General features: G+C 42.2%; 59 protein-coding genes (1 of these 59 running past the window's edge). 28 read left to right on the top strand and 31 right to left on the bottom strand.

All coding sequences use genetic code 11. From position 1 onward, the window contains the following. The 6 genes from KCX82_RS07740 to KCX82_RS07715 all read left to right on the top strand — a co-directional run. Positions 1-352, top strand: the 3' portion of a protein-coding gene (locus KCX82_RS07740) for a Gfo/Idh/MocA family oxidoreductase (RefSeq protein ID WP_227017884.1). Its footprint begins 656 nt before the window's first position; only the last 352 of its 1,008 coding nucleotides appear in the window; its start codon lies off the left edge, out of view; the stop codon is at positions 350-352. A gap of 236 nt (positions 353-588) precedes the next feature. Continuing rightward, on the top strand, positions 589-1,677 hold the full coding sequence (locus KCX82_RS07735) for an efflux RND transporter periplasmic adaptor subunit (protein WP_227017883.1): 1,089 nt from the start codon (positions 589-591) through the stop codon (positions 1,675-1,677). 10 nt (positions 1,678-1,687) lie between these two features. Continuing rightward, positions 1,688-2,368 (top strand): ABC transporter ATP-binding protein, encoded by a 681-nt coding sequence (locus KCX82_RS07730; RefSeq protein WP_264373229.1) that lies wholly within the window; start codon positions 1,688-1,690, stop codon positions 2,366-2,368. A 36-nt stretch (positions 2,369-2,404) separates the two neighbouring features. After that, positions 2,405-3,568, top strand: coding sequence for an ABC transporter permease (locus KCX82_RS07725; RefSeq protein ID WP_227017882.1), 1,164 nt, complete (start codon positions 2,405-2,407; stop codon positions 3,566-3,568). A gap of 69 nt (positions 3,569-3,637) precedes the next feature. Continuing rightward, entirely contained in the window at positions 3,638-4,321 is a 684-nt protein-coding gene (locus KCX82_RS07720) for a response regulator transcription factor (protein WP_227017881.1), read from the top strand. 16 nt (positions 4,322-4,337) lie between these two features. Further along, positions 4,338-5,633, top strand: coding sequence for a HAMP domain-containing sensor histidine kinase (locus KCX82_RS07715; RefSeq protein WP_227017880.1), 1,296 nt, complete (start codon positions 4,338-4,340; stop codon positions 5,631-5,633). 19 nt (positions 5,634-5,652) lie between these two features. Here KCX82_RS07715 and KCX82_RS07710 read toward each other — a convergent pair whose 3' ends face one another. The 5 genes from KCX82_RS07710 to KCX82_RS07690 all read right to left on the bottom strand — a co-directional run bounded on the left by KCX82_RS07710 (position 5,653) and on the right by KCX82_RS07690 (position 10,308). After that, the gene (locus KCX82_RS07710; protein ID WP_227017879.1) at positions 5,653-5,883 is read right to left on the bottom strand and encodes an AtpZ/AtpI family protein; all 231 of its coding nucleotides are present in this window, start codon (positions 5,881-5,883) and stop codon (positions 5,653-5,655) included. After that, a complete protein-coding gene (locus KCX82_RS07705; protein WP_227017878.1) occupies positions 5,876-7,018 on the bottom strand; it encodes a GGDEF domain-containing protein in 1,143 nt (380 codons plus the stop codon). Before KCX82_RS07705 ends, KCX82_RS07710 begins: the two co-directional genes overlap by 8 nt. A 257-nt stretch (positions 7,019-7,275) precedes the next feature. After that, positions 7,276-8,031, bottom strand: a complete 756-nt coding sequence (locus KCX82_RS07700) for a YlmH family RNA-binding protein (RefSeq protein ID WP_227017877.1) — start codon at positions 8,029-8,031, stop codon at positions 7,276-7,278. 122 nt (positions 8,032-8,153) lie between these two features. Continuing rightward, on the bottom strand, positions 8,154-8,771 hold the full coding sequence (locus KCX82_RS07695) for a superoxide dismutase (RefSeq protein ID WP_227017876.1): 618 nt from the start codon (positions 8,769-8,771) through the stop codon (positions 8,154-8,156). A gap of 184 nt (positions 8,772-8,955) precedes the next feature. Then, entirely contained in the window at positions 8,956-10,308 is a 1,353-nt protein-coding gene (locus KCX82_RS07690) for a hypothetical protein (RefSeq protein ID WP_227017875.1), read from the bottom strand. Between the two features lie 81 nt (positions 10,309-10,389). Between KCX82_RS07690 and KCX82_RS07685 the strand changes: the two genes are divergently transcribed. Together KCX82_RS07685 and KCX82_RS07680 are read left to right on the top strand one after the other, a co-directional pair. Next, on the top strand, positions 10,390-10,665 hold the full coding sequence (locus tag KCX82_RS07685; RefSeq protein WP_227017874.1) for a TIGR03905 family TSCPD domain-containing protein: 276 nt from the start codon (positions 10,390-10,392) through the stop codon (positions 10,663-10,665). 63 nt (positions 10,666-10,728) lie between these two features. After that, complete coding sequence (locus KCX82_RS07680) at positions 10,729-11,655, top strand: epoxyqueuosine reductase (RefSeq protein ID WP_227017873.1); 927 nt, start codon at positions 10,729-10,731, stop codon at positions 11,653-11,655. On the opposite strand, the gene KCX82_RS07675 is transcribed toward KCX82_RS07680, so the two are convergent. The 3 genes from KCX82_RS07675 to KCX82_RS07665 form a co-directional block, all read right to left on the bottom strand. Next, positions 11,598-12,509 carry a helix-turn-helix domain-containing protein gene (locus KCX82_RS07675; protein ID WP_227017872.1) on the bottom strand — a complete coding sequence of 304 codons (912 nt, stop codon included), beginning with the start codon at positions 12,507-12,509 and terminating at the stop codon, positions 11,598-11,600. The genes KCX82_RS07680 and KCX82_RS07675 overlap by 58 nt on opposite strands. Before the next feature lie 74 nt (positions 12,510-12,583). Further along, positions 12,584-13,324, bottom strand: coding sequence for an NYN domain-containing protein (locus tag KCX82_RS07670; protein ID WP_227017871.1), 741 nt, complete (start codon positions 13,322-13,324; stop codon positions 12,584-12,586). Between the two features lie 36 nt (positions 13,325-13,360). Then, positions 13,361-14,059 carry an HAD family hydrolase gene (locus KCX82_RS07665; protein WP_227017870.1) on the bottom strand — a complete coding sequence of 233 codons (699 nt, stop codon included), beginning with the start codon at positions 14,057-14,059 and terminating at the stop codon, positions 13,361-13,363. Positions 14,060-14,259: 200 nt separating this feature from the next. Here KCX82_RS07665 and KCX82_RS07660 point away from each other — a divergent pair, with 200 nt between their 5' ends. From KCX82_RS07660 to KCX82_RS07605, 12 genes are all read left to right on the top strand, one after another. Further along, positions 14,260-14,886, top strand: a complete 627-nt coding sequence (locus KCX82_RS07660; protein WP_227017869.1) for a Fe-only nitrogenase accessory AnfO family protein — start codon at positions 14,260-14,262, stop codon at positions 14,884-14,886. Between the two features lie 227 nt (positions 14,887-15,113). Next, positions 15,114-15,935 (top strand): nitrogenase iron protein, encoded by an 822-nt coding sequence (gene nifH, locus KCX82_RS07655; RefSeq protein WP_227017868.1) that lies wholly within the window; start codon positions 15,114-15,116, stop codon positions 15,933-15,935. 28 nt (positions 15,936-15,963) lie between these two features. After that, positions 15,964-16,290 carry a P-II family nitrogen regulator gene (locus tag KCX82_RS07650; protein WP_227017867.1) on the top strand — a complete coding sequence of 109 codons (327 nt, stop codon included), beginning with the start codon at positions 15,964-15,966 and terminating at the stop codon, positions 16,288-16,290. 15 nt (positions 16,291-16,305) lie between these two features. Continuing rightward, entirely contained in the window at positions 16,306-16,680 is a 375-nt protein-coding gene (locus KCX82_RS07645; protein ID WP_227017866.1) for a P-II family nitrogen regulator, read from the top strand. 17 nt (positions 16,681-16,697) lie between these two features. Next, positions 16,698-18,341: a nitrogenase molybdenum-iron protein alpha chain gene (gene nifD, locus KCX82_RS07640; protein WP_227017865.1), complete on the top strand. Its 1,644-nt coding sequence runs from the start codon at positions 16,698-16,700 to the stop codon at positions 18,339-18,341. Then, positions 18,335-19,699 carry a nitrogenase component 1 gene (locus KCX82_RS07635; protein ID WP_227017864.1) on the top strand — a complete coding sequence of 455 codons (1,365 nt, stop codon included), beginning with the start codon at positions 18,335-18,337 and terminating at the stop codon, positions 19,697-19,699. The genes nifD and KCX82_RS07635 overlap by 7 nt, the downstream gene beginning before the upstream one ends. Before the next feature lie 40 nt (positions 19,700-19,739). Then, positions 19,740-21,104: a nitrogenase iron-molybdenum cofactor biosynthesis protein NifE gene (nifE, locus tag KCX82_RS07630; RefSeq protein ID WP_227017863.1), complete on the top strand. Its 1,365-nt coding sequence runs from the start codon at positions 19,740-19,742 to the stop codon at positions 21,102-21,104. Beyond that, positions 21,101-23,824: a nitrogenase cofactor biosynthesis protein NifB gene (gene nifB, locus KCX82_RS07625; RefSeq protein WP_227017862.1), complete on the top strand. Its 2,724-nt coding sequence runs from the start codon at positions 21,101-21,103 to the stop codon at positions 23,822-23,824. The genes nifE and nifB overlap by 4 nt, the downstream gene beginning before the upstream one ends. 16 nt (positions 23,825-23,840) lie before the next feature. After that, entirely contained in the window at positions 23,841-24,725 is an 885-nt protein-coding gene (locus KCX82_RS07620; RefSeq protein WP_227017861.1) for a homocitrate synthase/isopropylmalate synthase family protein, read from the top strand. Positions 24,726-24,743: 18 nt separating this feature from the next. Continuing rightward, complete coding sequence (locus KCX82_RS07615; protein WP_227017860.1) at positions 24,744-25,544, top strand: beta/alpha barrel domain-containing protein; 801 nt, start codon at positions 24,744-24,746, stop codon at positions 25,542-25,544. Between the two features lie 87 nt (positions 25,545-25,631). Continuing rightward, a complete protein-coding gene (locus tag KCX82_RS07610; protein ID WP_227017859.1) occupies positions 25,632-26,810 on the top strand; it encodes a cation diffusion facilitator family transporter in 1,179 nt (392 codons plus the stop codon). Positions 26,811-26,842: 32 nt separating this feature from the next. Further along, positions 26,843-27,313 (top strand): methylated-DNA--[protein]-cysteine S-methyltransferase, encoded by a 471-nt coding sequence (locus KCX82_RS07605; protein WP_227017858.1) that lies wholly within the window; start codon positions 26,843-26,845, stop codon positions 27,311-27,313. A gap of 46 nt (positions 27,314-27,359) precedes the next feature. Here the strand turns inward: KCX82_RS07605 and KCX82_RS07600 are convergent, their stop codons facing one another. Beyond that, the gene (locus KCX82_RS07600; RefSeq protein ID WP_227017857.1) at positions 27,360-27,941 is read right to left on the bottom strand and encodes a TetR/AcrR family transcriptional regulator; all 582 of its coding nucleotides are present in this window, start codon (positions 27,939-27,941) and stop codon (positions 27,360-27,362) included. A 157-nt stretch (positions 27,942-28,098) separates the two neighbouring features. Here KCX82_RS07600 and KCX82_RS07595 point away from each other — a divergent pair, with 157 nt between their 5' ends. From KCX82_RS07595 to KCX82_RS07585, 3 genes are read left to right on the top strand one after another with little or no spacing between them, the layout of a single operon-like run. Beyond that, a complete protein-coding gene (locus KCX82_RS07595; protein ID WP_227017856.1) occupies positions 28,099-28,836 on the top strand; it encodes an ABC transporter ATP-binding protein in 738 nt (245 codons plus the stop codon). Then, on the top strand, positions 28,826-29,848 hold the full coding sequence (locus KCX82_RS07590) for an ABC transporter permease (RefSeq protein ID WP_227017855.1): 1,023 nt from the start codon (positions 28,826-28,828) through the stop codon (positions 29,846-29,848). The genes KCX82_RS07595 and KCX82_RS07590 overlap by 11 nt, the downstream gene beginning before the upstream one ends. A gap of 46 nt (positions 29,849-29,894) precedes the next feature. Then, positions 29,895-30,860: an HlyD family secretion protein gene (locus KCX82_RS07585; RefSeq protein ID WP_227017854.1), complete on the top strand. Its 966-nt coding sequence runs from the start codon at positions 29,895-29,897 to the stop codon at positions 30,858-30,860. Between the two features lie 37 nt (positions 30,861-30,897). Here the strand turns inward: KCX82_RS07585 and KCX82_RS07580 are convergent, their stop codons facing one another. The 7 genes from KCX82_RS07580 to KCX82_RS07550 form a co-directional block, all read right to left on the bottom strand. Then, on the bottom strand, positions 30,898-32,271 hold the full coding sequence (locus KCX82_RS07580) for a GlmL-related ornithine degradation protein (protein WP_227017853.1): 1,374 nt from the start codon (positions 32,269-32,271) through the stop codon (positions 30,898-30,900). Between the two features lie 177 nt (positions 32,272-32,448). Continuing rightward, on the bottom strand, positions 32,449-34,665 hold the full coding sequence (gene oraE / locus KCX82_RS07575) for a D-ornithine 4,5-aminomutase subunit OraE (protein WP_227017852.1): 2,217 nt from the start codon (positions 34,663-34,665) through the stop codon (positions 32,449-32,451). A 1-nt stretch (position 34,666) separates the two neighbouring features. Continuing rightward, positions 34,667-35,029 carry an ornithine aminomutase subunit alpha gene (locus tag KCX82_RS07570; RefSeq protein WP_227017851.1) on the bottom strand — a complete coding sequence of 121 codons (363 nt, stop codon included), beginning with the start codon at positions 35,027-35,029 and terminating at the stop codon, positions 34,667-34,669. 50 nt (positions 35,030-35,079) lie between these two features. Next, on the bottom strand, positions 35,080-36,477 hold the full coding sequence (ortB, locus tag KCX82_RS07565; RefSeq protein ID WP_227017850.1) for a 2-amino-4-oxopentanoate thiolase subunit OrtB: 1,398 nt from the start codon (positions 36,475-36,477) through the stop codon (positions 35,080-35,082). Then, positions 36,474-36,776 (bottom strand): 2-amino-4-oxopentanoate thiolase subunit OrtA, encoded by a 303-nt coding sequence (ortA, locus tag KCX82_RS07560; protein ID WP_227017849.1) that lies wholly within the window; start codon positions 36,774-36,776, stop codon positions 36,474-36,476. The genes ortB and ortA overlap by 4 nt, the downstream gene beginning before the upstream one ends. A 182-nt stretch (positions 36,777-36,958) precedes the next feature. Further along, positions 36,959-38,017, bottom strand: coding sequence for a 2,4-diaminopentanoate dehydrogenase (ord, locus tag KCX82_RS07555; protein ID WP_227017848.1), 1,059 nt, complete (start codon positions 38,015-38,017; stop codon positions 36,959-36,961). Positions 38,018-38,374: 357 nt separating this feature from the next. Then, complete coding sequence (locus tag KCX82_RS07550; protein ID WP_227017847.1) at positions 38,375-39,760, bottom strand: sigma-54 interaction domain-containing protein; 1,386 nt, start codon at positions 39,758-39,760, stop codon at positions 38,375-38,377. A 255-nt stretch (positions 39,761-40,015) separates the two neighbouring features. On the opposite strand from KCX82_RS07550, the gene KCX82_RS07545 reads away from it, so the two are divergent. After that, positions 40,016-40,333: an ArsR/SmtB family transcription factor gene (locus KCX82_RS07545; protein ID WP_227017846.1), complete on the top strand. Its 318-nt coding sequence runs from the start codon at positions 40,016-40,018 to the stop codon at positions 40,331-40,333. Positions 40,334-40,548: 215 nt separating this feature from the next. Here KCX82_RS07545 and KCX82_RS07540 read toward each other — a convergent pair whose 3' ends face one another. Then, on the bottom strand, positions 40,549-42,018 hold the full coding sequence (locus tag KCX82_RS07540; protein ID WP_227017845.1) for a sodium:proton antiporter: 1,470 nt from the start codon (positions 42,016-42,018) through the stop codon (positions 40,549-40,551). A gap of 178 nt (positions 42,019-42,196) precedes the next feature. Beyond that, positions 42,197-42,676, bottom strand: coding sequence for an HD domain-containing protein (locus KCX82_RS07535; protein ID WP_227017844.1), 480 nt, complete (start codon positions 42,674-42,676; stop codon positions 42,197-42,199). Between the two features lie 392 nt (positions 42,677-43,068). On the opposite strand from KCX82_RS07535, the gene KCX82_RS07530 reads away from it, so the two are divergent. From KCX82_RS07530 to KCX82_RS07520, 3 genes are all read left to right on the top strand, one after another. After that, positions 43,069-43,953, top strand: coding sequence for a PHP domain-containing protein (locus KCX82_RS07530; RefSeq protein WP_227017843.1), 885 nt, complete (start codon positions 43,069-43,071; stop codon positions 43,951-43,953). A gap of 49 nt (positions 43,954-44,002) precedes the next feature. Beyond that, the gene (locus tag KCX82_RS07525; protein WP_227017842.1) at positions 44,003-44,773 is read left to right on the top strand and encodes an enoyl-ACP reductase FabI; all 771 of its coding nucleotides are present in this window, start codon (positions 44,003-44,005) and stop codon (positions 44,771-44,773) included. Between the two features lie 188 nt (positions 44,774-44,961). Beyond that, on the top strand, positions 44,962-45,960 hold the full coding sequence (locus KCX82_RS07520; RefSeq protein ID WP_227017841.1) for a sensor domain-containing diguanylate cyclase: 999 nt from the start codon (positions 44,962-44,964) through the stop codon (positions 45,958-45,960). Between the two features lie 84 nt (positions 45,961-46,044). Here the strand turns inward: KCX82_RS07520 and KCX82_RS07515 are convergent, their stop codons facing one another. The 8 genes from KCX82_RS07515 to KCX82_RS07480 form a co-directional block, all read right to left on the bottom strand. Beyond that, the gene (locus KCX82_RS07515; RefSeq protein ID WP_227017840.1) at positions 46,045-46,473 is read right to left on the bottom strand and encodes a DUF3021 family protein; all 429 of its coding nucleotides are present in this window, start codon (positions 46,471-46,473) and stop codon (positions 46,045-46,047) included. A gap of 9 nt (positions 46,474-46,482) precedes the next feature. After that, on the bottom strand, positions 46,483-46,920 hold the full coding sequence (locus KCX82_RS07510) for a LytTR family DNA-binding domain-containing protein (RefSeq protein ID WP_227017839.1): 438 nt from the start codon (positions 46,918-46,920) through the stop codon (positions 46,483-46,485). Positions 46,921-47,401: 481 nt separating this feature from the next. Continuing rightward, positions 47,402-47,881: a 23S rRNA (pseudouridine(1915)-N(3))-methyltransferase RlmH gene (gene rlmH / locus KCX82_RS07505; protein WP_227017838.1), complete on the bottom strand. Its 480-nt coding sequence runs from the start codon at positions 47,879-47,881 to the stop codon at positions 47,402-47,404. An 86-nt stretch (positions 47,882-47,967) separates the two neighbouring features. Beyond that, entirely contained in the window at positions 47,968-49,230 is a 1,263-nt protein-coding gene (locus KCX82_RS07500) for a S1C family serine protease (protein ID WP_227017837.1), read from the bottom strand. Positions 49,231-49,246: 16 nt separating this feature from the next. Beyond that, entirely contained in the window at positions 49,247-50,041 is a 795-nt protein-coding gene (locus KCX82_RS07495; protein ID WP_227017836.1) for an MBL fold metallo-hydrolase, read from the bottom strand. 135 nt (positions 50,042-50,176) lie between these two features. After that, positions 50,177-50,911, bottom strand: a complete 735-nt coding sequence (gene yycI, locus KCX82_RS07490; RefSeq protein WP_227017835.1) for a two-component system regulatory protein YycI — start codon at positions 50,909-50,911, stop codon at positions 50,177-50,179. Between the two features lie 13 nt (positions 50,912-50,924). Further along, positions 50,925-52,397: a hypothetical protein gene (locus KCX82_RS07485; RefSeq protein ID WP_227017834.1), complete on the bottom strand. Its 1,473-nt coding sequence runs from the start codon at positions 52,395-52,397 to the stop codon at positions 50,925-50,927. Between the two features lie 13 nt (positions 52,398-52,410). After that, positions 52,411-52,953: a hypothetical protein gene (locus tag KCX82_RS07480; protein WP_227017833.1), complete on the bottom strand. Its 543-nt coding sequence runs from the start codon at positions 52,951-52,953 to the stop codon at positions 52,411-52,413. 257 nt (positions 52,954-53,210) lie between these two features. Between KCX82_RS07480 and KCX82_RS07475 the strand changes: the two genes are divergently transcribed. Then, positions 53,211-53,765 (top strand): RNase H family protein, encoded by a 555-nt coding sequence (locus tag KCX82_RS07475; RefSeq protein ID WP_227017832.1) that lies wholly within the window; start codon positions 53,211-53,213, stop codon positions 53,763-53,765. Here the strand turns inward: KCX82_RS07475 and KCX82_RS07470 are convergent. From KCX82_RS07470 to KCX82_RS07450, 5 genes are all read right to left on the bottom strand, one after another. Continuing rightward, positions 53,760-54,860, bottom strand: coding sequence for a PP2C family protein-serine/threonine phosphatase (locus KCX82_RS07470; RefSeq protein WP_227017831.1), 1,101 nt, complete (start codon positions 54,858-54,860; stop codon positions 53,760-53,762). The genes KCX82_RS07475 and KCX82_RS07470 overlap by 6 nt on opposite strands. A 40-nt stretch (positions 54,861-54,900) precedes the next feature. Then, positions 54,901-55,323 carry a type II 3-dehydroquinate dehydratase gene (gene aroQ / locus KCX82_RS07465; RefSeq protein ID WP_227017830.1) on the bottom strand — a complete coding sequence of 141 codons (423 nt, stop codon included), beginning with the start codon at positions 55,321-55,323 and terminating at the stop codon, positions 54,901-54,903. A gap of 229 nt (positions 55,324-55,552) precedes the next feature. Next, positions 55,553-56,689, bottom strand: coding sequence for an aminotransferase class V-fold PLP-dependent enzyme (locus KCX82_RS07460; protein ID WP_227017829.1), 1,137 nt, complete (start codon positions 56,687-56,689; stop codon positions 55,553-55,555). Positions 56,690-56,845: 156 nt separating this feature from the next. Next, positions 56,846-57,133, bottom strand: a complete 288-nt coding sequence (locus tag KCX82_RS07455) for a DUF4491 family protein (protein WP_227017828.1) — start codon at positions 57,131-57,133, stop codon at positions 56,846-56,848. Beyond that, positions 57,130-57,504, bottom strand: a complete 375-nt coding sequence (locus tag KCX82_RS07450) for a YbaN family protein (RefSeq protein WP_227017827.1) — start codon at positions 57,502-57,504, stop codon at positions 57,130-57,132. Before KCX82_RS07450 ends, KCX82_RS07455 begins: the two co-directional genes overlap by 4 nt. Between the last annotated feature and the right edge of the window lie 167 nt (positions 57,505-57,671).

Genomic DNA, 57,671 nt, shown 5'->3' with positions numbered 1-57,671 from the left:
AGTTCAAATAGGCATCGAAGTCAATATGACGTCCGGATACGGCTATGATATTCAATGCGAAATTGTTGGGGAAACCGGCACCGTCCGACTTCCGGATCCCTCCGCACTGTTGATTCGGAGCGAGGGAAAACATACTCACCAAATCTTTACCGAATGGTCCCAGCGCTTTGTAGACGCCTATGACAATGAGCTTCAGCAATGGGTCAACGATGTAAAGAAAGCAACACTGTCAGGACCAAGTGCATGGGATGGCTATGCTGCCTGCATTACGGCGGACGCTTTGATTCGTTCCCGAAATTCAGGAACATCAGTGCCTGTCACTTTACAAAGACGGCCTGAATTCTACGATTGATGAATTCCGGTACGTTTATCATCGATTATAGGGAAACCAGCCTGTCACAATTGGGATTAGAATGGAATGAAAACTTTCTTCTAGATCCTAATTGTGACAGTTTTTTTATCTTCCATTTTTTTATTTATAATTGTTCATATTCAGTTCATACTCGCAGAATAAGATGATCCGGTAACAGAAGTACTGCAGAAATCCGCAGGCAAATCGGACGATCCAATAAAGGAGGACTTTGAATAATGAAAAAACTAAATAAAAAAGGATTGATTATCCTTTCCGTTACTGCCGTTGTCATTATAGGCATTGGGCTGTTTTTATTACTGCGGCCTGATGGTGGAAGCTATCAGGAAGAAACGGCGAAAACGCAGGATATTGTCACCTACTACAGCTATGAGGGAAATATTGAGGCGAAGGAGGCTCAGAATGTTTATGCCAATAGTGTTACTTCTATTAAAAAGCTGTACGTGGAAGAAGGAGACCATGTTTCAAAAGGGGATTTACTATATGAAATCGATGATAATAATATCGCATCAAAATTAACACAAGCGCAAGCCTCGGCACAGTCAGCGGAAATATCCTATCAGGATTCAAAGAAGAGCCTGTCTCGAACGAAAGAGCTCTATGATCAGGGGGCTGTCTCGTTGCAGGAGTATGAGAAGGCTGTCAGCAACTTCGAAATTTGTCAGTCTCAATGGATACAGGCAAAAGCAAATTATGATTCCGTATTGCAGGAAGAGCACGATACCCGGATATTGGCGGAAATAGACGGAGTCGTATCTGAAATCTATGCAGAAGAGAATGACACGGTCATCTCCGGTACCAAAATTATGGATGTGGTTAATTATGATCAGCTGCAGGTAAAAATTAAGGTGGATGAATTTGATCTGGATTCTGTTTCGGAAGGCAGGGATGCGGTAGTTATGGTTACCGCGCTGAACAAGGAAGTACGCGGTGCTGTTGCAAAGGTTTCCAATCAGGCCGAAGTAAACAACGGTGTTTCCTATTTCAATGCGGAAATCGATTTAGAACAAAGCACCGATTTAAAAGTCGGACTTTCAGTTGAAGTGCGTATTATAAGTCAGAAAGCCGACAGTGTGGTGGCAGTTCCATTGAAAGCAATATCCTTTGACAGTGAAAACCAGCCTTATATCCTGTCCAGAGATGCAGATCAAAAAGTAACGGCGAAAAAGGTAACGGTCGGTATCAACGATGGCACCGTCGCAGAAATAAAGGAGGGGGTATCTCCCGGCGAAACGGTGCTGATTCAGAATAAAAGCGATGAGTCCGATTCCGGAATCACCGTACCGCCCAGAATGAGAGCAAACTAGGAGGCCTGCCATGAGTAAAGAAATTCTGTCTATGAAAAATATCGTCAAGAAATATCAAATGGGGGAAGAAGAGCAGACCATCCTGAAAGGAATTGAGCTATCAGTAAAGGAAGGAGAATTTGTTTCCATCCTTGGGCCATCCGGCTCTGGAAAATCTACGCTGATGAACATCATCGGCTGTTTGGACAGCCCGACCAGCGGAGAATATGTCCTGTCCGGCCGTGTGATTGCCAAGCTTTCAGAAAAGGAGCTTGCCAAGATCAGAAGCAAAGAAATCGGCTTCATCTTTCAGTCGTTTCAGCTGCTGCCCCGGATGAATGCCGCTGAAAATGTGGAGCTTCCTCTGGTGTATGCCGGCATTCCTCCTAAAGAACGTATTAAAACAGCAAAGAACCTATTGTATCGGGTCGGCCTGGAAAATCGTATCAGCTATTATCCAAACCAGCTTTCCGGAGGCCAGCAGCAGCGTGTTGCTATTGCAAGAGCATTGTCAACCAATCCAACCATTCTGCTTGCCGACGAACCAACGGGTGCTCTTGACCAGAAGACAGGCCGGCAGGTCATGGATTTATTTAACGAATTGCACAGGGAAGGCCGAACCATTATTATGATTACCCATGATGAATCCATCGCTGAAAATGCCAGCAGAGTGGTCCGGATTTTGGACGGAAACTTAATGGAAACGGAATAAAAGAGGTATAGAACATTGATAAGAGAAAGTATAAAAATGTCCTGGCAAAACATCATAAGTAATAAAATGCGGTCCTTTCTTACTATTTTAGGGATCCTTATCGGAGTTACTGCCATCATTGCCCTGATTACCATTGTCCAGGGAGTCACAAATGAAATCACAAGTCAGTTTTCCGATCTTGGAGCCAACTCCGTTTCGGTTCAGGTATCAGGAACACCTTTAAAAGCCGGTCTGAATGACGGAGATGTAAAACTTCTTGAAGAAATAGATAATGTAGAGAGTGTTTCTCCCACATTATCGGTTAACGGTGTTGTGGAACGGGAAGGTACGGTGAAAGAGGATGCTGCTGTTCAGGGAAGGAACCATATCTATTTTGAGAATTATCCGGACACGGTAATAAGAGGAAGGAATCTGACGATTCTAGACATGGACAGCAGAAACAAGGTCTGTATTATTGACGAGGTTATTTCAAATGAGCTTTTTTTCGGGACAGATCCCCTGGGAAAAAGTCTTCGGATTAACGGTCTGAGTTTTACGGTTGTGGGAATTTCAGGCGAGGATTCTAATACCTCCGTCCTTCAGCCTTCTGCAGATGAAAACGGAAAAATCATTATTCCATATAAGACAGCTATGAGCATGTCCGGTGTGGGCACGATTCATTCCCTTGAGATTAGAATAGCAGATTCCGACAGAACGGATGAAACGGTAGCTTCCATAGAAGCCTCTCTGGATAAAGCATTTAGCAATAAGGAGGATAGTTATCACTTGACAAATATGGATCAGTTATTGGATACTCTGGACAGTACTACCGATATGCTGACCACCATGCTGGCAGGTATTGCATCCATTTCTCTTCTGGTAGGAGGCATCGGCATTATGAATATGATGCTTGTTTCGGTGAAGGAGAGAACCAATGAAATCGGGTTAAGAAAGGCCTTGGGTGCAGAACCGAAAAGGATCCAGTTTCAGTTTTTAATTGAGTCCATATTTCTTTCCCTCTTTGGCGGTATGATTGGCGTTATCTTAGGAGTTACGATTTCCTGGGCGGCTGCGGCTTTACTGAATATCGGACTCTCCCTTTCCATTAGCGCTATTGCACTTGGCGTAGGATTCTCCGGTGCCATCGGAATCGTTTTCGGTTGGGCTCCCGCAAGAAATGCCAGCAAATTGAACCCCATCGATGCGTTGAGAGGAGTTTAGATGATCCCTAACAGGAGACTCGCATTGTAAAATAGAAAGCATGGTAAAATATAAAAAGGAGGTGCCTGCATGTTTCATATACTTGTGGTAGAGGACGACAAGAATTTACGAAGACTGATGGAAGCGATTCTGACCCAGAACGGCTATCATGTTATCTGTGCATCGGATGGGCAGGAAGCTTTGAGCGTACTGGAAGGGGTCTATATCGATCTTATTATCAGTGATATTATGATGCCGAAGGTGGACGGGTATGAGCTTACAAAAGGACTTCGTGATTCTAATTTTAATCTGCCGATCTTAATGATTACTGCAAAAGACTCTTTTGAAGATAAGAAAAAAGGTTTTCTAAGTGGTGCCGACGATTATATGGTAAAGCCCATTAATATTGATGAGCTGCTATTACGTGTCGGCGCCCTGCTCCGCCGCTCCAGAATCATGAATGAACATCGTATTGTGATCGGTTCTGTAGAGCTTGACTATCATGCCTTGGAAATTAAAAAAGAAGGAAATTCCCTCAGCTTGCCAAAAAAAGAATTCTACCTGCTGTTCAAACTGCTGAGCTATCCGAAACAGATTTTTACAAGGCAGCAATTGATGGAGGAAATCTGGGGTCCTGATGCGGAAACGGAGGAAAGAACGGTAGATGTTCACATTAAAAGGCTGCGTGAAAAACTGAGTGATTTTGAAGAGTTTGAAATCATTACCATTCGCGGAATCGGATATAAAGCAGAAATAAAAACAGAAAATAAATAAGGAAGGGTTATGGAAAATGAAGACATTGAAGATGAAAATGGTTGTATGGCTTTTGGGTATCATGATTATATCCTGCCTGGCAACCTTTATCGGTGCCGTTTTTATCAGCAATAAAACCTTATCCGATGAAATCATGCAGACCCAGCACTCCATGGCGAAGAGTCTTCTGGAGTTAAAAAGCAAAACAGAGCTCAGCAACGGGGAGATCATAAAAATGACTTCCAACTCTATGTACAGGGCAAGGATCATGGATGAATTTGAAGCGGCCTCGCTGGACCCGGAAATCAGAAAAGATCTGGATCAAGGTGAAATCGTATTTGTTTCCAAGCAATTATTCCCCATTGCAACCACCTATTTTACGCTTGGCGGTGATATTATTAAAATTAATACCAGAAACAGTCCGAATGCTTTTCAGGTTTTCCGTAACCGTGTAGCATTGGTTCTGATCTCCAGCCTGGTGTTATCCTGCCTGATTTTGACCCTTGTGGCAGGCAGAATGCTGAGACCGATCCATCGATTGACCGCTGCAACTCAAGAAGTTGCAAAAGGTGAATTTGATGTATGTCTTGAAATCAATACCAAAGATGAAATTGGAACTTTAACAAAAAACTTTAACCAAATGGTAAAAGAACTGAAAAAAATGGAGTATCTTCAAAAAGACTTTATCCGGAATGTCTCACATGAATTCAAGACACCTATTGCTTCCATACAAGGCTTTGCCAGGCTTCTCCAAAAACAGGGGCTGACAAAAGAAGAGCAGGCCGAATATTCTGGTATTATTGCAGAAGAGGCAGAACGCCTTTCGAAACTTACTTATAGCATCCTGAAGCTGTCCAAGCTGGAAAATCAAGACAATGTAAATTACAGGGAGTTTGCATTAGATGAACAGATCAGAAGTGTCGTTGTCCTTCTTGAACCCCAGTGGAGCAGGAAAAAGCTTACTTTTGATGTGGATATGGTAGCAGTGACATACCAGGGAGATGAAGAACTGCTGCAGCAGGTCTGGATGAACCTTATAGAAAATGCCATCAAATTTTCTCGCCTGGAGAGTCAGATTAAAATTGGGCTTTCTCAGCAGAACGGATTTGTAGAAGTGAAAATCAAAGATCAGGGTATCGGCATGACCGAAGAAACAAAACAGCATATTTTTGAAAGATTTTATCAGGGCAGCACCGACCATTCCGTAGAAGGAAACGGACTGGGCCTGTCTATAGTCAAACGGATTGTAGAGCTTTGTCACGGAGAAATAGAGGTGGAAAGCAAACGGGATCAGGGCACCGTTTTCACAGTGAGATTGTTTTCGGAAATCTAGGGCGGGTACCGGCTTCTGTTTACTTTTTCTTTTTCCTGGTAACGCTCATGATTTGCTGATAGGCGCTGAAAATTCCACCGACAATTCCCGCCACCAAGAGCAAGACAAAAAACAGGACATTGGTACCGAGCTTATTGTCAATCCAGTGTCCTGCCAGGGCGCCCAGGATAATCGGCGTTGCTAATGTCAACCCCAATTGTGTTAATAAAGCAAGGGCTTCCATCCCCGCCCCGAAATTTTTATTAGACATACTTCTCCCCTTTTGTAATACGTTTATCCTGATACATCAGATTGTCGATCATTTTTTGAAATTCTTCCGCACTTAATTCCGATGCATAATCATATACTGCGTATCCCATACTCACGCTGATATGATATGGTTTTCTGTTTTCTCCGTTAAATTCTTGAAGCTGTCTGTAAATCCGGTGTACCGTTCGCTCAAGCTCTGATCTGCTTGAAACATCAAGAACCAGATAAAACTCATCTCCACCGAAACGTGCAATGAAATCTGTGGCTCTTATGCAGTTTTTCAATAGCATAGCACAGGTCTCCAATGCATCATCCCCCATATCATGCCCGAAAGTATCATTTATGTACTTGAAATTATCGATATCGATAAAAATGGCAGAAAAGGTTTTATTATAGGAGCAGCAAGCAATCTTCTCTTTTAAATAGGTTTTGAGTCGCTTGCGGTTATAAACACCGGTAAGGAAGTCCAAATTTTGGTTCTGATTCTGAATATAAAGGAATACAATAAAGAGCGATATGGTGATACCATTTAAAACAAAAGCAAAATTAATAAAAATGATTTGAAGAATAATACCTACAAAAGGCGGAACGACAAAAAATATCAGGGCTCTATAATATCTTTTTTCAATTAGATGCCGATTTACCGTAATCATAACAAAAGTAATTAGAATAAAGATTACAGGTATGGCCGCGGCAATCCAAAAATATTCTCCTCTATGATATACGTTACCGGAGTCAATATAATAGAACCAATGATAGAATTGGGACACCGCATAAAACGTATAGTAAACCATAACAAAGGTCAAAATCGGCATCAACAATCGTCTCGTTCGGGACTCATCACGATAAATCTGATAATGCGCGTACAGCAGCCAAATGGCAGGCAAAACCGGATTAAAAACATAAATCAATAAGTTGCCTAAATAATTGAATACCTCGTAAAAAGTGCCTGGGTTCCCGTCAAACCGGCTAAGAACATCAATAAAAAGCATGACTATATTAATCTGAATCATAAGCAGAAAGAGTTTATGCTGCAAATGATCGACCGATTCCGTATGCTTCAAGGAATAAAAAAGTATGACGGCCAGCAATACTATGGAATATAAATTTATGATTGCGTTATAAGTTAATGCCAAATCAATTACCACCTTTGTTCATTTGTACAAAATAAAATCCAGCCGTTCCAAGTCAGTTGCCGCTTTAAAAAATAATGTTACATTCTTCCATTTTTATGCTATACTAGAGCACAAAAGGAGGTGTTTTTATGAAGGGTTTAACCACTGCAAGCTTTGTATTGGGTATCGTTACCGTCTGCATCGGAGCCGCTACTATCGTATTAAGCGCCATTCAGCTGAACGTAGAAAAATAAACAGCAGTTTCCTCAGGATTTATATTATAGATAACGCTCTATTACGATAAAAATCCGATCCTTTCTTGTGGGTCCGCCCACAGATTTTAATATGGCCTTACCCTGACCCCTTAAAACCAGTTTGTCCCCTTCTTTGATAAGCCGGTCTGTTTTGTCACAGACAAGGCCGTTGATAAAAACCATTCCGCTATGAATCGCTTCTGCAGCTCTCCCTCTTGAGATCGAGAAAGCAGAGGAAATGATATTATCCAATCGCAAGGATGCCACCGTATCCTTTTTTTCTTCTACCCTTTTTTCGGGAATTCGAATGGATTCTATTGGAAGCAGCTCTCCCTGAAGGGATACTCTTCCCGCTTTTTCATAATAATTCACTAAGAAATTGGCAATCTCGTTTTTTATAATAATATCTGCTCCGTCCTGATGAACCAGGATGTCTCCGACCATTTCCCTCTTCACACCCAATGCGGTAAGAGATCCTAGATAATCTCTATGTCCCAGCTCCCGATTGCTGTTCTGAGTTATCCTCAGCAGTGTAAGCGGGGTAAGGTCTCCGGGTTCTGCATAATCAGGAAGGAAAATTCCTATGGTTCGCTCAGCATTCTCATAGCCGCCGGAAAAATAATACTTCAGTCCCGGAAAGCTGCGGCAAAGTCTCTCTGTCAAAGATCGCTGCCTTGCGTCTAAAAAGGCGGTGCTGGAAGCCACATCTTTATCCAGGCACCGGCGAATCCTGTCTTCAACACCCGCCAGCAAAATAGCGTCTTCTTTTACCATACCCATTTACAGCTTCTCCTCATGCTTTTTCCTCCGTTTTTAATCAATATGTATATCAACTTCTTCTGTCGATAGTTCATAATGGTTTTATGATTTTATTATATGCCAGTCTGGTAAAAATTACAATGCTACTGACCCGTTAACCGGAATTCTGCCATTTGCCAGTTTGCTACCTGGAACCATGAATTGATGTAATTCTCTCTTTCCGCAGAGTATTGACAGAAGTAAGCATGTTCCCAGACGTCTATGCCGATTAGCGGATACATGTTCAATGTAAGCACCGTAGTCTGATTGGCAGTGGAGGTGATCTCCAGCATTCCCACATGATTGATGGCAAGCCATGCATAGCCGGATCCGAAAACATCCAGTGCTTTCCTGGTAAAAGCTTCCTTGAAGCCTCCAAAGCTGCGGAAACATTGATTGATGGCTTCTGCCAGCGGGCCCTGAGGCTCCCGGCTGGGGGCAGGCTGCATGGTTTCAAAATAGAGCTGATGGTTATAGACTCCTCCCGCATTATGAAAAACTGGCGTTTGAATTTCCGGAGGCAAGCTGTCAACATTTAAAATTAATTCTTCTAAAGTATATCCGCAGTATTGTGGATATTTCTCCAATGCTTTATTGAGATTTTCTACATATCTTCTGTATAAGACATCATGGTGCACCCTTAGTGTCCATTCATCAATATAGGGCTCCAGAGCATCATAGCCGTAGGGCAGCGGTTGAACCGCAAAATTTTCACAATTCATTTCATTGATCCTCCCTTTTATAATATGAAAACATTCATGATAGTCTTTTTCTTATTTTATTAAGATATGTTTGCCATGTGAAAGACAAGGCACCTATGGTTTATCTTATGACACAATTCTTTGGTTCATGTTCATTTGCAAAGGAATTTCAATAAAATTATTCTTGGAAGAGCTGCGGTGTATGTTATAATGAACACAAGAGATTAAGATGCAGCGTTGCTGAGGCGAAGCCGTTGCCTTTTTTCCGCAGCTTTAGCGGCAATGGAAAAACGGACAGCAGTGAGCGAAGCGAGTCGGAGGCGAAGCCGTTGCCTTTTTTCCGCAGCTTTAGCGGCAATGGAAAAACGGACAGCAGTGAGCGAAGCGAGTCGGAGGCGAAGCCGTTGCCTTTTTTCCGCAGCTTTAGCTGCAATGGAAAAACGGACAGCAGTGAGCGAAGCGAATCGGAGGCGAAGCCGTTGCCTTTTTTCCGCAGCTTTAGCGGCAATGGAAAAACGGACAGCAGTGAGCGAAGCGAATCGGAGGCGAAGCCGTTGCCTTTTTTCCGCAGCTTTAGCGGCAATGGAAAAACGGACAGCAGTGAGCGAAGCGAATCGGAGGCGAAGCCGTTGCCTTTTTTCCGCAGCTTTAGCGGCAATGGAAAAACGGACAGCAGTGAGCGAAGCGAATCGGAGGCGAAGCCGTTGCCTTTTTTCCGCAGCTTTAGCGGCAATGGAAAAACGGACAGCAGTGAGCGAAGCGAATCGGAGGCGAAGCCGTTGCCTTTTTTCCGCAGCTTTAGCGGCAATGGAAAAACGGACAGCAGTGAGCGAAGCGAGTCGGAGGCGAAGCCGTTGCCTTTTTTCCGCAGCTTTAGCTGCAATGGAAAAACGGACAGCAGTGAGCGAAGCGAATCGGAGGCGAAGCCGTTGCCTTTTTTCCGCAGCTTTAGCGGCAATGGAAAAACGGACAGCAGTGAGCGAAGCGAGTCGGAGGCGAAGCCGTTGCCTTTTTTCCGCAGCTTTAGCGGCAATGGAAAAACGGACAGCAGTGAGCGAAGCGAGTCGGAGGCGAAGCCGTTGCCTTTTTTCCGCAGCTTTAGCTGCAATGGAAAAACGGACAGCAGTGAGCGAAGCGAATCGGAGGCGAAGCCGTTGCCTTTTTTCCGCAGCTTTAGCGGCAATGGAAAAACGGACAGCAGTGAGCGAAGCGAATCGGAGGCGAAGCCGTTGCCTTTTTTCCGCAGCTTTAGCGGCAATGGAAAAACGGACAGCAGTGAGCGAAGCGAATCGGAGGCGAAGCCGTTGCCTTTTTTCCGCAGCTTTAGCGGCAATGGAAAAACGGACAGCAGTGAGCGAAGCGAGTCGGAGGCGAAGCCGTTGCCTTTTTTCCGCAGCTTTAGCTGCAATGGAAAAACGGACAGCAGTGAGCGAAGCGAATCGGAGGCGAAGCCGTTGCCTTTTTTCCGCAGCTTTAGCGGCAATGGAAAAACGGACAGCAGTGAGCGAAGCGAGTCGGAGGCGAAGCCGTTGCCTTTTTTCCGCAGCTTTAGCTGCAATGGAAAAACGGACAGCAGTGAGCGAAGCGAGTCGGAGGCGAAGCCGTTGCTGCAGGAAAGAAAACAGAAAGGCTAATCAAAATGACATACACCTATAAAACTCATGGAACGTGTTCATCTAAAATCCAGCTGGAGCTGGAGGGCAACATTGTGAAAAAAGTGGAATTTGTTAAAGGCTGCAACGGCAATGCTCAGGGGATAGCAAAACTGGTAGAAGGCATGTCCGTTGAAGAAATCAAAGATAAGCTCACCGGAATCAGCTGTGAGGGAAGGCCTACCTCTTGTCCCGATCAGCTTGCAAAGGCAGTAGAAGAAGCCTACCGCAATCAGTTGGAACAACTGAAAGAAAGAAAGTAGCTGTAAGAACGTAAGGGATAGAAACAGATAAAATATTCTTGTTTATCGGGGAGGGGTTGTCTGATGCAGCAAATCAAGGATGAAGTAAGAAGGCTGGCCAAAAACAACAGGATAGAGGAAATAAGGTTTATTGATGCTGAGGATCTTGAACCGAAAGAACTCTTCTATGACAGACAGCCCAAAGTTCTTTTGCCAGGTGCAAAGAGCTTAATACTTTCCAGCATCTACATAGGCGGTTACCGTTTGCCCGATAACGGATCGAGGATTTATGCAAGGACGAGCCGCCTCACCTTATCCGGTTTTTATTTTAATATTGTAGAACCCTTGAAACCCATTCAGGAATATCTGCAGTCCAAAGGCTATGAGGCCATAGTCTACGATGGCTTTCTGGAAGATTATTGTGTTCCGTTAAAGCCTGCGGCGGTAAAAGCCGGCCTTGGCTGGATCGGAAAAAACACCCTGCTGCTCAACAAAAAATACGGGAGCTTCCAGGCCCTGGGCGGGATTATCACCAACGCAGACCTTGCAGAATGCTATGAAATCGAAGCAGATCATTGCGGAAGCTGTACCGCTTGTATCAACGGCTGTCCAACTAAATCCCTGGAGCCGCGTAAGCTTCATCGTTCCACTTGCCTTTCCCATCTCCTCGAGGAAGAGGAATGGCCTGAGGAAATCAGCTCTGTTCCTCAGAATTATTTCTTTGAATGTGATATCTGCCAGGAAGCATGTCCCTGGAACAAAAAACATATCCAACTGCCTTTGAAAGGTTCCATTGGCAGTGATTTTACGGAGCAGGAGGAGCTATTGGAGCTTTTTCGCTATGATACATTATTGAAAATGGACGAAAAAACCTATCAGGATAAAATTCTTCCTCTCCTGACAGGTTTTCAATTGCCCTATTCTCTTTTCCAAAGAAATGTCCGTCTGGCTTATCAGGCAGGATGCGGCTCATCCGATTCTTCTGCCATTGGGATCCACAGCTCCATATAAGTTTTTTCCGGAGAGGAACCGTAATATAATTCGATAGCAGTAGGCTCAACCCGGATTTCTTTCTTTGTAATCCATAAGTGCATATATTTATACACTTTATCAATGGTTTCCGTTATCAGTGTATAGAAATTTTCTGCTTCAAATTTACATACTATATATCCTCTTCTGGTGAGGATATATGTCTTCAGTTCATCATTTTTCAATTCTTCGCTGGTTTCTACACCGGCAAAGTACCTAATCTTTTGATCTTCTCCCAGGCCCAGACCAATGCCGATTTCGTTTCCTTCAGGCATATACTTTTCGATGCTTGCTTTGGTGGAATGTACTTTATTCCAGATTTCTCCCAAAGGATCAACGCTGGGCGGGTCAATGGCTGCTTCAACAATATAACCCGCAAAATATTTAGGCTTATCCAAAAAACGACGGGTCACTTCCAGAACAATCCCCTGTGTAACTATGGGCACATTTTCATCAATCAAATGATATTGCAGAAAGATTTCCGGCTTCAAAAAGTGGGACAACAGAACAGGATTGGATCGGTAAGAAGACGGGGTCATGCCGTAGGCATCTTTAAAGGCTCTGCTAAAAGTTTCATGATTTTCAAAACCGTATTTCAAACAGATATCAATGATATTTTCTTTTTTATCGGGTATTTTCAATTCTTCCGAAATTTGAGCCAGCCTTCTCAATTTGACATATTCCATAGCTGTTTTACCTACCAGCTGTTTGAACAGCTTTTGAAAATAAAAAGGAGAAAGATTGGCAATGTCAGCCAGACAGGCAATGGTTATTTCCCTGTCCAGATTTTTTTCAATAAACTCTGTGGCTTTTTCAATGCATTCCCATGATTCCATGAATGATTACCTCCTAATCATATTTGTTTTTATGATAGCATGAAGTAAAATTTCATTCTTGATGAGAAATGTCTTTATTTTTCCTTAATATAAATCAGCTTATTATTAGATCCGCTGATCCTTTCAGATCTGATCTCAAAAAGATCCAGAGATTTAATAAACGGAGTAAATTTATTAAAACCAAAATTTCGAACATCAAAATCCGGATACCTTTTTTGTAGTTTATTTCCGATATCTCCGATGAAAATCCATTCATCTTCGTCAGAGTTTTCCTGCACAATGGTAATAATGGCCTTTTTGATCGTATCAAAGTTGGTCATTTTATCTTCATCCTGCTGACCCTTCGGCGCTGCCTGCGCAACGGGTTTCGGCTCATCAGCCATGGCGAGAATGTCCAGATATTTAAATTTGTTGCAAGCGGATATAAATGCTTTCGGGGTTTTGCTTTCTCCCATTCCTACAACGTCCATCCCTGACTCTCGCAGTCTGGAGGCCAGCCTGGTAAAATCACTGTCACTGGATACAAGACAAAAACCATCAACGTTGCCGGAATACAGGATGTCCATCGCATCGATAATCATGGCGGAATCCGTAGCATTTTTCCCCTGGGTATAGGCATACTGCTGAATAGGCGTTATGGAATGCTCCAGCAATACCCCTTTCCAGGAAGCGAAGGTAGGTTTTGTCCAATCCCCATAGATCCTTTTATAGGTTGCGACTCCGTCATTTGATATTTCATCCAATATGAATTTAATATATTTGTCAGAGACGTTGTCAGCATCGATCAATACAGCATATCGGTTGTCATTTGTCATTTTTTCACCTCCATTGGGATCAGTATATCATAACTTTTATTCCTTGGATAGCCTTCGGAAAAGGTCAGCAAACTCCTCAGGCCTGTCTATGATATAGTCTGCCCCTTCCTCTTCCAGAACCTCTTTGGATCGAAAACCCCAGGTAACTCCAACGCAGATCAGACCTGCATTTTTAGCGGTCTGTACATCTGTATTGGAATCGCCGACAAAAATAGTATGCTCTTTTTTTGAATCTAATTGCTTTAATACCTCAAAAACACTGTCGGGTGCCGGTTTCTTTTTTCTGCCTTCCATGTCGCCAACTGCCACATTGATAAGTCCATGAAAGAAAAAGCTGCACATTTCCTTTGTGGCCGCATCCAGTTTATTGGAAACTACTGCTGTCTTGATCCCCTTCTCTTTCAAGCTCTTCAAAAGCTCTTCGATCCCGTCATAGGGTCTCGTTTTACAGAGCATATTCTTTAAATAATAATCCCGAAAACTGGACAGGCACCGTAGAATCTCGTCTTCACAAGTTTCGGCGGGAAGTGATTTTTCCATTAAATTTTTTACTCCATGCCCTACAAAGGCTCTGATCTCTTCCAAGTTTCTGGTCATATAACCCTCTTGTTCCAGTACGGTATTTACGCTGTCTGCCAGATCATCAAGGGTGTTTAATAAAGTTCCGTCTAAGTCAAATATTACGGTATCATATTTTAACTGCATATTGATTCTCCCATTATTTCTTTCCATCATCTCCGCTATAATAAATTCTATTTCACCAACTGATTTTTGCTTTTTTATTTTACCATGCTTCCGGCTTATAAGACAATTGACAGAAAATTCTGATAGACAAAATTTAGCCCCCTGTGATATACTTGCCCCATATAAAATTTTCGGGTTTCTTGCAGCGCAATACAAAACATATCTTGGTATTATGAAAGGAGGTAAAAGAAATGCCGGACAAAATAGCAGTGATACATAATAAAAACAAACAGCTTACTTCTTTGGAGGAATGCTGCAGCATAGGTTTCTATCAAGCAACGGTTGCAGGATGGCAGCCTGCCGGGGAAATTTACTGGCAGATTGGTGACTTATCAAGCATGACCCATGTCCGCAACAGTATTCGAATCCTCATTGAACATCTGGATGACTGCAGGATCATCCTGGGAAGAAAAATATCAGGGCTGCCCTATCATGTCTTTGATAAAATGGGGTTTCACATCTTTGAGTCGGAATGCCAGGAATCCCCTGCTCTTTTCCAGGATATCCTGTGTGAGATTTCAGACGTCCAAAAAGAATGTGCAAAGGACTTGGATAGAGAACAAATCTCGAAGAGCCCTGTATCGCCTAATAGCGATGGGAATTATTCGCTGAATCTCATAGACCTGCAGAAAGCGTTCCCTGAAATCAGTTCAAAAAAAGCTTTACAACAGTTTATAGAAGATGATGATTACCTCGGTTTAGAGTTGATATGCAGCCATATTCCGCCTTGGATGGAGCTGTCCATTGCAAGAAAAAATGTAAATCTGCAAGTAGAGTCTTTGCAGGACGGTAATTGCCTTGTCATTCTTACCAGGTAAGGGGCTGAGATAATTAAAAAAACTTTCACTCGTTATTAGAATTTTCAAAATTATTAAAAAATTCGTTTGACAAAATAAAATCCTCTTGCTATAATAAAAAACAAAAAATATGTCTGTAAAGACAACGAGGTCTTTCCTATCGGAAAAGCCTCGTTTTTTTTTATTTCAAAAGATGCCCGGCTTTTGGCCGGATGGTATTTTTCAGTTTTAACAAGGAGGTAATAACAATGAGGCAAGTAGCTATTTATGGAAAAGGTGGAATAGGAAAATCCACAACAACTCAAAATTTGACGGCAGGCCTGGGAGAAATGGGCAATAAGATTATGATTGTAGGCTGCGATCCAAAAGCAGATTCTACACGATTAATCCTTGGTGGTCTGGCACAGCAGACGGTGCTGGATACTTTAAGGGAAGAAGGGGAGGATATTGACCTTGATCTGGTATTAAAAGACGGTTTCGCTGATATCAAATGTGTGGAATCCGGTGGTCCGGAACCCGGAGTTGGCTGTGCCGGGCGAGGAATCATCACCTCCATCGGCCTTCTGGAAAGATTAGGTGCTTATGAGGCAGATCTCGACTATGTTTTTTACGATGTCCTTGGCGACGTTGTATGCGGAGGTTTCGCAATGCCCATCAGAGAAGGGAAAGCAAAAGAAATCTACATCGTAGCCAGCGGAGAAATGATGGCGCTGTATGCCGCTAACAATATTTCCAAAGGCATACAGAAGTATGCCAGAACCGGAGGTGTGCGGCTTGGAGGTATCATCTGCAACAGCAGAAAGGTTGATGGAGAAGCTGAGCTGGTAGAAGCTTTTGCCAAGGAGCTCGGCAGCCAGATGATTCATTTCGTTCCCAGAGATAATATGGTACAGAGAGCAGAAATACATAAAAAGACGGTCATCGATTTCGACCCTACCTGTTCTCAGGCTGACGAATATCGAACGCTGGCAAAAAAAATCGATGAAAATGAACTCTTCGTTATCCCTTCGCCTCTTTCACAGGAAAGATTGGAGGCCCTGTTAATGGAACACGGTATTCTGGACATTTAATACCGGATATGGAAAGGAGAATGATCCCATGTTATTAGTCAGAGCCATCATCAGACCTCAGAAAACCGGTGAGGTATTATCGGAATTAATGGCGGCAGGTTTTCCCGCAGTAACGAAAACCGATGTATTTGGACGGGGAAAGCAAAAAGGTATTATCATAGGCGATGTGGAATATGATGAGATTCCCAAAGAAATGCTCCTGATTGTTGTCAATGATGAGGATAAGGATGATGTGGTTAAAATTATCATGCGTGTTGCCCGTACCGGTGAAAACGGGAATTACGGCGATGGCAGAATCTTTATCGCACCGGTCATCGAAGCCTATACCATCAGTACCGGCAGACAGGGACTCTGAAGGAGGTAGCATACAATGAAAGAAGTCATGGCAATTATCCGGGTAGGCAAAGTAAACCCAACAAAAAATGCCCTGATCAATGCAGGATTCCCGGCCTTTGTCTGTCGCGCCTGCATGGGCAGAGGAAAGAAAGCGTTAAACCCTGAGCTGCTCAAATATGTTTTAGAAACAGAAGAACTGCCGATTTCCAATATCGGGGAATCGATTACCGAAGGGGCAAGGCTCATTCCGAAGCGGTTTATCACGATGATTGTTGAAGACGATCAGGTAGATACCGTAGTAAAAACATTGATTAAAGTCAACCAGACGGGAAATCCCGGAGACGGGAAAATCTTTATACTTCCCGTATTGGAAACCTATAAAGTCAGAACCGGCGAGACGATTCTTTAAAGCAGGAGGTGAAAATAATGCGAGAACGTGAATTGGTACTGGATCAATACAATGCCAAGGTTTATAAAAACAGAAAAGAACACATCCTCCAGATTGATGACGATACTGAAAATAGAACCATAACGGCAAATACCAGAAGTATTCCGGGCATCATCACAAACAGAGGCTGCTGCTATGCCGGATGCAAAGGCGTAGTGCTCGGTCCTTTAAAAGATGCCCTGACCCTAACCCATGGACCTATAGGCTGCGGCTTTTACTCCTGGGGAACAAGGCGAAACAAGGCAAAAACCGAGAACGGAGAGAATTTCATTCAATACTGCTTCTCAACGGATATGCAGGAGCCGGACATCGTATTCGGCGGAGAAACAAAGCTGCGAAAAGCCATCGATGAAGCGATGGAGCTTTTCCATCCAAAAACAATCCTGATCTGCTCAACCTGCCCGGTAGGGCTGATCGGGGATGACATCCATGCCGTTGCCGCAGAAGCGGAAAAGAAATACGGCATTACCTGCGTAGCATTCAGCTGTGAAGGCTACAAGGGAGTCAGCCAAAGCGGAGGTCATCATATCGCAAACAACGGCGTGATGCGTCACATCATCGGGACTGGAGATGCGCCGGTATCGAAAAAATATAAAGTCAATATTCTCGGGGAATACAATATCGGCGGTGACGGCTGGGAAACCGAACGGATCCTGAAACGCATCGGATATGAGGTTCTTGCCGTTCTGACCGGTGACGGCAGCGTGGAAAGTCTGCGAAATTCCCACCAGGCAGATCTGAATCTCGTCATGTGTCACAGGTCTATCAATTACATAGCGGAAATGATGCACACCAAATACGGTATTCATTGGCTGAAGGTGAACTTTATCGGAATTGAGGCTACCATTCAGACCTTAAGAGATATGGCAGACTATTTTGGGGATTCCGAGCTGAAGCAAAGAACCGAGGAGGTCATTGCAGATGAACTTGCCGCAATTGCCGAAGCCCATACCTATTTCCGAAGCAAACTGGAAGGAAAAACTGCTGCTCTCTATGTCGGGGGATCCCGCTCCCATCACTACCAGGCATTATTGGCAGACTTTGGGATTACAACGGTGCTGGCCGGCTATGAATTTGCTCATCGAGATGATTATGAAGGACGCGATATGCTTCCCTTTATCAAAGAGGATGCCGACAGCAAAAATATTGAAAGCATTACCGTAGAGCCTGACCCGGAAAAATTCCACGCTTTTCTGAGCAAAGAAAAGTATGAGGAATTGAAGGATAAGATTCCTTTGAATTCTTACAAAGGGCTGATCCAGGACATGAAAAGCGGCAGCATTGTTGTGGATGATCTGAATCATTTTGAAACGGAAGAATTCCTTCGCTTGCTGAAGCCGGACATTTTTTTATCCGGTATCAAGGATAAATATGTTCTGCAGAAAGCTAACGTTCTCTCCAGACAACTGCATTCCTATGATTACAGCGGACCTTATTCCGGCTTCAACGGAGCCATCAATTTTGCCAGAGATATTACCATGGGCATATATACACCGGTTTGGAAATTTGTGGTCCCTCCGTGGAAGAACCACTCCACTTTGCAGGCCACCCTGGCAGAAGTATCCGAAGAAGCAGAAGAATCCGGATTGGCAGTAGCATCAGGAGGTGAAGCCATATGTTAAATTTAACCCCAAAAGAAATAAAGGAACGTACCGCACTGAGAGTCAATCCCTGTAAAACCTGTCAGCCTGTGGGAGCGATCTATTGTGCATTGGGAGTCCACCGATGCATGCCTCATAGCCACGGATCCCAGGGATGCGTTTCTTATCACAGAACCTTTTTAACCAGACATTTTAAAGAGCCTGCCATAGCCTCCACCAGTTCCTTTACAGAAGGGGCTTCCGTATTTGGAGGAGGCAGCAACCTGAAAACCGGTGTCAAAAATGTATTTGATATTTATGATCCTGACATCATTGCAGTCCACACCACTTGTCTCAGTGAGACCATCGGGGATGATGTGGGCAGTTATATTATGGATATCGATGTACCCCGCAATAAATTAGTAGTGCATACCCATACCCCCAGCTACGTAGGCTCCCATGTTACGGGATTTTCCAATATGATGTGCGGATTTATCAATTATTTATCCGAAACCACTGACAGTTCAGGCAATCAGATCGGTCTCTTTCCGGGCTTTGTGAATCCTGCGGATATCCGGGAAGTAAAAAAGATTGCAGCCCTCATGATGGTTCCCTACATCATGTTCCCCGATCAAAGCGGCGTTATGGATGCTCCTATGACAGGAAATTACGAAATGTACCCGAAAGGCGGAACTACCATTGACGAGATTGTCAGACTTGGAGACTGTAAAAAAGTATTGGCATTAGGGCTGTTTACTTCTTTGGAACCGGCAAGCATATTGAAAAGAAAATGCAAAGTACCCTATGAAGCGCTGCCGCTTCCCATCGGTATCGCCAATACGGACCAGTTTATTATGGAGCTTAAGAAAATCACTCAGGAGGAGGTGCCTGCAGAGCTGGAAGAGGAACGCGGACGATTGGTGGATACGATGCTGGATGCACATTTCTACTGTTACGGAAAAAAGGTGGCCATTTTCGGAGACCCGGATACGGTGCTGGGGCTTACCAGTTTTGCCTTGGAGCTGGGAATGATTCCAAAGTATGTGCTCACCGGTACCCCTGGTGAGGGTTTTGAAAAAAGTGCGGAGAAGCTTTTTGCCCAATATGAAGCAGAGGGCTGTGTTGCAAAAGCTTCCGGAGATTTATTCGAACTTCATCAGTGGATTAAAAATGAACCCGTAGATCTGCTTTTAGGAACAAGCTACGGCAAGCAGATTGCCAAAGCGGAAAACATACCCTTTGTCCGGGCAGGATTTCCTGTACTGGACAGATATGCACATTCCTATTTTCCAATTGTAGGATACCTTGGCGGACTCCGTTTAACAGAGATGATTACCAATGCGCTGATGGATCAATATGACAGAGAATGTGAAGATGAAGATATGGATGTGGTGATGTAATCTATCCGGATCCGCCACCCCATAGAAAGGAAGGTTTACTATGAGTGAGTTGAAGATATTAGAAGAGAGAAAACAATTTATTCAATATGGGAATGCAGATGGATGTTCCGGCATGAAATGCGACAGCGAGAGCCTATCCGGCGCCGTGAGCCAGCGGGCTTGCGTCTACTGCGGGGCAAGAGTTGTCCTGAATCCCATTACCGATGCCTTCCATATCGTACATGGTCCCATCGGCTGTGCAAGCTATACCTGGGATATCCGTGGCAGCTTGTCCAGCGGAAGCGAAAGGTATCGAAACAGTTTTTCTACGGATTTAAGTGAAAAAGATATCGTATTCGGCGGTGAGAAGAAACTCGCCGCTGCCATCGGCGAGCTGGCTGCCAATCACAATCCAAAGGTTATCTTTGTATATGCGACCTGCATCGTCGGTGTAATAGGGGATGATGTGGAGGCAGTCTGTAAAGCGGCAGAGAAAAAATACGGAATTCGTGTGATTCCGGTAAAGTCCCCGGGATTTTCCGGCAACAAATCCTTTGGCTACAAGATGGCCTGCAACGCTATTATGGAATTGATTTCACCTTACAAATCCGGAGAAAAGCGCCAGGGTGTCAATATCCTGGGTGAATTTAATCTTGCAGGAGAAATGTGGATCATAAAAAATTATCTGAGGAAAATCGGAATTCAAGTTGTTTCCTCCATAACCGGCGACGCCAGCTTTGACAGCATTTCCAAGGCTCCGCAAGCCGCATTAAATATTGTCCAATGTGCCGGGTCTATGACCTATCTGGCAAAGCGTATGGAAGAGGAAATGGGGACTCCTTACATAAAAGTAAGCTTCTTTGGAATAGAAGATACCTCTGCTTCTTTGATCCGTATTGCGGAGGCCATCGGCTCCCAGGGCAGCATCAATCGTGCAAAAACCTTTGCACGGACGGAGTCAGACAGACTGGAAGCGTACTTGTCCAAATTCCAAAATAATTTGAAGGGAAAGAAAGCTGCCATCTACGTCGGAGGTGGATTTAAAGCCATTTCTCTCATACGGCAGTTTACCGCCATGGGTATAAAAACGGTAGTGGTCGGAACCCAAACCGGAAAGCAGGAGGATTATGGTGTCATCAGTGGCCTGGTTGATAAGGATACGATTATTCTGGATGACGCCAATCCGGCTGAGCTGGAAATGTTCATGAAGCAGACCGGCGCTGACATTCTCGTTGGAGGCGTGAAGGAACGCCCCCTTGCTTATAAGCTTGGAATTGCCTTCTGTGACCACAATCATGAGAGAAAGCATGCCCTTGCGGGTTATGACGGCGTGGTCAACTTTACGGAAGAAATCAATCGATCCATGAACAGCCCGGTCTGGCAGTATCTAAAAGCACCGGTTTCGGCAAAGGGGGCCTTACTATGAGTATGAATCTGGTCAATTTAAATGTAAATCCATGTAAAATGTGTATGCCAATGGGAAGCGTCAGTGCTTTTTGCGGAATTAAAGGCTGCATGACTTTGCTCCACGGATCCCAGGGCTGCAGTACCTACATTCGGCGCCATATGGCAACTCATTACAACGAACCTGTAGATATCGCCTCTTCCTCATTGACCGAGGAGGGGACGGTTTTCGGCGGAGAAAAAAATCTGATAAAAGGCCTGGAAAATCTGATTTCACTTTATCATCCAGAAGTCATCGGCGTAGCGACCACCTGCCTTGCGGAAACCATCGGTGAGGATATCCCCAGAATCATCCGTGATTTCCACATCAGCCATCCTGAATACAATGTAAAAATCATACCGGTATCCTCCTCAGGCTATTCAGGAACCCAATATGAAGGATTCTTTGCAGCATTGAAATCCATCCTAAAGCATACGGAGATGGATGGCGAAAAACATGATAAGATCAATATCATCACCGGGATGCTCAGTCCTGCGGATACCCGGTATTTAAAGCAGCTATTAAATGAACTGGAGATTGATTATATCCTGCTCCCAGATTTATCGGAAAATCTGGATGGGATTTATCAGGATACCTATGATCGGCTTCCCGGAGGGGGAACCGCTCTTGCGGATATTGCAAAAATGGCAGGTTCTCGTTTGAGCATTGAGCTTTCAACATTGGTCAGCGAAGAATACTCTCCGGCGAGATATCTGTATGAGCGTTACGGTGTCCCTTACCTGCGCTGCAGCATGCCCGTCGGCCTTCGGGATACGGACTCATTCATCACTATACTAAAGGGTGGCCTGGAGGATCTGCCGGATAAGATACAGAAAGAAAGAGGAAGATACCTGGATGCCATGGTTGATTCCCATAAATATAATGCCGAAGGAAAAGCGGTGATTTTCGGCGAACCCGACTTTGTTTACAGCGTTGCACGGTTATGTCTCGAAAATGGCATTATTCCCGTAGTTACCGCAACCGGGGCAAAATGCGACTCACTTGAAGGTCTGCTTTCCGAGCAGATCCGTCAGGTCTCTGACCGATTCTTTCTAAAAGATTTCATCATTTCGGATAGCTGCGATTTCGACCATATCGAAGAGTACACGGTGAAATTCAAAGCGAATTTTATGATCGGAAGTTCAGACGGAAGAAGAATTGAAGAAAAGCTTGGCATCCCTTTAATCCGAAGTGCCTTTCCCATTCATGACCATGTAGGCGGACAGCGGGTACGGACGCTGGGCTACGAGGGCTCCGTTACCCTGCTTGACCGTATCACCAACGCTATGCTAGCAGAAAAAGAACGAGGTTTTCGAGGCGAGCTGTATCAGAAATACTTTGCAGAAAATGGAAGAGAAAAAGCGGGAGCTGACAATACCGGAAACGGAAATACCTTGACTTCCAATAGAGCAGACATACCCAAAGAATATGAGGGTTTGATTGCGGAAAAAACAAAAACACATCCCTGTTTCAGCGGCTGTGCCGGTCAATACGCCAGGATTCATTTACCGGTAGCAAAAAAATGCAATATCCAATGCAACTACTGCCTTCGAAAATATGACTGTCCTAACGAGAGCCGGCCGGGAGTCACCACAAAGGTATTGACTCCTGAAGAAGCACTGGAGAAATATTTCGCGGTAAAGGCCGAAATGCCAAATCTAAAGGTAGTGGGAATCGCGGGCCCCGGTGACTCTCTTGCAGAGTTTGAAAACACAAAAAAAACCTTGAGTATGATACGGCAGGAAGACCCGGAGGTGACTTTTTGCTTGTCTACAAACGGGTTGATGCTCCCGCTCTGCGTCCATGAGCTGGCGGCGCTTGGAGTGTCCCATGTAACAATCACCATCAATGCCGTGGATCCCAAAATCGGAAGTAAAATATACGCAAAGGTAAATTATATGGGAGTGACTTATACCGGAGAGACCGCTGCCGGCATCTTACTTGGCAATCAGCTTACAGGATTAAAAATGCTTCAGGATCAGGGCATCATCTGCAAAGTAAATATTGTCATGCTGAAGGGTATCAATGATATGCATATTCCGGAAGTCGTAAAAAAAGTAAAAGAATTAGGCTGTGCAATCAGCAATATCATGCAGATGATTCCGGTAAAAGGCAGTGCATTTGAACATATGCCGCTGACAAGTTACCTCGAGATCACGGAAATGCGTCAGAAATGCGGATTGCTGTTGCCCCAAATGTATCATTGCAAGCAGTGCAGAGCTGATGCTGCAGGTACCCTGGAGAATGACGAGTCCTATCGATTTGATAAGGACTATCTGTCTGATTCTGCCTTAGAGTCCGCCTCTGAGTCCACCACCTCAGTGACTGCCTCTGAGTCCATCTCACCAGAAAAGCCATTGCTCTTTGCCGTTGCCTCAAAGGGAGGCATCCTTGTGGACCAACATTTCGGCCATGTGTCCGACTTTTACATCTATGCGTATAAAAGCGGAGCAACGAAGTTTGTAGAACGCCGCAGTGTGTTAAAATACTGCAATGGTCCTGCGGAATGCGGCGGTAATAGCGAAGCAAATAAAGAAGGCCTGATCGGACAAATTTTTGAAACAATACAGGACTGCAGCTGCGTCATCGCTATGAGAATCGGTGAAGCACCAAGGAAAAAGCTTACTGAAAAGGGCATCCATTCTATGATGTACTACGGCAGAATTGAAGATGCCGTAGCAGAAGCTGCTGCTGCAGTTTGAATGTGAGGTGATTGATGTGCTGAGCATTACAGATACAACCTTAAGCACCATCCATCCTGCCAAAGTTTCTGCTCACGCTGTCAGGGAGTTTTATGGGGCATTGCTGTCTTTAGGCGTGGACCGTATCGAAGTGACCCCCTATATATTCTCTTTATTAGGCGATAAATACGCCCCTTCAAAATCGATCTTGCGGCATCAAATCCGTGAATTACCCTTAAATAGCCTGGAAGCAATTCCGGCCGGGGAATGGTTCGGAAGCAGCGAGTTACGGCTTTGGGCATCAAAAGAATTATTTTTAAGAAATTATTCTGAGATTTTCTCAGAATTGCTGAAATCCCATCTGCCAATATCTTTTTGTACGAAGAATGCCGGCTTTGCCGCCACTGCTCTTATGGCAGAGTGGGTCCAGTCGGGGGGCGAAAATATTGCCTGCAGCTTTATGGGGTCCGGTGGTTATGGAGCATTGGAAGAGATATTATTGACGTTACAGGTAAATGGTTACCCTCTTCCCGGCATCGATACTTCCAGGCTGAAATTGCTGGGAAGCCTTTGGCAAAGGCTTACAGGAGAAACGATACCTGCCCGCAAGCCGGTTGTCGGAGATCATATTTTTGAAGTGGAATCCGGCATTCATATCAATGGAATCATGAAGAACACCGTAAATTACGAGCCGTTTCCCCCGGAAAGGGTGGGTGCCAAGAGAAAGTTTACCTTGGGTAAATTCTCAGGGAAAAGTTCTTTAATGGTGAAATTGCAGGAATTAAAAATAAAAGAAAAGATTCAGGATCCGGATCGGCTGTTAAAATTGATCCGGGAAAAATGCGTCCAACAAAATCGAGGGATTAGCGACAGAGAGTTCTTCCTGCTATTGGACGAATTAAACGAGGGAAACGGGGCATAGGAGGCAGAAGGTACGAAAATGGAGAAAAAATCAAATCGATATCTGACAGATACAACTTTAAGAGACGGGGAACAAAGTCCCGGCGTTTCTCTGGATAGAAATCGAAAAAAGAAATTAGCCGTCTTGCTGGATCAGATGGGCTTTTACCAGATCGAAGCCGGAATACCTGCTATGGGGAGTTTCGAAAAGGATGTTATCTGCGAAATAATGGCCCTTAGAAAAAAGGCTAAAATTGCAGTCTGGAACCGAATGAATATTGAGGATATCAAGCATTCCTTCGATTGCCATCCGGACATAATCCATATCAGTATCCCGGTGTCAGATATCATGATTTCAACTATGCTTGGTCAAAACAGGTCCTGGGTTGCAAATACGATGGAGGCCTGTGTCGCTTATGCTAAAGAAAAGGAATATGAGGTATCTGTGGGGTTTCAGGATGCTTCCCGAGCAAATCTCCCTTTTATGATTTCCTTGGCAGATTCCCTCTCAAGACTGGAGATATCTTCAATCCGGCTGGCTGATACGGTGGGAGTCCTTACCCCTTCCCGTGCTCGCCATTTGATTAAAAGTTTGAAAGATCATACGGAGATATTGCTTGGCATTCACACTCATAACGATCTTGGAATGGCAGAAGCAATCGCTCTGGAAGCCGCAAAGGCAGGTGCGGAGCTTATCGATACCACTCTGCTAGGAGTTGGAGAACGTGCCGGGAACTGCGATTCTTTTATTTTTTCAAAAGCGGCGGATTCCCTGTTTGATTTGCATCCTCCTTACCCTGCTTTATTGAGAAAAAAAATAGAATTGAAAAACCTGCTCTAAATGTTCTTATCTATATTTTCCCCTTGATTTACAAATACTAAAAAATGGAATATAATGAAAGAATCAAAACGGGATTTGGGAGAAAATATGAGAAAATTATTAATCAGGCTATTTATTAAAAATCATGAAGACATCAAAGATCCAAAAGTAAGAGAAAATTACGGCAAATTGGCAGGAATGGTAGGAATTGTAACCAATGCGCTGCTTTGTGCTTTGAAGCTTGGAGTGGGCTTCCTTACAAACAGCATTGCCATCATCGCTGACGGTATCAATAATTTAGCGGATGCCTCCTCCTCCGTCATTACCTTGATCGGATTTAAGATGGCTTCAAAGCCCAGTGATGAGGAACATCCCTACGGGCATGCAAGGATTGAGTACCTGACAGGGCTCTTTGTATCGATTCTGATTATATTACTTGGAATCAAGCTTCTGACATCTTCTTTTGAAAAGGTCATTTCTCCGGATCCTTTGGAATTTAAGTATATCACCATCGTTATCCTGGCCTTTGCCATAGGCGTGAAGATCTGGCAATCCAGATTCAATATAAAAACCGGAGAGGACATTCGCTCTTCCACTTTAAAAGCTACCGGAGTTGACAGCCGTAACGATGTCATCGCCACAAGTGCTGTCCTGCTCAGCATTCTCATCGGAAGATTCACCGGAATCCAATTGGATGGCTATATGGGCTGTATTGTAGCGCTTTTCATCATCTATTCAGGCATTCAGCTGATTGGAGAAACCTCCAGCCCTCTTCTGGGAAAAGCGCCGGATCCCGAACTGGTAGAAGAAATTCAATCCCGTATCTGTGAGGAATCAGGAGTATTAGGTATTCATGATCTCGTAGTGCATGACTACGGTCCCGGAAGAATATTTGCGTCAGTTCATGTAGAGGTTGATGCATACGGAGACCTCATAGAAAGCCATGATATGATAGACCGTATTGAAAGAATCATTTCACAAGAGTTGAAAATCCATTTGGTTGTCCATATGGATCCTCTGGAAACAAAAGATCCTTTAACCATACAACTGAATCAGTTCATTGATGAAACATTGAAAGACGTGGAAGGTGTTATCGGAATTCACGACCTGAGAGTCGTTGCGGGATACACTCACAGTAATGTGATTTTTGATATTGTTATTTCACCTGAATGTAAGAAAACCGAGGCTCACATCAGAGGAATTGTGGAAAATGAGCTAAGCAAATTAGGCAAGGAATATTTCGCAGTAATTACATTCGATAAAAGCTATGTTTCCAACAATATATAGTTGAAATATTTTTAAGAAATAAGGTGGCTGTTATGAAAAATTTGTACTATTACGATACTCCTATCGGAAGACTTGGGATTGCTGAGGAAAACGGCAGTATTACCAACCTCTATTTTCATGGCGAGAATATTCCGGAACAAGATTATCAGCTGAATGAAACCCCCTTACTGAAGGATGCGGGCAGACAGCTGGAAGAGTATTTTGCAGGCACTCGAAAGGATTTTTCTCTTCCGCTGGCTCCAAAGGGAACCAACTTTATGTCAGAAGTATGGGAAGCCTTAAAAAGGATTCCTTACGGAGAGACCAGATCCTACAAGGACATCGCAGAAGAAGTGGGAAACGCCAAGGCTTGCAGAGCTGTAGGCATGGCCAACAACCGTAATCCTATCGCCATATTTATTCCCTGTCACAGGGTAATCGGCACAAACGGAAGCCTGATTGGCTACGGCGGCGGACTGGACACCAAGGTTCTGCTGCTGAAGCTGGAAACGAAATATAAATGAAGCCATAAACCGGCATAGTTTTCAACTCAGTTTGCAAACTGTGATATCAATCTTCGCTTCTTAAATAAGATAAAGGCCCATTTAAGTTAATACGTTTCATAATGACTTCAAACTCATCGATATCCAGTTCCATGTCCTTTCTGAGCCAATAGGATAACAGGCCTAGTTGTGCGGAAGAAACATACTCCATGATGTAATCCAGATTTTTCTTTTTTGCATGTGGCGATGCTTCAATCATTTCTTTTACACTTTGAATCACAATTGATTTTAGTTTATGAGTAAAATTGGGATCGCCATTGCTGCCAAGAAGAATTTTCAAATACTTGCTATGTTTGATAAAAAGCTGAAGCGCAGGTTTGATACTGAAATTATCGTGATCTTGGAAAAGAAGAAGACCGATAGTACCCTTTAGTTTTGCAAGCAGCTCTTGTATGATTTCATCCTCTGCCTGATCTAACAAATCATAGATGTCCTTATAATACACATAGAAAGTCCCTCTGTTCAGCTGGGCTTTGTCAGTGATTTCTTTAATACTGATCTTTTCAATTTTTTGGTCCTTATATAATTCAAAAAAAGCGTCTTTAATCCTCTCTTTTGTTTCCATTACCTTCGGTGATTCCTTCATCATTTATTCATTCCTTCCATTATCTGGTATACTTTTAAGAAAATCCGACAAATTAATAAAGATTGTTGATTTTAATTTAAGATATCTTTCTATATACTTAATATAAAACAACACGTTGTCGTATGCAAGTAAGATTTTCAAATTGAAGGGTTGATGGTTTATGCAAAAAGAAAAGAATTGCATTGTCCTGAATAAAGTAAACAAGTTTTTCGGAGAAAAGCAGGTTTTAAAAGATATCGACTTAACGGTTCCTTACGGTTCCATCTATGGACTGCTTGGGCCATCGGGCTGCGGTAAGACGACTACGGTAAAAATCATGGCCGGTATTTCCGAGTCTTCATCAGGAGATACTTTTGTATTAGGTGAAAAAATGCCGCAGCTTGCTTTAATGAATCAAATTGGGTATATGGCACAGTCCGATGCACTCTACACGGCAATTTCAGCAGCGGAAAATCTGGAGTTTTTTGCTGCACTTTACGGTATGAGCAAGCAGGAAATCAAGAAAAGATCCATGGAGGTTATGGAGCTTGTGAACCTTGGCGAAGATCTGCAAAAACCCGTTTCTGCTTATTCCGGAGGAATGAAGCGAAGGCTTTCTCTTGCCATGTCGATTCTGCACAATCCGAAGGTTTTGATTTTAGATGAACCAACGGTAGGAATCGATCCTCTGCTGCGAAAGGACATTTGGAATGAACTATATAAAATGTCCGAAAACGGTGTGACAATCCTTGTTACAACCCACGTTATGGATGAAGCGGAAAAATGCCACCAGCTTGCCATGATGCGCAGGGGTGTTTTAATTGCACAGGGAACACCCAGAGAGCTTCAGCAGAACATCGGAGCAGGCAGCATAGAGGAAGCGTTCATTTACTATGGAGGTGACAGTCATGAGGATTAAAGCGATGGTTTTGCGTATTCTGAATCAGCTGCGCAACGACAAACGAACGCTGGCCTTGATCCTTTGTGCGCCGCTATTATTGCTTACTCTAATTTACTTCATTTTGGATTCTTCCACTACGGATCTTAACGTCGGTGTGATCAATGCCCCGCAGCAATATGTGGAAAATCTTTATGAAAATAATATTATTCCCATCCGCTGCAGTGAATCGGAAGCCATGCAAATGCTGAAGGATCAACAGATCATTGCTGCGGTTAAGATGATCAGCGGAAAAGTATATATCGATCTGGACGGCGGCAATTCCACCAAAGCGACCGCTGCTCTATCATCCATGGAGGCAGCGAAAAAAGCCATGTCTTCCTCAATGGAGCGTGCAGATTTGAAAACAGAAATCAATTATGTTTATGGCGCCAGTGATTTAGAAATGTTTGATAATTTCGGCTCCTTGCTGATCGGATTTCTCGTATTTTTCTTTACCTTTCTGATTTCGGGAATCTCCTTCCTGCAGGAAAGGACGACAGGGACCTTGGAAAAGCTGCTTTCTACTCCGATCAAACGATGGGAAATTGTTGTTGGGTATGTGCTTGGTTTTGGAATAGTAACGGTTATACAGTCCTCCATTATCGCATTTTTCGTTGTATACGTTTTGGATATCATGATGATCGGGTCCTTATGGCTGGTACTGCTGATCACCTTGCTGTCCGCCATGACCGCATTGACTCTGGGAATGCTGCTTTCAACCCTGGCGGCAAGTGAATTTCAGATGATTCAGTTTATCCCTATCGTCGTGGTACCCCAGGTATTCTTTACCGGCTTATTTGATTTGTCACCGGAGTGGGCTGCGGTTGGAAAAGTCATGCCTCTCTACTATGTCGCGGATGCTTTGGATAAGGTGATGATTCGCGGCAGCAGATTTTCAGATATCGTATTTGATGTTGCTTTATTATTAGGCTTAACCACCTTGTTCATGATTTTAAACACAATACTTCTGAAACGTTATCGAAGAATATAGGTACGTTATTCATATAATATTGACGAATCCAAAGGAGGATGGAATTATGAATCATGCTGCAAATCACAAAAAGAAAATTATACCGTTGCTTATCCTTATCGTTGCTGCTGCATTAATCTTTTGGTTTTACGGGAAAAGCGATCAAAATTATATCGGTGTGGTAGAAGCCACCATACTGTCCCATACCTCGGAAGTTTCAGGAAAGATACTGGAAATGCCCATTGAACTCGGGTTTCACGTTTCCAAAGGAGATGTGATCGCCAGGATTGACAGCACTACGCAGCAATACGCTTATGAACAGCTGCAGTTTACGTTAGAAAAGAAAAAACTCGCTCTTGCGGACTTAGAAGTAAGCGGAAGGGATAACCAGGCCAAGAACAGTATTGCCATCGCCCAGTCCACATACAACAGTGCCGCTTCTTCCAATCAAAAGGCTTCTTTGGATTATCAAAATGCACAGTCCCTTTATGATCAGGGGGCCATTTCCCGGGATGACCTTGATAAAGCAAAGGTTGCCGCCGATTCTGCCGCCAATGCTCTGACTGCGGCAAAGGCCCAGTTGGATAATGCGAGAAGTCAGTCCTCTGCGGAATCTATGCACCTTGACATTGCACAAACGGAAAGTCAGCTCAAAGAAATGAAGGAAAATCTGGATAAGTACACCATCCGGGCGGTCAGTGACGGCGTGGTCATGAGCAAGAGCTACGTCCTGGGAGATATGGTCGCGTCAGGTTATAATCTTGCCGATATCGCTTCCGATAACGAAAAATATTTTGTCTTTTATCTTCCCATCGACGATTTATATTCCATCGATTATGACCAGACTTATACCGTAAAAGGTAACGGAAAGTCATATACAGCAGTGGTGAAATACATCGATGTGGAAAGCGAATATACTCCAAAGGATATGCAGACTATCGCAAACAAGAATCGAGAGAGCGTAAAAATCAAACTGCTGCTGCCTGAAGATTGCCCTTTAAAACCAGGCCAGGAGGCGAAGATCGAACTGTAGGCTCTTCAAATTAGAAGCAAGAGCTTGGTATAAACTGTTAAACCAGTTTATAATCCAAGCTCTTTTCCATTAATTGAATCGCCGTTTGTTTATGCTTCTTTGAAAGAACCCCCAAGGACGCCATAATATAGTTGTTATCAACCAGAATTTTGGCATGTTCTCCTGGGGAAAGGAGTAATCCATTAGCGTTCTGCTTTGTTATTTCCTTCATAATTTCCACTCTATGGGGCAGTCGTGTCAATGCACCACCGGTTCCTACAATGTATTTTACCTGGGTGAGATCCTTGCCCTCAGCTAATGTGCTCCTGCCGGAAGGCCCATAGACATATCTGATTTTTCCCGCATGCCTTTCCACGGCTTTGAGTACCGCTTCCAGCGTTAACCTTTCTACAAATCTCTTTTCCTCTTCTGTCTTCGGTATAGCTTTATAGGTTTCCATCACATGATCAAGATCCATAGGCGCAAGTTCCTCTGCCAGCCTTTCTTTTCCTATGACATTCACGATATTCCTCATATTGACAAAGACACCCAGATCTCCTTCTACCGTTCGTTTTGCTTTCGGTTCCGGGCTGATCAAGATTCTGGCAATTTCATCCGATGCATCGGTAACGGAATGCAGATCAGTAGTGGCACCTCCTACATCCAGAACAATAAGATCTCCGATACATTCATAAAGCAGCTTGGTGGCTTCCATTACCGCACCCGGGGTCGGAATAATTGGGCCGTTGACCATGTCTCTCACATGCTCCATTCCGGGCGCATGAATGATATGCTCCTCAAAGGCCTGCTGAATTACCCGCCTTGCCGGTTCTACATTCAGATCATCTATTTTAGGATATACATTCTCAACAATATATAATGTAACGCCACTATCTTTATCAAAGATAAGCTTCATTTCTTCCTGATTTTCTATATTTCCCCCATAGATCACCGGTGTTTTCAGACCCAGGCTGCGGATAAGCTCGGCATTGTAGATAGCGGTATCCCTTTCTCCATAGTCCACACCTCCGGCGATGAGGATTAAATTGGGGTTGATTTCCTTGATTCTTGCGAGGTCCGTTCTCCTTAGTTTTCCGGCGGTAACATCATGGATGATGGCGCCGGCACCCAAAGCGGCTTCCTTGGCAGCTCTTGCCGTCATATCATACACCAGTCCATGGACCGTCATCTTCAATCCTCCGGCGGCACTTGATGTAGCAAGCATTTCTTCATATTCCAGGGTATCCAGATGATTTCTGCTGCAAAGATCATCAATGGCGCCCTGAAGTCCGATCCTTACATCTCCATCCAAAACGGAAGTCGGTGCCTGACCTTGGGCTAAGAATATCGGATTGTCTGAATTGATATTATGAAATGCGTTTACCACGGTGGTGGTAGAACCAATTTCTGCAACTAAAACATCAACTTTCATTTGTCCCTCCCTAAAAATTTTATATGGAGACTCTAAAAACGATAGGTAAAATATCAGAATAGCACCGCGCCCGTATGTTCCTGCGGCCACCGTCCCCCGAACGAGGCGAGCGTGTGACCCTAAGGAATTTACGAGGCAGGTGCTATCTTGATTTTCAATTTTGGTTATTTTTATAGATTATAAATTTTTATGCATCTCTCTTCGTTTTTCTACCAGGAAGGTAGCGACGTCGATTCCGTGGCTGTTTCGGCCAAATCCGGCATCCACGCCGGTCTTTACTGCCTCTTCAGGAATAACCTGGGTTCCTCCGGCTGCAATGATCACGTCATCACGGATACCTTTTTCTACGGCAAGCTCATGAATCCGTTTCATGTTTTTATAGTGGATATTGTCATGGCTGATGATGGTAGAAGCCAGGATGGCATCTGCTTTTAATTCAACCGCAGCATCTACAAGTTTTTCCACAGGAACCGAGGTTCCAAGATAATGAACCTCGATGCCGAAGCGTTCAATTCCGCCATGCTTGATATCGATGATCTCACGAAGACCTACCGAATGCTCATCCTCTCCTACGGTTCCGCAGACAATTTTCATCGGATTTGCTTCAATGTCCTTTCGGATTTCCTCATCGCTTAAAACATGCGGCTCTGGTGGAATTACCAGCGTATCCAGGTCGATATCGAAAGGTACTTTCCCCTTTAACTCGATTCTGGTTCCTTCCGCCTCCTGCATGATTTCACGGTTGATGACTTCCGGATCTACCAGATTCATTTTCTTTGCAATTTCCACTGCAACAACCTCAGCCACTCTTCTTTCAGCCGGGATGAACATGTTCATCATCACAGTTCCATCGGCAAGCCATTCCATTTCAGGTTTGATGAGGTTTGTATTTCTGTATTTAGCGGTTTCTTCCATACGGACATTAACGTTATCAAACTCATCCAACTCGTCTATATAGACAATTTTATCCGGATCCTCGAAAGTGCAGCCGCCGATCACAGCGGAAGGATTTTCACTGTCACCGCCGTACTGAGTCACGTTGTTGTATCCGAAGTGTGCCGTTACCGGTGCGAAATAGTCCTCGTCTCTTTCATAGATATAACCGTAGCCGATACCGCCTTCTGCCTTTCTGGCAATTCCGTCTCCGTTTCTTTCTGGATACTGGCCGGAATCTACAAAGAAGCCTTCCTCTACAGCATTGAAGTATCCTCCGGACTCTACAATTTCTTCCATGAACAGGCAAGCTCTTTCTTTGATTTCCCTTACCTTTTCTCTCAGAGGTCCTTCCTCTTTCAACTGGATCATCTCCATGAGACCATCCATTCCCGTTAAGGCTTGCTTCGCCGTATCACAAGCCTCTATGTTATAAATGTGCCATGGCACATTTCTGCCTTCGTCCGGTGTAATAGTAGACTGGATATCCGCACGAGTCAGTTTTGAAATCAGCATATTCAATACGTGGGTTACGGTTGCTTCTCTAGCGGAGGCTTCCATATACTTGGTATTCATCTGAGCTCTCATTCTGTACTCATCGCAGATCTCACGAAGTGCTACCGCATAAGGAAGGTCCATGGACACACAAGGGGCAGGCGGTGCTGTGGGCGGTACTGTGGATAAACAGATATTTGATTTCTTGATACCGACTTTTGCTGAGAACAGGGAGTTAATAGCATGCTGAACGATCAGTTCCGGCATGACCTTCCAGGCTTCTCTTGCCGTTGCGTTGGCATTATGTGCACCATCGATCTGAGCGATATCTGCCCAGGCCATGATTTTCTTTGATTCACAGGCATCTACAAAGGAGCGGACCATATTGATGTTACGATAGAGAACATTGTACTGAGGATCCTGATGGGCTCCATTGATCCCTTCTTCTGCAAACATTACCGCAACGTCCGGTCCTGCCACTCCGGATACATAGGAATGGTAGTTGATCGGTCTTCCCACTTCCTCTTCAATGAGATCCAGCGCTTTTCTTTGAGCACGCACCTGTTTTCTGGTAATGGGAACTCCGCCGATACCCTGTGGCGTTCCTTCAATGAGTCCGTCCATATGGGACTGTCCTGCGGTCCTGATTACCATAATATGATCAGCACCGTGCCAGGCCGCCATTCTCATACGTCTGATATCATCTTCAAATCTGCCGGATGCAATTTCGGTGGTAATTACCGGTGTCGGCTGGGGATCGATCCCCTTAAAGTATTTCGAAGACGGCAGCCCGATGCTGTTTTCCAATGGTTTGGTTGAGTCCTGATACTCAAATGGCCCCATCTTCAGATCCGGTGCCGGTGTTCGCCAGGTCCAGCCTCTTCTCTTTGGTCTGTATTTGTCGAGGTCCTTTAAGATGTTTTCAATATCCAGTTTTTCATTATGCTTTAATTTCATATCTTCCATCTTATTTCCCTCCTTTAAACAATTCTGTTACTTCATCCCAGCACTTTCCCGAAGCAAGCAGTGTTCCCGCTTCCTTTACGGAAATATTCTTTGCTTTTGCTAATTTATATACCACATGGCCGGCACCCTTTCCCATGAGTCCTCTGTCCATGCACCCTTCTACAATGGGCTTGGTTTCAAGGGAAGAAATGCCCATTCGAAGCAGTACTGACCTTTCGATGGATGGCGTGGTGTTCTTTTTTCCCAATTCCAGCAATGGTTCAACTACCTGTTCCGTGAGCTTCCAGAATCTCTGATATAATTCTTCATCGCTCAAATGTGCGATATGCTTTCTTCTTTCTTGAAAATCATCAGCTCTTTTCATCCTTTTATTCCTTTCTTTTATTAAAACCAATTATATTTTATAATGAAAATCTATAATGATTTTAAAACTTCTTTTACAAAAGCTGCATCTGTCTTGGTTTCTTCTGCCAGGAACTTGATATCGGCTTCTGTCGGAGTAACCTGATAAGTATTTACAGCAGTCTTAATCAAGGATTTTCTCATATGATCCAGATCTACATCCTTTACCTTGATCAAAGACGGATGGGATGGGAATATAATATTTTTTCCCGGCACCTCATCCTTTGGATCTCCAAAGAAAACTTCAATGCCATTGTCCTTTGCGAAGGAAATCTGAGGTTGGATGTGCTTTCCTGCACCGGTATACTCGGTTTCCTGAACAATGATCGTCTGGTCTTGATCCATTTCCTGAGCAATGGAAAATGCTGCTGCCAGTGCGGTATTTCCGGCAGGACCCTTTTCCAGTCCTTCCAGACTTGCTAGGGCTTCCGTCATATAAAATACTTCTCCCTGTGCAATGGTTACATATCGATCCATATATCTAAGCGGTCTTGCAGCCGATCTTGGTACATCGGATCGATCCGGCCAGGAGGAGAAAGGCATTCCAAATCCTGTATGGCCGGTGGTAAATGATTTTTTATTGAATTGACCGTCCGATGCCATATGCAATCCGGAAAGATTTACACTGGCTCCGATAATCGTAGGTGCCGCTCCTGCTTTTGCCAATCCTCTTGCAGTTCCCGTGAGATTTCCTCCGCCTGCATTGGTGCAGACTACGGCATCCGGATCTTTTCCGTACTTTTCTCTGAACTGCATGGAGATCTCATATCCGAGAGTTTCAACTCCGGCAATTCCAAAAGGAGTATAGAGAGAAGCATTGAAATATTCCGTTTCTTCCAGAAGCAACAGGAATTTATAGAAAAGCTCCGGACCTACGGAAAGCTGTACAACCTCCGCTCCCAACGCTTCACATTTTCTTGCCTTTTCAATGATCTCCGGCTGGCCTACTCCTTTGGAGTCGTAGCATTCCTGAACGATAATGCATTTCAGTCCCGCAATGGCAGCCTGGGAGGCAACAGCAGCACCATAATTGCCGCTGGTGGCAGCGATAACCCCTTTATAGCCCAGTCTTTTCGCGTGATAAACCGCGTTTGCTGCTCTTCTTGCTTTAAAGCTGCCGGAAGGATTGCAGGCTTCATCCTTGATAAAGATTCTGGCGCCCTTGCCTTCCGGTGCAAATTTCCTTGCCAGTGCCGTCAGATTTTTCAGCTCAAGGATCGGGGTGTTTCCTACATTTACACTATATTGAATGTTCTGCATCTCCTCCAGGGTGTACCCGGTTTCGCGCATCATTTTTTCATAATCAAAAGCGATGGATCCGCTCTCAAATTTGGAATAATCTATGCCTACAGACTTCAGCATGATTTCTGCTTTTCTGCCCATGACAGACTGATAGTCTTTTTCCTTCATGATCTGTCACCTCCGAATAAAATATCTCGCACCTGTTTACTGATCACTAAAAGCTCCGGTACAAACTTTCCGAAATCGTGCTCGTAATAGGGATTCACTTCGATTAAGGTTCCTTCTTCTTCTCTGCCGGTTACCGTTATAATCTTCACCTGGCCACCAAGCTCAGCATCCTCCTGAAGATATCCCTTATCCCACATTTCCAGCGGCACTTTTTTCGTGTCCTCAGGAACCTGGGGAGCCCGCTCCGAAGGTTCCAATATGTTCTTATGGATTCTTACCCATTCACCTTTCCTTACCATTTCTCTCACCTTCTTAGTTTCTTTACTTATCTCCAAAATTTAAAATAATTTAAGGATCTCAGAAAATTTTATCCAGCAACCGCGCCGGCATGTTTTCGAGATAACCGTTCGAGCGAAGCGAGCGTGTTAACGAGAAAATATGCCTGGCAGGTTGCCATTATAAAAATACCCTATATTCCTATTTATTTTACAATTTTAGCCTCTTCACTGATCATTTCTCTCAAATCTCCCATAATCGCTCTTGGAACAGGAAGTGTCAGCATGGTGTGAAGACCAGGTCTTGCATTGATAATATGAGGGATCATATTCACGCACATAGCAATGGTTCCGATACCACCCGGTACTTCCGGAGAATTTACCATATTGATGTTCGGAGTTCCTTTAATGATGACATAATCTCCGGTTTTTACGCCGACTTGTTCCGGTTCGATCTGCTGCGGGTGATCCATCTCAATTTTCAGTTCACCGTCCACATATCCAAAGCCTTTCATGGCGCAGCCGGCAACATTGCCTGCTTTGGCAAAGCCATAAGGTGATTTGCGGTCTACGTCTGTCATGATAGGATCCATGGACTGAGTTACCTTATCAACCTTCCAGCCAATAGCATCTGCAATCATTTGAATGGATTCGTGGAATCCAACGTGTCCGGAGAGCTTACCGGTTCTGACACCATCTATGAACTCTTCTTTCGTTATGCCGATTCCCTGTTCTTCCATTACAGCAGGACCGAATGGGGATAAGCTGTTTACTCTTCTGGAAACGATATGTTCAACTTCCTCACAGCATCCGGTCATGATCACTACCAATAAGTCCATGATCAGTCCCGGATTGATACCGGTTCCCAGAATGGAAACACCGTTTGCTTTTGCAATCTCATCAAGCTTTTCTGCAAGCTCAGGGGATTGTGCCTGAGGATAAGCCATCTCTTCAGCACTGGAGATAACATTAATCTTCTTCTCCAAAACAAACTTTAATCTATCAAATGCAGTTTTTGTAAAGGAATCGGTACAGCAAAGAACAACGTCCGCCGCTTTTTCCGTGATGACATCTTCCGGAGAACCAATAATGACATCCGGACGATCACCTCTTTCAACAGAAAGAAAATCATACATGCTCTTGCCAACTTTGGAGCCTCTTCCTGCTACTCCAACAATATCAACGCCCTTTTTCTTAAGCAGCATTTCTGCCATACCAGATCCCATTGCACCAAGACCCCAAATAATCACTTTTACATTCTTCATTTTTTTCTCTCCTTTTTATTTCTTGTAATACAATTCAATTTGTTCAGCTTGTGAACGTTATCCTGCTTGCATTGCCATCCACAAGCGATGCAACTATATAATCAGCAATATTTATGCCAATACTAGTATTTGGAGAAATTTCTGGATTACGCAGGAATTTTTGTTAAGAATAGAGCGAAAAAATATAGTGAAAAGCAAAAAAGGCAAGGTTTTTTGTGAAACCTCGCCTCTGAGAAGATTAAAAACCGACATTGAGAGCAAACATTTTTGCGCTTTCACGCAAATTATTTTGCGTTTGTCATGAAACAACATGCATTATATTGAAATAGTAAATAAAACATTCATTAAGATATCGTGTTATAAATTATATTTTTTCATTTTATGCTGAAGAGTCTGCCTTTTTATCTGCAGGTACGCCGCGGCCTTTGTAATATTCCTTTCGTACTTGGCCAGCGCTTTTTCCAGGATTTCCTTTTCCGTTTTATCCAAAAAGGCATCGATCCCGATCTGGCTCAGATCGGCACTGCTTTTATGCAAGGCCGCTTCTTCATTGTTAACCAAAATATGTTTTTCCGTCAGAATATGCTCTTCCTCAGCCATGGATACTGCTGCCATAATTATATTTTCAAGCTCTCTTACATTTCCGGGGTAATCATAATCCAGAAGTTTTTCCTTCGCCTTGTCAGAAAGCATCCAGACCCCCTTATTATACCGCTTACTATATTTCTCCATAAATTTATTGGCAAGGAGCAGAATGTCGTCCTTTTTCTCCCTAAGGGGGGGCAGATCAATACTGATAATATTCAATCGGTAATATAGATCTTTTCTGAATTTGCCGCTTTGGATCAGATAGTCCGGTCTTTCGTTGATAGTTGCAATGATTCTTACGTCGATAGGGATATCTTTTGTCCCTCCGACCCTTCTGATATAGTCTTCCTGAAGTACCCTAAGCAGCTTCCCTTGGAGCTCGTAGGGCATGGCACTGATCTCATCCAGCAGCAGGGTTCCTCCGTCCGCCTGCTCAAATAAGCCTTCCCGGTCAATGGCCCCGGTAAAACCACCTTTTGACGTACCAAAGAGAATGCCTTCCAGAAGACTTTCCGGTAAGGCCGCGCAATTCTGTGCCAAAAAAGGCTTATCCTTTCTTTGACTGTCAAAGTGAATGCTTTGAGCAATAAGCTCCTTCCCGGTTCCCGTTTCTCCGTAAATAAACACCGAGGCTGAGCTTTTGGCTGCTTTCCTGGCTGTTGCAATGGTCTCCAGAAACTCCTTGTTCTGTCCAATAAGATTATCAAAATTGTACTTCCTGATTTTGTGCTGCTTGGCTCTTTCCGGCTCCAACGTTTCCTTATGAAGGTCCAGAATGGTATTGGACATTCTTCTAATATCAGTAATATCCTTGGATACCTCTATGGCAGCGATCACCCGGTCTCCATCGATGACGGGAATGGTACTGTTAATTGTATTGATTACCTTTCCGTCCCTGTTCAGGTAAGTTTGCTGCTTGTTCATGGTAACCTTCTGGTGATAAAGCGCTTGCAGCAGCGTACTTTCTTCTGCGTTGATATTTTTAAAAACTTCTGTAAAGGGTTGTTTCAAAACACTTTTTCGATGCATTTTTTCCAGCCGGGCCATGGCATCATTGTAGATAATGCTGTTCCCTTCAGCATCAATGACGTGAACCCCTTCATCAACAAGCTGCAAAAGTTTTTGCATTACGTATTCATAATCTCTGATTTTCATTTTCCCGCCTCCCTGTACTTCAGCTTTGTCCCACTTTATTTTCTGACCTTTGCTTCCGGTGCCTGTACGATATTAATAGAATAACACAAATCTGAGCAGGGTGCAAATTTATTTGCTCTGCATCTTGCTGCCAGATAAAAGCAACCCCCTGAGATATTGTATCCTTGACTTGACCCCATAACATCTATATAATGGAAAAGTGCATTGCAAATAAGCGATTTATTATTGGAATGATCAAAGGAGAACTAACAGACAATGAGACTTAGAAAAGAATCAGATGAAATGCAGGAAGACGAAATCCTTCTGGTTGCAAAGGTTTCGGACGCACTGGCGCATCCGGCGAGGATTAAAATTTATAGATTTATCATGCAGAGCAATCGAAATCGGACACCGGTTTGCAATAAAGATGTCGTGGCCGCCTTTGACTATTCTCAGGCTACCATCTCACAGCATATCAAGAAGCTGGTGGATGCCGAACTTGTTCAGGTGAAAAAGAATGACAAGTTTTCCATGTACTATGCAAACATCGGTATTCTGGGTAAATATCTGGATGCGACGAAAAAGTTTGAGTGACAAGAACCTGCGACAGAAAACCAAATCTCATAAACTATCAATTAAGCCAAGACCATGAAAATAAAAAATTCTAAAGAAATTAAATAGTTTTTATATAGAAAAAATACTATGTAATTCTGTAAAAGTAATTACATAGTATTTTTCTATTCAAGGTTTTCAGAATGCTTATATAATTTGGTATTTCATTTATATTGTTTCATAGTACATCTGTGCCGCTATCTTAGGAAAAAGATTACCGTATCTATTACAAAAAGCGGAACCAGGAAGCATACAGACCATAGCATATACCCAAAAAAGCTTGGCATTGGTATCTTATTCTCTTCTGCAATGGATCGAACCATAAAGTTCGGCGCGTTACCAATATACGTGTTAGCTCCCATAAATACAGCTCCCGCTGAGATTGCCAGAAGCATGGTCGGAGCAATCATTCCAACTGTGGTTGCAATCCCTTCAGCAAATCCCAGGGATCCCGCTGTTGTAAGGAAAACCAGATAAGTCGGTGCATTGTCAAGGAAAGAGGACAAGGCGCCGGTGACCCAGAAAAACTGTAGCGGAGAGCTCAGACCTAAAGCTGAACCGTGGGCTTTCAGTAAAGCAAGAGCAGGAATCATGGTTATAAAGATTCCGATGAACAAGGTTGCTACCTCTTGAATACAGAACCAGGTAAAGCAATTATCCGTTCTGATAATTTTTTTAGTCGTTCTCATGGATAAAAACGCTGCCAGTAATATAATCACCATTTGGATGATGCTGTTGTATCCTACAACGACACCCTCGAAAATATGTAAACCGTAGACTTCACCGGTAACCTGATCAGCGAAAGCTTCAAAGTTTGGCAGCATTCCGTTAAGAATAACAGCACCGACAATCATAGCCATAAAGATCAGATTATGTGCACCTTCAACTTTTAACGGCTGCTTTGGTTTATCTCCAATGACATCCTGCGGGCTTCTCCCTGCCGCCAATTCCTTTTTGTAGTAATAATTATCAAGGAAAAACAAAACTACTAACAGAATAATCACATTCAGCAGCATGATCGGGAAGAGTTTCATGGTCCAGAAGAAAGGAACACCTCTTAAAAATCCAAGGAATAAAGGCGGATCTCCCACCGGAGTCAGACAGCCTCCGATATTCGAAACCAGGAATATGAAAAAAACAATGATATGCGCTTTTTTCTGCCTCCATTGATTCGCCCTGATTACCGGCCTGATTAAGAGCATACTTGCACCGGTGGTTCCAACCCAGCTTGCCAGAATTGTACCAATCAGCAGTAGTATGATGTTTACCTTTGGTGTTCCGATAAGAGTTCCTCTTAATATAATTCCTCCGGCTACTACGAATAATCCAAAGAGTAAAACAATAAAGGGTAAATAATCTAAAAGAACGATTTCAAGAATGTTAAAGATGAGGGCATTTGCCCCAAAGGCAATTCCAAAGGGAATCAGGAAGACAAGTGACCAAAAAATGACTACCTTCATCATATTGTGTTCCCACCATTCCGGCTTGACCAGCGGGAAAATAGCGATGGAAAGCAACATACCAACAAACGGCAGTACACTCCAAATTGGCAGCAATTCGCCCAGGTTGTGATGTCCCTCGGCCTCACTAGCAAACGCGATGACTCCACTGCATAATACCAGCATTATCGTTAAAAGCATTATGCGTACACTACTTTGTCTTTTCACAACAAGCTCTCCTTTCAAGATGATAGCTAACCAGAAAATGAGTGACTATTTTTTTTAAATTGTTAGCACTGATGTTAAAACGAAAAGCGCTCAAGCTTTTTACCAGAAGCGCTTTGTAAACATTTTATATAAAAAGTATACAGTATTCAACATTTTTTTTATAATTTTTCGAAAAATCTCATTTTATCACGCTTTTTTGTAAAATTAGTCTTTCCAACCTTTTCTTTTGTTCTTCCCGTGGAAATTCAAAGCCATACTGATGAAAATCCAATACATCGGCATCCTTTACGATTTCCTCCAGCGGACTTCCGACCTCACTTTTTTGGCTGTGATTTTTCACAGCAACAGCAATTTTTTTGATTTCTTCCTCGGTAAAAAGCTTTGTTTTTGCTAAAAATTCCTGAACGGGTTCATACCCTGCCTCTGCATGCCCTTTCTGCTTACCGGTAATGATTCTTCCATAATCATGACAGGCGCAGGCACAAGCTGCCAATTCAGGGTCAACTCCCCTTTCCTCTGCCAGTAAATATCCCAGCTTTGCACAACTGGAAATATGGACCCGCTCCCAATCAATGAAATGATCCCGCTCCGGCACCATCTTCTCGTAATAGTCAATTTCTTTTAACAGACTGCTTTGTAATCTGAATAGTTTCTTCACAGCTTATCCCTCTTTTCATTGTATCGTTGGAAATTAAAATTTATGATAATTTTTACAGAATCTTTTGATCCGATTCATGAATCAACTTTGGCCCTGGCGGCAGCTTTGGAAGCCGGCATTAGAAAACATAAGAAAAGGGTCCCTAGATTGTACTCTCTTAAGGGTGTACTCTATCTATCTATATAATAATTCATTGAAAAGCATAAGTCTATTCTTTTCAATGAATTACACTATACCATGTGAGTCTTAAACAAAGAATCAGGAGGATATAATATAAGCTATCGGCAGAATATTTCAGGCAGGTAAGAAATTAAAACGCTCTTATATTTGCCATTCTAACTAAATCGTAATAAAATAACTATGTTAATAAAACCATCATCAGGAGCTGCAGTATGATAGATTTACATATTCACACAACTTCATCGGATGGTTCGGACGAACCAAAAGAGATTCTGATCAAAGCACAGCGATTGGGTTTAAAATATATCTCTATAACCGACCATGACTCAATCGGCGCCTATGAAAAGTTAAGTGCTTTGAAGATCGGGGATTACTATGAAGGCGGGATTATTCCGGGTTGTGAGTTTTCCGTTGTACACGAAGGATATCCCATTGAAATATTAGGGTATGGTATGGATCTTGACACACTGCGTTCAGATGGCCTTATTTCTGATGAAAGGTTCCTGGAGCGGGAGAACACCTATCTGAAAAAAATGACGGAGATATGCAGAAATCTGAACATCAAATGCAGTGATAACTTATCGATCAAAAACAGTAAATACTTTGCTACTCAGATCATGCATGCGGATCTCAGAAAATATCCGGAAAATAAAAATCACTTCACAGAAGAAGTCTGGGAGAGTGTCAATGCCTTTTACAGAACCTGCGTAAATAATTCTGAGAGTCCTTTTTTCCTTGAACAGACAAAAAATTATCCTACGATTCAGGAAGCCTCTGCGCTTATCAAGAAAGCCGGCGGAATGGCTTTCCTTGCACATCTTTACGGATATTTTACCGAGGATCACCAATGTTTTTTGGATTCATTAGTTTCCTTATCCGTACTCGATGGAATAGAGTGCTATCATTCTCTTCATTCTTTAGAAAGAACGAATATCCTGCTTACCTATTGCAGAGAACACCGGCTTTTTGCATCCGGAGGCAGTGACTACCATGGAAAAGTAAAGCCTGATGTCAATATCGGCGAGAGTATCGATGGCTTAAAAATTCCCTATGAGATATTAGAGCCTTGGCTGCCGGCTAATACGATTTATGTATAATATAATGATTTATGAATCAATCAAGTTTCTTTAGGAGGATATATCAAGAATGGGATCTTTATTATTAAATAAAAACATACTAATTATGGGTCTTAGAAATAAATGGAGCATCGCCTGGGGGATTGCGCAAGCCGCTGCCCTGGAAGGCGGAAATCTGATATTTACATGTCAAAGTGAACGTGAAAAAAAAGAAACAGAAAAGCTGATTTCTGATATAGGTAATTTTTCTGTTTATGTTTGCGATATCTCTTCGGACAATGATATTGACGAACTATTCGATGTGATAAAAGAAAAGTACGGCGTAATACACGGTGTTGTTCATGCAATTGCACATGCAAATGCGGAAGAATTGAAGAACCCATTTTTATATACTTCCAGAGAAGGTTTTGCTCATGCCTTAGACGTAAGCGCGTATTCTCTTGTAGCGGTTTCCAGAAGAGCAAAAGATGTGATGACTGACGGAGGAAGCATATTGACACTGACTTACATGGGCTCGGAAAAAGTATTCAGTGGATACAATGTGATGGGAGTGGCCAAAGCGGCTTTAGAAACTAGTGTCATGTACCTGGCATCGGATATGGGCAGTTTCAAGATACGAGTCAATGCCATATCTGCCGGTCCGATTAAAACAATGTCCGCCATGGGAGTAAGCAATTTCAGCAGCATCTTGAATGTGGCAGAAGGACAAGCTCCCTTAAAACGGTGTGTGACCAAAGAGGATATCGGTAAAGCTTCCATTTTTTATTTGAGCGATCTTTCAAGCGGTATAACCGGGGAAGTTACACATGTAGACTGCGGCTTCAACATTATGGGGGTATAACACATTAGTTAAATAGAGCTGTTGTTTAAAAATACAATGATAAAATATAGTTGCTATGAAGTTATTGTAAAATTCTGATTTTTCATTAGAGGTTATTTTATATGATTATATTCTTATTACTGACAATGACTATGCTGGCAGCTTTACTGCTCCAATCATACAAAAAAAATTCATCTATACAGTACGAAATGCGACAGCTGATAAGGATCCGTGAGGCTGCATTAGACATAGCAAACAGAGTGGTGAACACGAATCACCCAACCGATTTATATCAGTACATTCTGGATACATGTCTGAAGCTTATCCCGAAGGCGAAGTTTGGAAGTATTTTGATGTTTAATTCGGAGGGTCTTCTTGTTGCAAAGGCTTCTGTTGGTTTTAATCAAGATGAAATAACTAATTTTAAACTAAAGCTTGAGGAATCATTCTTATACATAGCAACTGAGGGGAATCCGAATAGAACGGTTATCATCAACAGATTGGAGGACATTGTCCTTGAAAAAAATATTGTAAATTCCGGAGATAGCGGGTTTGCATTACGATCTGAAGTATCGGCTCCGTTATTTATCAATAAGGAGCTGGTTGGGCTTTTATGTATTGATGGTGATGAAAACGACATTTTTACCGAACAGGATATTTATATTTTAGATTATATGTCCAACCAGATCAGCATCATCATTAACAATCAAAAATTGTACCAAGAGATATTCTATCTTTCAAAATACGACAGTCTAACGAATTTACTGAACAGAAGCTGCTTTGATAAAGAGGCAGCCTTAATACTGAATTCACGCTCTCTTCAGACTGAAAATATGTATTTTATCCTTATAGATTTGGATAATTTAAAGGAAGCAAATGACACGTTGGGTCATAGCTACGGTGACGAAGTTATAAAAACCTTCTCTATGATTATCAGCAATCATCTTGGAAAGAATGAGCTTTGCGGGAGATACGGCGGCGATGAGTTTGTTGCCATTCTCCATGATGACCCAATTCCACCGGAAGAAAAATTGGAAATCATAAAATTTGATTTTCTGGCATCACAAAATATTTTTACTGAAGAAAAATTTGTACCAAATTTTAGTTTTGGCATAGCTGCTTTTAGAGAAGGTTTTTATTCTCTTGATACACTTTATCGGCTTGCAGATATGAGAATGTATCAAATGAAAAGTTTGAAAAAATCTTAATTCTTTTAGTTTTATATAGACCCGGATAAAACCATAAGCTTCATTATTCAATGCTATTGTTTTGTTAATGTTTTATTTTCTTTATTATTGTTTTTGCTTAAATTCCTTTAATTTATCGTTTAGAGTTTTTTTCTTTGATTTGGCTATTTGCCATATGATGATCCACGTTATTAAATAAAATAATGAATATACGAAAAATGAAATCAGAATGAAACTTATTCTATCAAAACTGTTTGCTCCATACCAACCAAAGATCAAACCGCATGAGATGATTGTTGCGGTGGTGAGAATATAGCCGATGATAGATTGCCAAAAAAATTTCAATTTCTCTGAACGATAAACCAAATTAATAAGAGAACAAAGTATTGAAAGTAAAAAGGTCTGCCAAATTAAACTGATAGGCAACATTGCAGCATCCGTAGTTATGGCTAATATGGCGGATACCATCAATACCGAAATAGTAAATGCAATCATTAACCCTAAAAAGAAAAATTGTATTGTTATATTTTTCATAGAATCTCCTCATAAACCCAATTTATTTTTAAATATAGGAACATATTGTCTTGAAATAATCACTTTCTCTCCATTTTGAAGTACAGCTTCAATTCTTCCGTTTAATAAAGGTGATACATAATCAATTTTTATCAAATTCAATACTATAGATTTACTTACTCTGATAATGCTGCTGCCTATAAAACGTTCCTCTATTTCATATAGTTTTAAATTTGTTTCATAAACGCAGTCTGAAGTATAAATAAAAACTTTTTCATCCACTGTATCAAAATAAAAAACATCTTCGGGTTTTAAGAAATAAATCTTAGCACCCTTCTTACCGCTAATCGTTGAACTGTATAACCGTATGCTTGATATTAGATTTTCAAGACCTTCATCGATGTTGTTACACTTTATGGTTATCTCAACTTCGCTATAAGTGTTTGATTGTTCGATATTGATTTTCAAGAATCTTTCTGCCCCCTTCCCTTAAATAATTATTGGAGTTAACTCTATCATTATGATACTTGAAACAGATATCTAAATTCAACCCAATTTCGGTTTGTTGCAATCTCTACAGGGTGTGTTACGTTATAACGGACTAAGTTACGGATGACCGTCACTTATCAGGGTTTGATTTTATTTTTTATCAACTTCTTAATAATCTGTCCATTCTGCCCAACCGGTATCGTTAAAAATGTTTGACGTATTATAATCCACCCTTGTATTTCCACCAACTTCTAAATTAAGCTCATAGAATATATATTCAAATTATATACTGAAAAGTATTTTTCTTCAATATTTACAATTTTTGCATCCCTATTTTAAGTGTTGTACTGACAAGGAAAGAAAGAGATGATGTGCAATCATACGAAATTAAGAAAAGGCATCCAACCGATTTTGATTGAATGCCATTATTTATTCATACTTATTGCTTCTTTTCTGAAAGTTACTTGTGGTAACTTTCCTTTTTTATAATCTTAAAGCTTCTGTAAATCTGCTCCAGGAGCACGACTCGCATCATCTGATGGGGAAAGGTCATTTTTGAAAAGGATAATCTAAAATCTGCGCGGGAAAGAACCTCCTGAGACAGTCCAATAGAACCTCCGATGATAAAGCTGATATCACTTTTGCCGGAAACGCCCAGCTCCTGAATCTTTTCTGAAAGCTCTTCCGAAGTTAATTGCTTCCCTTGTATCTCCAAGGCAATAACGTAGGAGTCTTTTTTGATCTGTTTTAAGATGCGCCTGCCTTCTGCCTCTTTTATAGCCAATTCTTCAGCCTGAGAAGGATTATCCGGAGACTTTTCTTCTTTTAGTTCGCTTATTAACAATGTACAATATTTACTGAGTCTTTTGCTGTATTCCTTAATCGCATTTGTCCAGTAATCTTCCTTCAGTTTTCCAATACAGATAATATGGATATTCATAACCGCTCCGTTCCTGCTAATCTACTTTTTACTTTTAAAAACTTATATGATATAAAAGGAGGCAATTCCCATTGCCTCCTTCAATTTTATCTTGATTCCTCCATCTCTGTCAATGTTACATTAACGGTGATGGTTCTTAAGTCTCTGACTACTTTAAGTGAAACGGAGTCGCCCGGACGGTATTGGAAAAGTGTACTGATGAGTTGCGTCATGGTGTCAACCTTGTCATCATTCACACCGATGATAATGTCGCCCTCTTTTAACCCTGCCTTTGCAGCCGGAGAATCGGTATAGATCTGTGCGATGTAAACACCTTTTTCAGACCCCAGGTTCGCATCCGGATAGGCCGCCAGATATTCCGAAACGCTTCCGCCCTTGATTCCTATATATGCTCGTTTAAATTCACCTTTTGATTTAATTTCATCTACGATGGGTTTTGCAGTATTGATCGGGATGGCAAATCCGAGCCCTTCGCCGCTTTGCGCTTTTGCTGAATTGATACCGATTACCTGCCCTTTGCTGTTAAGAAGCGGCCCTCCGCTATTTCCGGAATTAATGGAAGCGTCCGTTTGAAGTAATCCATCCATGGTGATTTGGTTCTGCCCGTCTGACACGGTAATGGTTCTGTTCAATCCGCTGATCACTCCCTGGGTTAGGCTGCGGTCAAAGGCAAGTCCCAAAGGATTTCCAATAGCTAAGGCATAGGATCCAATTCTTACATCTTCGGAATCACCAAGCTCTGCAGCCGTTAAATTATTTGCTTCTATTTTTACGATAGCAAGATCGATATTTTTGTCGTTCCATAATACAGTTCCGGTTACTTCTCTTCCATCGGTCAGCTGAACAACTATTTTCTCTGCAGTTCCATCACTTACCACATGTGAATTTGTCAGGATATAGCCTTTTTCATCCACAATAATCCCCGTACCGACTCCGCTGGCCACCCCTTTTTGCTCCCCAAACCAGCTTTGATAAGTAACCTCTGTGCTTGTACTGATACCGACAACAGATGGAATTACTTTTTCAGCTATAGCTTCTGCTGTATTAATATTGCTTTCCGGTTTGATGGTAATATCACTACGCACTGCAAATCCGGGGATGATATCCTGGGCGTAATACATAGCTGCCAGACCGCCTCCAAAGCCTGCTCCGGCAGATAAAACAACGATCAATATCAGTGACACGATTCTCTTGCCTTTTCCGGATTTCTTTTTCTTAGCAGGCTGCGTTGGCTCCGGTGCTATATAGGATTCCGTCGTAATGGACTCTGCCTTAAAGTTCTCTGTCTTATCCTCTGCTCTTTCCGGTGTTCCATCTAAACTTTCCTTATCAAATTCCTCAAATTCCATATTAATTCCCCCTAATTCATATTTGATAAATTAAGCTTACCTCATCTCTAATGATAGTATTCAATTTAATATGCTTTCCTATGTAATAATCTGCTTCCTCCAGTATGTTTTTTACTGTCTGATAGGCCATCTCCGGAAAATTATTTTCCTTACTCAGATGTGCAAGCAATACACATCTTTCTTTATTATCTTCAGAAAGCAGCCTCAGTATCGTCTCTCCTGCTGCCGCATTGGAAAGGTGTCCTTCCTCTCCCAACACACGCTGTTTCAGGAACCACGGATATTTTCCGACCCTTAACATATCTACATCGTGATTAGCCTCCAATATGAGAATATCTGCGCTTTTGATTTCATCAATGATTTCATCTCTCATGCATCCCGTATCTGTTACTACGCTGATCTGCTTTTCCCCTGAATAAAAAGAGTAGCCTACCGGATCTGCAGCATCATGGAATACTCGAAAGGTTTTTACCCGAATGTCGCCAATTTCAAACGCGTCCCCTGTAGTAAAGACCCTTCTTTGCTCCTGACAGATTTCTTGGTCAAGGCAATTCCAGGTCTTCTCATTGGCATAGGCTTTTATTGAAGGTTGCTTTTTCATTATAGTTTTTATACTTTTTGTATGGTCCGTATGCTCGTGAGTAATCAATACCGCAGCCAGCATTTCTCGAGAAGTCCCGGTTTTTTCAAGGCCTTCAAAAATTTTTTTACCGCTGATACCCGCATCTATAAGCAAAGCTGTCTGCTGTGTTTTTATTAAATAACAGTTTCCGCTGCTTCCGCTGGAAAAGGAACAAAAGCTTAACGTCATTGGAAATCTCTCCTTAATTGTCTCTTATTATTGTGTTGGTTTCGTGTTATTTGTTTGTTTTTTCGTTGTTATTTTTAAGATAGTATTGTAAACGTAATAGCATTTATTGCTGTAACTATATGACGCCCAGTCTTGTTACTGCTCATAGGCCATAACATATTTGATTTTTCCTTGATTATAGGTAATTTTCCACGCAGGAAATGCCGTATCAGATACAGGAGATTCAGCGTCAAAGGACTCAGAATCCAGCCAGTATACCAGTGAAATATCCTCCACATATACTTTTGCATCTTCTTCATTTTCGCTCATAAATTTTATCAGTGCATCTACTGCCGGAATGATTTCTTTCTTGGTCTTTCCGGTTTCTATTGGATTAACCCAGAATCTTTGGACTTGGTCGATCTTTCCCTCATACACTGAGAATATGATGTAGTTTTCTTCAATGGCTATATCGTTGAAATAGTTCTTATAGGCGACTGTGATTTGCTCCCCTCGTCTCTCAACGGACTCAAAAGTCACATTTTCGGTAAGCATTCCACAGCGTTCCAGAAAGTCTTTGGTCATTTCTACGATGTTGTCATCACTGCGCTCCCCTTTCGGAAGAGCTTTCTGCTGCTCCAGCTGTTTATCCACCAGATCCTGATTGATTTTATCATATTCAACCGATAATACGGGCATTCTACTATGCTTGCTGGGAATGGTTGTTTCGATGTAAATGTTTTTGCTTTCCAGAAGTTCTATTGTATCCTTCAGGACGTCCTCATCGGTGCTGCTAAAGGAATTATCCCGGAAGGCATAAGTCAATACAAGTACCAAATTTGTTACAAGTAGTGCAACTATCAGTATATTTTTTGCTTTCGTCCAATCCATTGAAAATCCCTTCCTATTCTTCCGAATATCCTAAAGGCTCCGCACTGTACAAATCAAAGTAAATATTGATACGGTTTATTGACACGATCCATGCAGGACTTACCTCGAAATCCTGCGAAGAATTCAAGGTTTTTACATATCCCGTCTGAATGTTGGTGATAAGCCCTGCTACTTCTTCAAAAATACGGCTTTGATCAACAGGCTCCGTAATATTCTTGGTATTGATCAGGATACCATAGATATATTGATAATTTTGTGCAATCGTATTGCCGGCGGTGGCAGTATCTTCGAAAGAAGCTGCCTGGAGGGTGTTTACTTCTTCCTGGTCAAAATGAATCATATTTCTGTTATAATACGTAACCTGCCCCTGGATAACATCCACTGTGATGATTTCCCCTTGCTCATAATATAAACGGGTTCCGTTTATTTCCATTCCGAATATAAATCGATAACCTTTTTTCCCCTCCGGATTGATCCTTATATTTTTTAGATATGGTTTCATAACTGCTCCATCCAAAGATCCCCAAGAACCGTGAGATGCCACATATTGAAGGGCAGTTTTTAAAGAATCAAAATAGCTTTGCTGTGAACTGACTCTGTCCGGCTCATCCTCCTTATAGACAAAACTTCCGTCGTTATTAACAATCAATACATTTTGACCATACCCATACATATAGATAATAGTTCCGTTATCCTCTTTAATTTTTCGTACAAAATCAAAATTTTCGCCAAAGAAAGACTCCGCCATTTCATTGATTTTATCCACCTGGTGAGCATATGCCTCCTGCTGATAGGAAAAGCTTTTCAAATTTGCCTGAAGTTCAGGGAGGACAAGAGTATGGTTTTCAATCCCCAGGTAGACGCTGATGGGATAATAATTAAGATAACCTTCCTGCTCCACTGTAGATATCAAAGCTGTAAATGTTGTTTGATCCGAATCAGCAACAATCCGATAATATTTTGAATTTTTGCCGTCGTATAGAAAGATACTTTCCGGGCTGCCTTCCGAATACCCCACCGTTGTTAAGGTTTCAATAGCGTTATAGCTCTGGTTTTTTTTGATTTCATATTCGCTGCAGAAATCCGCAAAAGGAATATTATATTGGAATTCTGCCCTTATGGAACTTTTATAGTTCATAATTTCCTGATACTGCGAATAGGTTATTTCCTCAACGAGAAGATTCTCCGTCTGGCTGAATTTTTTCAGTTCGTAAATAAATCCGATATTCTCGGCTCCGTCCCAGAGATATGGTTTTTCTGTGGTGACTACCGTATAGTTTTCAGAACCAAAATTAATAATCATCCGGTAAGGGCGCAGGACTTCTCTTACCGAGGGAACCTCTTGCTCTATTTGAGGTTCCTGCATTCCCAGCTTTTCAAAAGAAAGATTGCCCCAAAAAAAATACAATAGTAGTATCGTAGATAGCAACAATACTACTAAAAGAATGTTCTTCAGTTTTTCAATCAGCATCGGCTTCGTCATCATTCATCAGCCGCCTTTAATTTCCAAATATGCTTTTCAGCAGATTCTGCAAGAACTGCATAGTTCCGGACTGCGGTGTTTCAAAGATTTTCGCATCTGCCCCCTCTGTTTTTTCCTTTACCGCTACATAACTGTTATTGGTGTATAAAACTTTTCCATTTTCATCCACCGTTTCGATCTGGATCCTATATAATCCAGGGGACACGTCATTTACTTGCTTTGTAAAAAAGCTTAAGTTGTTACTGCATGTATAAGTAACCGCAGCCAATTTGAGAACAGGAGTAAAGCTCGCATTGCTCAGTGTTCCGTTGGCTACGGACAGAGAATTGATATTGATGGCACTTAAAGTACCATTTACCATTTGCTTTTCCTCAAATACTTTTACTTTTATCGTTTTGGGCTGCGTTACCTTTATGGAAATCAGAAGATTCGTGGAATAAACAGTACTGTTAGCTGCCGGATTAACAAGGACAACAGCAGGATCAGCAGCAGCATGGGCAAAAACAGTACTGAACAACATTGATAATACGATAATCAATGCAGCAAGACATTTTTTCATCCTTTTTCTTCCTCCTTTCCAAAACAAAAAATACTTCCTGGTAAACGAAGCCTAAATTACACCATTATTCATAAGCTAAGTATATAATATGTATATTACAAACGTGTTACGCCGCGTTTAAAATAGTTTTACATTTCTTTTGTGCCGTAAATTTCATTTAAATTCTTCTTTTTTCATCATCTTTAGCCCCTTGCTTGTTTTTCCTAATTAAGGCATAATCATTACTAGAATATTACAAAGGCAAAAGGAGCCATTTTATGAAATCAATGAATATATATACCGATGGTGCCTGCTCGGGCAACCAAAACGAAACAAATATCGGCGGCTGGGGGGCCATTCTGGAATACGGTGAACATCAAAAGGAACTTTTTGGCGGAGAACGCAATACAACCAACAATCGTATGGAGATGGAAGCTCTGCTCAATGCTTTACAGGCCCTGACAAAAGAGAACCTTTCCATCCGGGTTTTTTCCGACAGCTCCTATTTGATGAACTGTTTCCGCGAAAAATGGTATGAGAATTGGTACCGCAACAACTGGAAAACATCCAAAAAAACCGACGTTGAAAACCGCGATCTATGGGAAGCTCTTTTTGCTGTTATAAACAAGCATCAGATTGATTTTTACAGGGTCAAAGGACACGTTAATTTAAACAGTAAAAATACGAATATCGATGCTCTCTATCAAAAATTCATCGAGTGGAACGGTCCAAAGTTCACAAAAGATGATTTTTTATATATTACCAAAATGAATCATCGGGCTGACGAATTGGCAAATCAAGGTATTGACAGCGTGAAAAATGGCGAATCATAAAATCTCGGCTACTATGACAGCCACATCGTCTATCGGCAATGTACCTGTGTAATCATTCACCCCTTCAACAATCTTCTTTGCCAGGGCCTTTCCGTCCAATTGAAGGTTTTCCTTTACGATCCTAGTAATTCCTTCGGAACCGAAAGGAATGCCCCTATCATTATAGGCTTCTGTAATTCCATCCGTGAAAAGCAGGATCCGATCACCGCTCTCTACCTTTATGACAACTTCTTCATGATTGGGATTTTGAATCAGGTTGCAAATAGGCATGCCCCGAACGATAACCTCTTTCATATGGCCATTCTTGGTTACAATCATCGGAAGGCAATTATGCCCTGCATTTAACAAAACAAGTTCTTTTTTTGTTTTATCATAGCAGCAGAAAAGTACGCTTAGATATTGCTCCTCATTAATCTTCAAATCATTATAGCTTTTTATAAGCGTATCAAGGATTTCTTTTAGGTCTACCGTAGATTCATAGGTTCGTCCCCTGATAAGCTGCCGCAGAAAAATAGTCAGCAACGAGGACTTAACACCATGTCCCGAAACATCGGCTATGTAAAGCAAGGTTTTCTCTTTATCTATTTTTACAATATCGAAGAGATCGCCTCCCAGGTCTTCACTGGGCTGATAAATGGCGTTTATTTTTATTGAATCCCAGTAATCACCGTCTATTGGCAATGTACTATATTGTATTTGTTTTGCAAATTCTAAGTCTAATTTCAGCTTTTCATATTGTTTTAATAATTCATCCTGTATCTTTTTCTGATCTGTTATATCATGAAGCAACTCTATTGAATAGTTTTCTCCCCCATTTATGCTGACCGGTGATGACATTACCTCATAGTACCTATCGCCGATCAGAACATCTTTCGTATCCGTTTTTCCGGTCTCTTTCGAACCCGATGTAACACAATGATCACATTTTTCCGACTTTCCAAGAAGGTTATAACAGATATGCCCCAGGGTATGGCTGAATAAGGTACGCATTTTCTCATTCATATAGATCACTTTATGTTCTGCATCCATAACTCTAGCCATATAGTCCATTTTTTCGATGATTTCTCTCATTAAGGTGGTGTTTTCCCTGATCATAATCTTCTCTCTTTCTAAGTGTATTCATTACTGCTCGAAATTATTTAGACAGATATTCCAATGCTTCCAAATAGGAATGAACACCTTTTCCCCAAATCTGCTTCACGCAGACATTTTTGATTACTGATATTTTTCTGAAATCCTCCCTCGAGTTAATATCACTTAAATGAACCTCAACAGTGGGAATTCCTACCGCTGCAAGAGCATCACGTATAGCGATGCTGTAATGGGTATAAGCACCGGGGTTAATAATAATACCATTAGCTTGTCCAAAGCACTCCTGAATTTTATCGATAATCGCTCCTTCATGATTGGACTGAAAAAAGGATAATTCAATACCAAGCGGTTTAGCATGCTCTTCTATCCTTCGGTTAATTTCATTAAGGGTTAGGGTACCGTATATTTCCGGCTCTCTGATTCCTAACATATTCAGGTTTGGTCCGTTTATAATTTGAATTTTCATTTTATCTTTTGTTCTCCCATATATCACTATTTTATATAGCTTTTTTAGCATGCATGTCTGGTTGACGCGTGATTCAATGAACACTTCCTTGCAGCAACGCTGCATCTCAATAATTGTGTTCATTTAAATCATAAACTTCAAAATTAGGCAGTTTTGGCTCTTTGAAGTTTATGATGCAATAGTTCCTTCCTTTCAGCAACGCTGGAAGTCAATAGTTGGAACTATTATATCATACTTTTTTGATCTGGTATATGGCTCTTACAGCCGTCTGAATATCTTTTTTTGTATTAAATGGGCCAACGCTTAATCTAATAGCACCGGTGTCATAGGTTCCAATGGTTTTATGAGCAAGCCCTGCACAGTGGAAACCACCTCTCGAGGCAATACCGTAACCGTTCAGCTTATCACATACGTCTTCGCAGCTTAAGTGATTAATATTGAAGGTAACAATACCAGTCTTTTTCCTGCAGTCCCAAGGGCCGTAAACAGTAATGCCTTGCATATTTCTTAAAGATCCATCCAAAATTTCAATTAACTCATCCTCATAGTTTTTAATATTTTGAATCCCCATTTTTTTAACATATTTACAAGAATATCCCAATCCGATAATTCCGGGAGCATTTACAGTACCGGACTCATATCCCTCCGGATATTCCCAGGGCTGAATCAGATCTTTCGAATTGGTACCGGTTCCCCCTTCTATTAGGGTCTTTACATTTACACCTTCTCTTACATAAAGCAGACCTGTTCCTAGCGGGCCAAGCAATCCTTTATGACCTGGCAAAGCTAAAAGATCTATATTCATCGAATCCACATCAATAGGAACACTTCCAGCGCTTTGGGCTCCGTCCACCATGAATAGAATTTTTTTCTTTCTTGCAAAAGCACCTAATTCTTTGATTGGCATTATGGTCCCTGTTACATTGGAAGCATGTGTGCATACGATAAGTTTTGTATTCTCCTTAATCACATTTTTTATACTGTTTATATCTAAAGAACCATCCATCCCGCATTTTACGATGGTGGTTTCTATTCCTTGGTTTTCAAGTGCTCTTAGTGGCCTTAGAACAGAGTTATGCTCCATGGACGTAGTTACCACATGATCGCCAGGCTCCAGAACACCTTTAATACCAAGGTTTAAAGCCCCGGTAGTATTTAAAGTAAATAGAATTCTGCTGTAATCCTTAATACCAAATAGCTCCCCTACTGCTCTTCTTGCTTTAAATACCTCTTCCCCTGTCCTCATTGACATAGAATGTCCCGATCGCCCCGGATTACCACAATAAGTGCTGATACACTCATTCATCGCCATAAGCATTCCCTTTGGTTTTGGAAAGCTGGTTGCTCCATTGTCAAGATAAATCATGTTGCACCTCCGTGTAGAATAAAGGTCGCCATAAGGCTTCCTATTCATAGTATGCAACGGGGGTATAAAATGCTCATCGGACAAAATCTCTATATATTTAAATAGCTGACAAAATTATATCAGCCAATCAGATCGCAGGTCGCAGTATTCTCTATCTTAATATCTTCTGTATGGATTCATTTTTGCCCATCCTTTTTTTACTCGTACCTCCTGCATCGTCAATTCTTTAATGCTCCATAAACATACAAATCCAAGGATTCCGAAAATCGGAGACAAAACCGGGTGTCTGGTCAGCATAGAAGCGATTACAAAAATAACTCCGGCAATCAGAAATAGCGGCCAAATTTTTTTCGAAAAATAATATTCAGCTTTTACTACAATGGGATGAAATAACCCAATGATAATAAATGTAGCAGCACCAATGGCAATTCCGGTTAGATTCATGACTTCTCCTCTTTCTTCTTTAAACTGCAAATGTGAATCGTCACACCGATTCCGACAGCAGCAAGCAATATAATTATCTTAGGATTCTTGGATAAAAACATGGAAATTCCCAGCATGGCCCATAAGAAAAAGATGGCTCTTCTCTTTACTTCAGCCGGAACACCGGTTTTATTTCTGTAATTTTCTATATAACTTCCAAAGTACTTGCTTTTTAGCAACATCTGATAAAGTTTTTCGCTGCTGCCAGAAAAACAAATAGCGGATAAGATTACCAATGGAGTCGTAGGCAGTACCGGGACAACAATTCCAATAGCACCAATTATCAAAAATAAAATACCTGCTATTACCAACAGGATTTTTTTCACTTTCATCATGCTAACCTCCGGTTTTTACAATATATTCAGTTCCTGACTTATTATTTATTAGTTTGTGAAACTAAGTCACAATTTTTGTCTGATCAACAAAAGGTCTAATTTTATGTGATAACGCAAAGCTGGTTCGCAGTTTTGATATTTTCATAACCTCATCTCATGATTTT

This window comes from Sinanaerobacter chloroacetimidivorans (assembly GCF_018128545.1).
GTDB classification, from domain to species: domain Bacteria; phylum Bacillota; class Clostridia; order Peptostreptococcales; family Anaerovoracaceae; genus Sinanaerobacter; species Sinanaerobacter chloroacetimidivorans.
This window is presented reverse-complemented; position numbering and strand designations above follow the sequence as displayed.

Bases quoted from the DNA above. Each gene is read 5' to 3' on its own strand.
- KCX82_RS07735 (WP_227017883.1), top strand. From the start codon at position 589: ATGAAAAAACTAAATAAAAAAGGATTGATTATCCTTTCCGTTACTGCC.
- KCX82_RS07730 (WP_264373229.1), top strand. From the start codon at position 1,688: ATGAGTAAAGAAATTCTGTCTATGAAAAATATCGTCAAGAAATATCAA.
- KCX82_RS07725 (WP_227017882.1), top strand. From the start codon at position 2,405: ATGTCCTGGCAAAACATCATAAGTAATAAAATGCGGTCCTTTCTTACT.
- KCX82_RS07720 (WP_227017881.1), top strand. From the start codon at position 3,638: ATGTTTCATATACTTGTGGTAGAGGACGACAAGAATTTACGAAGACTG.
- KCX82_RS07715 (WP_227017880.1), top strand. From the start codon at position 4,338: ATGAAGACATTGAAGATGAAAATGGTTGTATGGCTTTTGGGTATCATG.
- KCX82_RS07710 (WP_227017879.1), bottom strand. From the start codon at position 5,883: ATGTCTAATAAAAATTTCGGGGCGGGGATGGAAGCCCTTGCTTTATTA.
- KCX82_RS07700 (WP_227017877.1), bottom strand. From the start codon at position 8,031: ATGGGTATGGTAAAAGAAGACGCTATTTTGCTGGCGGGTGTTGAAGAC.
- KCX82_RS07695 (WP_227017876.1), bottom strand. From the start codon at position 8,771: ATGAATTGTGAAAATTTTGCGGTTCAACCGCTGCCCTACGGCTATGAT.
- KCX82_RS07685 (WP_227017874.1), top strand. From the start codon at position 10,390: ATGACATACACCTATAAAACTCATGGAACGTGTTCATCTAAAATCCAG.
- KCX82_RS07680 (WP_227017873.1), top strand. From the start codon at position 10,729: ATGCAGCAAATCAAGGATGAAGTAAGAAGGCTGGCCAAAAACAACAGG.
- KCX82_RS07675 (WP_227017872.1), bottom strand. From the start codon at position 12,509: ATGGAATCATGGGAATGCATTGAAAAAGCCACAGAGTTTATTGAAAAA.
- KCX82_RS07670 (WP_227017871.1), bottom strand. From the start codon at position 13,324: ATGACAAATGACAACCGATATGCTGTATTGATCGATGCTGACAACGTC.
- KCX82_RS07665 (WP_227017870.1), bottom strand. From the start codon at position 14,059: ATGATGGAAAGAAATAATGGGAGAATCAATATGCAGTTAAAATATGAT.
- KCX82_RS07660 (WP_227017869.1), top strand. From the start codon at position 14,260: ATGCCGGACAAAATAGCAGTGATACATAATAAAAACAAACAGCTTACT.
- nifH (WP_227017868.1), top strand. From the start codon at position 15,114: ATGAGGCAAGTAGCTATTTATGGAAAAGGTGGAATAGGAAAATCCACA.
- KCX82_RS07650 (WP_227017867.1), top strand. From the start codon at position 15,964: ATGTTATTAGTCAGAGCCATCATCAGACCTCAGAAAACCGGTGAGGTA.
- KCX82_RS07645 (WP_227017866.1), top strand. From the start codon at position 16,306: ATGAAAGAAGTCATGGCAATTATCCGGGTAGGCAAAGTAAACCCAACA.
- nifD (WP_227017865.1), top strand. From the start codon at position 16,698: ATGCGAGAACGTGAATTGGTACTGGATCAATACAATGCCAAGGTTTAT.
- KCX82_RS07635 (WP_227017864.1), top strand. From the start codon at position 18,335: ATGTTAAATTTAACCCCAAAAGAAATAAAGGAACGTACCGCACTGAGA.
- nifE (WP_227017863.1), top strand. From the start codon at position 19,740: ATGAGTGAGTTGAAGATATTAGAAGAGAGAAAACAATTTATTCAATAT.
- nifB (WP_227017862.1), top strand. From the start codon at position 21,101: ATGAGTATGAATCTGGTCAATTTAAATGTAAATCCATGTAAAATGTGT.
- KCX82_RS07615 (WP_227017860.1), top strand. From the start codon at position 24,744: ATGGAGAAAAAATCAAATCGATATCTGACAGATACAACTTTAAGAGAC.
- KCX82_RS07610 (WP_227017859.1), top strand. From the start codon at position 25,632: ATGAGAAAATTATTAATCAGGCTATTTATTAAAAATCATGAAGACATC.
- KCX82_RS07605 (WP_227017858.1), top strand. From the start codon at position 26,843: ATGAAAAATTTGTACTATTACGATACTCCTATCGGAAGACTTGGGATT.
- KCX82_RS07600 (WP_227017857.1), bottom strand. From the start codon at position 27,941: ATGATGAAGGAATCACCGAAGGTAATGGAAACAAAAGAGAGGATTAAA.
- KCX82_RS07595 (WP_227017856.1), top strand. From the start codon at position 28,099: ATGCAAAAAGAAAAGAATTGCATTGTCCTGAATAAAGTAAACAAGTTT.
- KCX82_RS07590 (WP_227017855.1), top strand. From the start codon at position 28,826: ATGAGGATTAAAGCGATGGTTTTGCGTATTCTGAATCAGCTGCGCAAC.
- KCX82_RS07585 (WP_227017854.1), top strand. From the start codon at position 29,895: ATGAATCATGCTGCAAATCACAAAAAGAAAATTATACCGTTGCTTATC.
- KCX82_RS07580 (WP_227017853.1), bottom strand. From the start codon at position 32,271: ATGAAAGTTGATGTTTTAGTTGCAGAAATTGGTTCTACCACCACCGTG.
- oraE (WP_227017852.1), bottom strand. From the start codon at position 34,665: ATGGAAGATATGAAATTAAAGCATAATGAAAAACTGGATATTGAAAAC.
- KCX82_RS07570 (WP_227017851.1), bottom strand. From the start codon at position 35,029: ATGAAAAGAGCTGATGATTTTCAAGAAAGAAGAAAGCATATCGCACAT.
- ortB (WP_227017850.1), bottom strand. From the start codon at position 36,477: ATGAAGGAAAAAGACTATCAGTCTGTCATGGGCAGAAAAGCAGAAATC.
- ortA (WP_227017849.1), bottom strand. From the start codon at position 36,776: ATGGTAAGGAAAGGTGAATGGGTAAGAATCCATAAGAACATATTGGAA.
- ord (WP_227017848.1), bottom strand. From the start codon at position 38,017: ATGAAGAATGTAAAAGTGATTATTTGGGGTCTTGGTGCAATGGGATCT.
- KCX82_RS07550 (WP_227017847.1), bottom strand. From the start codon at position 39,760: ATGAAAATCAGAGATTATGAATACGTAATGCAAAAACTTTTGCAGCTT.
- KCX82_RS07545 (WP_227017846.1), top strand. From the start codon at position 40,016: ATGAGACTTAGAAAAGAATCAGATGAAATGCAGGAAGACGAAATCCTT.
- KCX82_RS07530 (WP_227017843.1), top strand. From the start codon at position 43,069: ATGATAGATTTACATATTCACACAACTTCATCGGATGGTTCGGACGAA.
- KCX82_RS07525 (WP_227017842.1), top strand. From the start codon at position 44,003: ATGGGATCTTTATTATTAAATAAAAACATACTAATTATGGGTCTTAGA.
- KCX82_RS07520 (WP_227017841.1), top strand. From the start codon at position 44,962: ATGCGACAGCTGATAAGGATCCGTGAGGCTGCATTAGACATAGCAAAC.
- KCX82_RS07515 (WP_227017840.1), bottom strand. From the start codon at position 46,473: ATGAAAAATATAACAATACAATTTTTCTTTTTAGGGTTAATGATTGCA.
- rlmH (WP_227017838.1), bottom strand. From the start codon at position 47,881: ATGAATATCCATATTATCTGTATTGGAAAACTGAAGGAAGATTACTGG.
- KCX82_RS07500 (WP_227017837.1), bottom strand. From the start codon at position 49,230: ATGGAATTTGAGGAATTTGATAAGGAAAGTTTAGATGGAACACCGGAA.
- KCX82_RS07495 (WP_227017836.1), bottom strand. From the start codon at position 50,041: ATGACGTTAAGCTTTTGTTCCTTTTCCAGCGGAAGCAGCGGAAACTGT.
- yycI (WP_227017835.1), bottom strand. From the start codon at position 50,911: ATGGATTGGACGAAAGCAAAAAATATACTGATAGTTGCACTACTTGTA.
- KCX82_RS07485 (WP_227017834.1), bottom strand. From the start codon at position 52,397: ATGATGACGAAGCCGATGCTGATTGAAAAACTGAAGAACATTCTTTTA.
- KCX82_RS07480 (WP_227017833.1), bottom strand. From the start codon at position 52,953: ATGAAAAAATGTCTTGCTGCATTGATTATCGTATTATCAATGTTGTTC.
- KCX82_RS07475 (WP_227017832.1), top strand. From the start codon at position 53,211: ATGAAATCAATGAATATATATACCGATGGTGCCTGCTCGGGCAACCAA.
- KCX82_RS07470 (WP_227017831.1), bottom strand. From the start codon at position 54,860: ATGATCAGGGAAAACACCACCTTAATGAGAGAAATCATCGAAAAAATG.
- aroQ (WP_227017830.1), bottom strand. From the start codon at position 55,323: ATGAAAATTCAAATTATAAACGGACCAAACCTGAATATGTTAGGAATC.
- KCX82_RS07460 (WP_227017829.1), bottom strand. From the start codon at position 56,689: ATGATTTATCTTGACAATGGAGCAACCAGCTTTCCAAAACCAAAGGGA.
- KCX82_RS07455 (WP_227017828.1), bottom strand. From the start codon at position 57,133: ATGAATCTAACCGGAATTGCCATTGGTGCTGCTACATTTATTATCATT.
- KCX82_RS07450 (WP_227017827.1), bottom strand. From the start codon at position 57,504: ATGAAAGTGAAAAAAATCCTGTTGGTAATAGCAGGTATTTTATTTTTG.